The organism is Streptomyces sp. HB132 (genome assembly GCF_016909575.1).
Classification (GTDB): domain Bacteria; phylum Actinomycetota; class Actinomycetes; order Streptomycetales; family Streptomycetaceae; genus Streptomyces.
The window spans coordinates 446,466-503,334 of the sequence record NZ_JAFBGA010000001.1; the positions used below are offsets into that span (position 1 = coordinate 446,466).

Genomic DNA, 56,869 nt, shown 5'->3' on the forward strand with positions numbered 1-56,869 from the left:
GGGGGTACGAGGCCGAGACGCTGTGGGACATCTGCACCATGGCCGCACTCGGCGTGCCGTATGAGAAGGCGCAGTGGCGCGAGGTGCGCACGCTCAGCGGCGGCGAGCAGAAGCGGCTGGTGCTGGAGGCGCTGCTCCGCGGTCCTGACGAGGTGCTGCTCCTGGACGAGCCGGACAACTACCTGGACGTCCCCGGCAAGCGCTGGCTGGAGGAGAGGCTCAAGGAGACCCGTAAGACGGTGCTCTTCGTCTCCCACGACCGGGAGCTGCTCTCCCGTGCCGCCCAGAAGATCGTGAGTGTCGAGCCCGGCCCGGCGGGCTCGGACGTCTGGGTGCACGGCGGCGGCTTCGCCACGTACCACCAGGCCCGCAAGGAACGGTTCGCGCGCTTCGAGGAGCTCCTGCGGCGCTGGGAGGAGGAGCACGCCCGGCTGAAGGCGCTGGTCCTGCGGATGCGGCAGCAGGCGGCGAACAGCCCCGACATGGCGAACCGCTACCACGCGATGCAGACGCGCTTCAAGAAGTTCGAGGACGCGGGACCGCCGCCGGAGCCGCCCCGCGAGCAGGACATCAGGATGCGGCTGCGCGGCGGCCGGACCGGGGTGCGGGCGGTGACCTGCACGAACCTGGAGCTGACCGGGCTGATGAAGCCGTTCGACCTGGAGATCTACTACGGGGAGCGGGTCGCCGTCCTCGGGTCCAACGGGTCGGGGAAGTCGCACTTCCTGCGGCTGCTGGCGGGGGACACGGTGGCGCACACCGGGGAGTGGAAGCTCGGGGCGCGCGTCGTGCCGGGGCACTTCGCGCAGACGCACGCGCACCCGGAGCTGCAGGGCAAGACGCTCGTCGAGATCCTGTGGACGGAGCACGCCAAGGACCGGGGCGGGGCCATGTCCGTACTGCGGCGGTACGAGATGGAGCGGCAGGGGGACCAGGCCTTCGAGAGGCTGTCCGGCGGGCAGCAGGCGCGGTTCCAGATCCTGCTGCTGGAGCTGGCCGGAACGACGGCGCTGCTCCTCGACGAGCCGACGGACAACCTGGACCTGGAATCGGCGGAGGCACTCCAGGACGGTCTCGAGGCGTACGACGGTACGGTGATGGCCGTCACGCACGACCGCTGGTTCGCGAAGTCCTTCGACCGCTATCTGGTCTTCGGCTCGGACGGGGTGGTGCGGGAGTCCACGGAGCCGGTCTGGGACGAGCGGCGGGTCGCGCGGGAACGGTAGGGTCGGCGCGTTTTGACCCGTCTGGGGCGGGGCGGGTAGTGTCGAGGACTGTTATGCGTATCGGCTTCGTCGTTCTCACGCGAAGGGCCCTTACGTAGGTTCTCTGGAGCAGTTACCAGTGGCTCGCATACGGGCAGCGTCCCCGGCATTGTGCGCCCCAGCTGCATGTCGCTTCAGAGGTGCCATGTGTCTGGACCTCATCCACTGAAGAAGCGAAGGCTACGAAGTGCGTACGTACAGCCCCAAGCCCGGCGATGTCACTCGCCAGTGGCACATCATCGACGCCGAGGACATCGTCCTGGGTCGTCTGGCCACCACGGCTGCGAACCTCCTCCGAGGCAAGCACAAGGCGATCTACGCCCCCCACATGGACATGGGCGACTTCGTCATCATCATCAACGCCGAGAAGGTTCACCTCTCCGGCAACAAGAAGACCCAGAAGATGGCGTACCGCCACTCCGGCTTCCCGGGCGGTCTCCGTTCGGTGCGCTACGACGAGCTGCTCTCGAAGAACCCCGAGAAGGCCGTCGAGAAGGCCATCAAGGGCATGATCCCCAAGAACACCCTGGGTCGTCAGATGATCTCGAAGCTGAAGGTCTACGCGGGCGACCAGCACCCGCACGCTGCGCAGCAGCCGGTCCCGTACGAGATCACCCAGGTCGCGCAGTAGTTCCGGCCTCCCCCCTAAGACGTAAAGAAAGATCTGAGGAGAATCGTGGCCGAGACCACTGTTGAGACGACCGCCGAAGACACGGCGGGCACCGAGGGCGAAGAGACCTTCGCCGAGGTGACCACCTTCGAGTCGGAGGTCCCCGTCGAGGGTGAGTACACCTCCGAGTCGCTCGCGGGCCGCTTCGGCGACCCGCAGCCCGCGGCCGGCCTCGGCCGTCGCAAGAACGCCATCGCCCGCGTCCGGATCGTTCCGGGCACCGGCAAGTGGAAGATCAACGGTCGCACCCTTGAGGACTACTTCCCCAACAAGGTGCACCAGCAGGAAGTCAACGAGCCCTTCAAGGTGCTCGAGCTCGACGGCCGCTACGACGTCATCGCCCGCATCTCGGGTGGCGGCGTCTCCGGTCAGGCCGGTGCCCTGCGCCTCGGCGTGGCCCGCGCGCTGAACGAGGCGGACGCGGACAACAACCGCGCCACGCTGAAGAAGGCCGGCTTCCTCTCCCGCGACGACCGTGCGGTCGAGCGCAAGAAGGCCGGTCTCAAGAAGGCCCGTAAGGCCCCGCAGTACAGCAAGCGCTAAATCGCCTGCTCGTCTGCTTTACACGTTCGCCCCGGCGGCACACCTCGTGCTGCTGGGGCGTTCGTCTATCAGCCCGCGCGGGCGTATAACGGCTTCAGACGTTTACACGTTTATAAGGTCGGCGGTTTCAGGCGCACCTTTCTTTGCTGTGTCTTGCCTCGCTTTGCCCTGTTTTCAGTACTTTGGTTTTTTGTGGTTTCGGAGCACCTTCGGAGGACACCAGTGGGACGACTCTTCGGCACGGACGGCGTGCGTGGCGTCGCCAACGCGGACCTGACAGCAGAGCTCGCGCTCGGGCTCTCGGTCGCGGCGGCGCACGTACTCGCCGAGGCGGGCACCTTCGAGGGGCATCGCCCGACCGCTGTGGTGGGCCGCGACCCCCGTGCGTCCGGAGAGTTCCTGGAAGCCGCCGTCGTGGCGGGCCTCGCCAGTGCCGGCGTCGACGTCCTGCGCGTCGGTGTGCTGCCGACGCCCGCCGTCGCGTATCTCACCGGCTCGCTGGGCGCCGATATCGGTGTCATGCTCTCGGCCAGTCACAACGCCATGCCCGACAACGGCATCAAGTTCTTCGCCCGCGGCGGCCACAAGCTGGCCGACGAGCTCGAGGACCGCATCGAGACGGTGTACGAGCAGCACCGAACCGGCGAGCCGTGGAGCCGTCCGACCGGCGCCGGTGTCGGCCGCGTCACCGACTACACCGAGGGCTTCGACCGCTACGTCGCCCACCTCATCGGCGTCCTACCGAACCGGCTCGACGGAATCAAGGTCGTCCTGGACGAGGCGCACGGCGCCGCCGCCCGCGTCTCGCCCGAGGCGTTCGCCAGGGCGGGCGCCGAGGTCGTCACCATCGGTGCCGAGCCGGACGGTCTCAACATCAACGAGGGCTGCGGTTCCACCCACATGGAGCTGCTGCGGGCGGCCGTCGTCGAGCACGGTGCCGACCTCGGCATCGCGCACGACGGCGACGCGGACCGCTGCCTGGCCGTGGACGCGGCCGGCGAGGAGGTCGACGGCGACCAGATCCTGGCCGTGCTCGCCCTCGCCATGCGCGAGTCCGGTCACCTGCGCAAGGACACCGTCGTCGGCACGGTCATGTCGAACCTCGGCTTCAAGATGGCGATGGAGCGGGAGGGCATCCAGCTCGTGCAGACCGCGGTCGGTGACCGCTACGTCCTGGAGTCGATGAAGGCCGAAGGCTTCGCGCTGGGAGGCGAACAGTCCGGCCACGTCATCGTCCTGGACCACGCCACGACCGGCGACGGCACCCTGACCGGACTGATGCTCGCGGCCCGGGTCGCCGCCACCGGACGTACGCTCGCCGACCTGGCAGGTGTGATGCAGCGCCTCCCGCAGGTCCTCATCAACGTGCCGGACGTCGACAAGTCGCGCGTGGGCACCTCGCCCGAGGTGGCCAACGCGGTGGCCCGGGCCGAGCAGGAGCTGGGTGACACCGGGCGGGTACTCCTGCGCAAGTCGGGCACCGAGCCGCTCGTACGGGTCATGGTCGAGGCCGCCGACCTGGAGCAGGCGCGCGCCGTGGCCGGACAGCTGGCCGACGTGGTGAAGTCCGCGCTCGGCTGACGCCCTCTCAACTCACCGACGGGCCCGGCCTCACGGCCGGGTCCGTCCGGCGTTGCGCCGCCCACAGCGCCTTCTGGACCAGCAGTGTGCAGGTCCCCGCCAGCACGATGCCGCCCAGGTTGGCCAGCAGCTGCACCGAGGACCACCAGGTCTGCGCGAGGTCCTGGTAGCTGAAGGCGACCGCGGCGTTGGCTGCGGCCGGCACCGTCGTCACCGAGATCGCCACGCCGATCAGTGCCCCGGACTTGGCCGAGGTCAGTGAGAGGGTCCCCGCGATGCCCGCGAGGAGCGCGACGACGAACGACATCCAGTCCGGGTGCCAGATGAAGCCGGTGTTGGGCCTGTCCGCCCTGACCATGCCCTCGGTGAACAGCCCGAGCAGGTCCATCAGCCAGGCGAAGCCCGCCGTGAGCACCATCGCCGCCGCGAAGCCGCCGATCAGCGCCCACAGGGACCGTGCGACCAGCCGGGGCGCACGCTGCACCAGGGCCGTCGAGATCCCGGCCAGCGGGCCGAAATCCGGGCCCACCGCCATGGCGCCCACGATCAGGACCGCGTTGTCGAGCATCACTCCGCACGCGGCGAGCATCGTCGCGACGGAGAGGAAGGCGACATAGGTGGCGCTGAAGGTCGACTCCTCGTGGGTCACCTCGGTCAGCTCTTCCCAGAGCACCGCGTCCGCGCCCTCGCCCGGCGCCGCACGCTCCGCCTCGTCCGCCTGCCTGGACAGCGTCAGGTTCATGTTCTCGACGGTGATCGAGCCGTCGTCGGCGATGCGCATCTCGCGCAGCGCGCCGATCAGTTCGTCGCCGGACTCCCGCGCCACGTCGCACATGACCACATCGCCCGCCGGGCTCCGCGCGGCACCGGTGAGCACCGCGATGTGCGCGGTGCCCACCGTCCGCTCCAGCAGGCGCACGACCTCATCGGTGCGTTCGGCGGGCACGATGAGGCGCAGATGCAGCACGGCGCACCCTTTCCCGGGTCAGAGTTTGCGCAGCGAGAGCCGCTGGACCTTGTGGTCCGGCCCCTTGCGCAGCACCAGAGTGGCACGGCCGCGCGTGGGCGCCACATTCTCCAGCAGGTTGGGCTTGTTGATGGTCCGCCACATGGTGCGCGCGTAGTCCAGCGCCTCCGCCTCGGAGACCTGGGTGTACTTGCGGAAGTACGAGAAGGGGTTCTGGAACGCCGTCTCGCGCAGTCTGCGGAAGCGGTGGAGGTACCAGTTCTCGATGTCCTCGGCGCGCGCGTCGACGTACACGCTGAAGTCGAAGTAGTCGGCGAGCCCGACCCTGGTCCGGCCGTCCTTGCCGGGCAGTGCGGGCTGCAGCACGTTCAGCCCCTCGACGATCAGGATGTCGGGGCGGCGTACGGTCAGCCGCTCGCCCGGCACGATGTCGTAGATGAGGTGGGAGTAGACGGGTGCCGTCACCTCGTCCTTTCCTGCCTTGATGTCGGCGACGAACCGGGTCAGCGCCCGCCGGTCGTACGACTCGGGGAACCCCTTGCGCGACATCAGGCCACGCGCCTCCAGTTCCTTCATCGGGAGAAGGAACCCGTCGGTCGTCACCAGCTCCACCCGGGGGTGCTCCGGCCAGCGCGCCAGCAGCGCCTGCAGGATGCGGGCGCTGGTGGACTTGCCGACGGCGACGCTGCCGGCGACCCCTATGACGAACGGGGTGCCGCGCTGCGCGCCGTGCCCGTTTCCCGCGTCACCCAGGAAGGTGTTCAGGGCGCCGCGCAGGCCGGACGTGGCCTGGACGTAGAGGTTGAGCAGCCGGGAGAGCGGCAGATAGACGTCCCGGACCTCGTCGAGGTCGATGACGTCGCCGAGCCCTCTCAGCTTCTCGACCTCCTCGGCGGTCAGCGGCAACGGGGTCCTGTCGCGCAGAGCGCTCCACTCCGCCCGTGTCAGGTCGACGTAGGGCGTCGGCGCGTGCTCGGTGCGGCGGGGGCTCCGTGCGGACGAGGTGATCACGTACTCATTGTTGCGGGAGTTCGAACGGAGTGGGGGGTGGAGTCGGTCACGTGGGCGACGGTCCTGGACACGGGAAGCCCACTCGTGTGTGGCTGGCCTACAATCTTTTGTACATGACCCATAAGCCTGACAGGAGGCGCCGGATGTCCGTGACCCAGATCGACATAGACGATGACGCACTGGAACGCACCATGGCGCTGTCCAAGGCCAGGACCAAGAAGGAAGCCGTCAATCTGGCGCTTCGGTACTACGCGGACCAGCAGGACCGTGCGGCGCGTATCGCCCGGCACTTCGACCGTGCGCGGCGCTGGGGAGCTGTGGAGGATGCCGAGCGCCGTCACCGCGCGGAGAAGGGCGATCGGTGATCTACCTGCTCGATACCTCCGGGCTTGTCCGGTTGCTCGGTGACAGCGAGTTGCAGTCCGCCTGGTATGACGCCATCTGTGCCGACTCGGTCGGCTCCTGCTATCCGCAACGCGCAGAGTTCCTGTTCAGCGCCCGGACCGGGGGCGAGTACGACGAGATCGTCGAGATGTTCACCGACCTGTATCCCGATGTCCCGGTGCCGAAGAGCGCCGGACGCTGGATCGGTGCGGTACAGCAGCGAATGGCCCGGGCGGGGCAGCATCGAAGCGCCTCGGCCGTGGATCTGATCATCGCCGCCACCGCTGCCCACCACGGGCTGACCGTCCTGCACGACGACGCCGACTACCGCACGGTCGCCCGGCACGCTCCCGACCTGTGGGAGCACCGCATTCAGGACACCGACTGACCCCCCCCGCCAGCCCAGGAGGGGGTGCGTGCCGTGGTTGACGTAGGGCGTCGTCTCGGTGCCGCGGGCCGGTTCTACCGGCTGTCCAGTTCCAGCCCGAGCGCGCGGGCCAGGGTGTCCGCCCTGGCGGCCGTCACCTGCTCCTGCTCCGGGGCGCGGAGCAGGGCGAAGACGCCCGGGCCGCGGTGGTGGGGTGGCAGGGGTTCCGGGCGGGGTATGACGTGCAAGTGCACGTGGGCTAAGCCCTCGGCACGAACTGGGCGATGTACGTCTTGGCGCATCCGTTCACGGTGCGCAGGGCGCGGGAGAGCCTGACCTGCCAGGTGCCCAGGGTGGCGGCCTCGGCGTCGGTGAGGTCGTGTACCGCCGTGAGGTGGCGCCGGGGCAGCAGGACCAGCCATCCGGGGAGCGAGGTGCCGGTGGCGTGGGCCACCCGCCAGTGGTCGTCCGATGCGGTGTGCTCGCGCGCGGGAAGGGTGTCGAACCGCGCTTCCATGGTGCAGGTGTAGCAACCCGGCGTCGTCATGGGGGGAGGAGCGTAGCGCCGGTCCGACGTGGCCGCCGCGTGGCCCACCCCTGCTGTCCCCCGCACCCGTACGGCCTTATGGTGCCGATATGTGCGGAATCGTGGGTTACGTCGGGGTGCAGTCGGCGCAGGATGTCGTTGTCGCGGGGCTGAAGCGGCTGGAGTACCGGGGGTACGACTCCGCGGGGGTCGCCGTCCTCGCGGACGGGGGGCTGGCCTCCGCGAAGAAGGCGGGGAAGCTCCTCAACCTGGAGAAGGAGCTCAAGGACCGGCCGCTGCCGGCCGGGAACACCGGGGTGGGGCACACCCGTTGGGCCACGCACGGCGGGCCCACCGACGCCAACGCCCACCCGCATCTCGACAACGCGGGCCGGGTCGCCGTCGTGCACAACGGGATCATCGAGAACTTCGCGGCGCTGCGCGAGGAGTTGGCAGGACGCGGCCATGACCTGGCCTCCGAGACCGACACGGAGGTGGTCGCCCATCTGCTCGCCGAGGCGTACTCCTCGGGTGGTGACCCGGCCGAGGCCATGAGACAGGTGTGCCGGCAGCTGGAGGGCGCGTTCACCCTGGTCGCCGTGCACGCGGACGAGCCCGACGTCGTGGTGGGGGCCCGCCGGAACTCGCCGCTGGTGGTGGGCGTGGGGGACGGGGAGATGTTCCTGGCTTCCGACGTGGCCGCCTTCATCGCGCACACGCGGGACGCGATCGAGCTCGGTCAGGACCAGGTGGTCGAGCTGCGCCGCGACGGGGTGTCGGTCACCGGCTTCGACGGGCGGCCCGCCGACGTACGCGAGTACCACGTGGACTGGGACGCGTCGGCCGCGGAGAAGGGCGGCTACGCCTCCTTCATGCTCAAGGAGATCGCCGACCAGCCCAAGGCCGTCGCCGACACGCTGCTCGGGCGCGTCGACGGCTCGGGCACGCTCCACCTGGACGAGGTGCGCATTCCGCAGGGTGTGCTCCGGGAGGTCGACAAGGTCGTCGTCGTCGCCTGCGGGACCGCCTTCCACGCCGGGATGATCGCCAAGTACGCCATCGAGCACTGGACCAGGCTGCCCTGCGAGACGGAGCTCGCCAGCGAGTTCCGTTACCGCGACCCGATCCTCGACCAGCGGACCCTCGTCGTCGCCATCTCGCAGTCGGGCGAGACGATGGACACGCTGATGGCGGTCCGGCACGCCCGTGAGCAGGGGGCGAAGGTCCTCGCGATCTGCAACACGAACGGCTCGACCATCCCGAGGGAGTCGGACGCCGTCCTCTACACGCATGCCGGGCCCGAGGTCGCCGTGGCCTCCACGAAGGCGTTCCTGACGCAGCTCGTCGCCTGCTACCTCGTCGCGCTGTACCTGGGGCAGGTGCGCGGCACCAAGTGGGGCGACGAGATCCGCACCGTCGTCCGTCAGCTCTCCGAGATGTCCGGCGCTGTGGACCGCGTCCTGGGGACCATGGAGCCGGTCCGTGAACTGGCCCGCTCCCTGTCCGGCCACGACACCGTTCTCTTCGTGGGCCGGCACGTGGGCTACCCGGTGGCCATGGAGGGGGCCCTGAAGCTCAAGGAACTCGCCTACATGCACGCGGAGGGCTTCGCCGCCGGAGAGCTCAAGCACGGGCCGATCGCGTTGATCGAGGAGGGCCTGCCGGTCGTCGTCATCGTGCCGTCCCCGCGCGGCCGTTCGGTGCTGCACGACAAGATCGTGTCGAACATCCAGGAGATCAGGGCCCGTGGCGCCCGTACCGTGGTCATCGCCGAGGAGGGCGACGAGGAGGTCGTCCCGTACGCCGATCACCTCATCAGGATCCCGGCTACGCCTACGCTGCTTCAGCCGCTGGTCGCCACGGTGCCGTTGCAGGTGTTCGCCTGCGAGCTGGCGACCGCCCGGGGCAACGAGGTGGACCAGCCGCGCAACCTGGCGAAGTCCGTGACAGTCGAGTGAGTTGAGTGAGCGCGTGATCATTGGGGTCGGGATCGATGTGGCGGAGATCGAACGCTTCGGCGCCGCGCTGGAGCGCACGCCCCAGCTGGCCGATCGGCTGTTCCTGGAGCGGGAGCTGCTGCTCCCCGGCGGGGACCGGCGGGGGATCGCCTCGCTGGCGGCCAGGTTCGCCGCGAAGGAGGCCCTGGCCAAGGCGCTCGGGGCGCCGGGCGGGCTGCTCTGGACCGACGCCGAGGTGTGTGTGGAGGAGAGCGGCCGGCCCCGGCTGGAGGTGCGGGGGACCGTCGCGGCACGGGCGGCCGAACTGGGCGTCCGCAGCTGGCACGTATCGCTCAGCCACGATGCGGGGGTGGCGTCGGCCGTGGTCATCGCGGAGGGTTGAGGGTATGCGACATGCCTACAGCGTCGAGACCGTACGGGCCGCCGAACAGGCGCTGATGGCACGGCTGCCGGAGGGGGCGCTGATGGCGCGCGCCGCCGCCGGACTGGCGGTGGCGTGCGGCGACCTGCTCCGGCGCAACGGGCGGGTGTACGGATCCCGGGTGCTCCTCCTCGTCGGCAGCGGTGACAACGGCGGCGACACCCTGTACGCGGGTGCCCGGCTGGCCCGGCGCGGGGCCGGCGTACGGGCGCTCCTGACCACACCGGACAAGGTCCACCGGGCCGCGCTGGCCGCCCTGCTGGCGGCGGGCGGGCAGGTCCTCGACGGCCCGGACCTCGGTGCCTTCGGCCCCGTCGACCTCGTCGTCGACGGCATCACCGGTATCGGGGGCCGCGGTGGCCTGCGGCCCGAGGCGGCGGAACTCGTACGGGCGGTCACCGGAGGCCACGCGCCCGTGCTCGCGGTGGACCTGCCGAGCGGGGTCGAGGCCGACACCGGCCAGGTGCTCGGCGCGGCCGTGCGGGCGGACGCCACGGTCACCTTCGGTACGTACAAGCCGGGGCTGCTCATCGACCCGGCCGCCGGACACGCGGGCGCGCTCCGGCTCGTCGACATCGGCCTGGCGGCGGAACTGCCCGCGCGGCCGGACATGGAGGCGTTGCAGTACGCCGACGTGGCCGCCCTGCTGCCCGTACCCGGCGCGGAGAGCGACAAGTACCGGCGCGGCGTCGTCGGAGTGGCCGCCGGCTCGGAGCGGTACCCGGGCGCGGCCGTCCTCGCGGTCGCCGGGGCGCTGCGCGGCGGCGCGGGGGCCGTGCGCTACGCGGGCCCCGGGGCCGAAGCGGTGATCGCGCGCTTCCCGGAGACGCTGGTGCACCCCGGCCCGCCGTCGAAGGCCGGCCGGGTGCAGGCCTGGGTCGCAGGGCCGGGCCTCGGCGACTCGTCGGAGTCGGCGTCGGCGGTGGCCGATGTGCTGGCCGCCGACGTCCCGGTGCTGGTCGACGCGGACGGGCTGCGGCTGATGGACGCCGGGGACGTACGCGCGCGGACCGCCGCCACGGTCCTCACCCCGCACGCCGGTGAGGCCGCCGCGCTGCTCGGGGTGGAGCGCGCGGAGGTCGAGGCCGGGCGGCTCGCAGCCGTGCGGGAGCTCGCCGCGCGCTACCGCGCCACGGTGCTGCTGAAGGGCTCGACGACCCTCGTCGCGGAACCCGGGGACACGCCCGTGCGGGTCAATCCGACCGGCACGTCCTGGCTGGCCACGGCGGGGAGCGGCGATGTGCTGTCCGGGCTGACGGGTTCGCTGCTGGCCGCGGGTCTGGCCCCGCTCGACGCCGCGTCGGTGGGCGCCTATCTGCACGGGCTCGCGGCACGCCGGGCCTCGGACGGGGCACCGGTCGCCGCGCAGGACGTCGCGGACGCCGTACCGGCTGCCTGGCGGGACGCGCGGGCCTGATCCAGGCTGGAAGCGGAGGCCGGGGCGACGGAACGGACGGTGATCGGTCGTGGGCAGCGGCAGCGGCATACGCGTACGCAGGGTGTACGACCCGCCGGAGGACGACGACGGCACCCGGGTGCTCGTCGACCGGCTCTGGCCGCGCGGCATCTCCAAGGAGCACGCGGCGGTCGACCTGTGGGCCAAGGACGCGACGCCTTCGAAGGAACTCCGCACCTGGTACCACGAGGACCCTTCCGAGAGCCGGTACGACACCTTCGTGGAGCGCTACCGCACCGAGCTCGGCGACTCCGCGCACACCGAGGCCGTCGAGGGGCTGCTCGCCCTGCTGCGGCAGGGTGGCCCCGTCACCCTCCTCACCGCCGTGAAGGACGTTCCGGCCAGCCATGTACCGGTCCTCGTCGACCATCTGGAGCACGCCCTCGACCACCGGTGACCGCCCACCGGCACAGAGATCGAGGGCACAGACGTACGGCTCTGAGACACTGGGCGCGATGAACGAGACAGCGACCCTGAGAGCCCGTGCCGAGATCGACCTCGCCGCGCTGCGTGCCAACGTGCGCGCCCTGCGCGCGCGGGCGTCCGGGGCGCAGCTCATGGCCGTGGTGAAGTCCGACGCGTACGGGCACGGAGCGGTGCCCTGCGCCAGGGCGGCGCGGGAGGCCGGCGCGGCATGGCTGGGCACCGCGACTCCGCAGGAGGCGCTCGCGCTCCGCGAGGCCGGAATCGGCGGCCGGGTGATGTGCTGGCTCTGGACGCCCGGCGGCCCCTGGCGCGAGGCGGTCGAGGCGGACATCGACGTCTCGGTGAGCGGTATGTGGGCACTCGACGAGGTCGCCGCCGCAGCCGCGGAGGCAGGGATTCCGGCCCGGGTCCAGCTCAAGGCCGACACGGGTCTCGGACGCAACGGCTGCCAGCCCGCGGACTGGCCCGCGCTCGTCACGGCCGCCCGCGCCGCCGAGGAGGCCGGCATCCTGCGCGTCACCGGTCTCTGGTCCCACTTCGCCTGCGCCGACGAGCCCGGGCACCCGTCGATCGCCGCGCAGCTGAACGTCTTCCGCGACATGGTGGCGTACGCGGAGAAGGAGGGCGTCCGGCCCGAGGTCCGGCACATCGCCAACTCCCCGGCGACGCTCACGGTGCCCGAGTCCCACTTCGACCTCGTCCGCACAGGCATCGCGATGTACGGCATCTCGCCCGGCCCCGAGCTGGGCACCCCGGCCGACTTCGGGCTGCGGCCCGTCATGACGCTCGCCGCGTCCGTCGCGCTGGTCAAGCAGGTGCCCCCGGGCCACGGGGTCAGCTACGGGCACCACTACACGACCTCCTCCGAGACCACGCTCGCCCTGGTGCCGCTCGGCTACGCGGACGGCATCCCGCGCCATGCCTCGGGCCGGGGCCCCGTTCTCGTCAAAGGCGCCGTCCGCAGGATCGCGGGCCGGGTCGCGATGGACCAGTTCGTGGTCGATCTCGACGGCGACGTGCTGGAAGCCGGCGCGGAAGCGGTGCTCTTCGGACCGGGCGACCGGGGCGAGCCGAGTGCGGAGGACTGGGCGGTGGCGGCGGACACGATCGCGTACGAGATCGTCACGCGCATCGGTGCTCGCGTTCCCCGCGTTCATCTCCACGAGGACTCCGGCCGGGGCTGAGCACGCTCCGGGCAGGGCGACCACGACAACGACGACGAAGGGGCACAGCACGGTGAGCGAGACCAGCGCGGAGGACGTGATGGCGACGGCGGCCGTCGCGGCGGCCGGCTGGCGCCGGGCGGGCGTAGCCGGGGCGGCGATAGGCGTCATCGCCGCGGGCGCGGCCGCGGGCGTCGCCGTCGAGCGGCTCACCGTGGGCCGGGGCATGCGCAAGAAGGCCCGCCTCGCACTGGACGCCTCCGGCCCGTACGGCTCGCTCCGCGGGCAGCCCGGCCGCGCGATCGCGGACGACGGCACCGAGCTGTACTACGAGGTCGACGAGATCGAACCGGACGGCGGCACGAATCGTGCGGGCGCGCGCTCGGGGACGGGAAGCCCCGCGGGCTCCGGACCGCGCAGGCGCAGGCTCTTCGGCAGCAAGGACCCCGCGCCCCTGACCGTCGTCTTCAGTCACGGCTACTGCCTCGGCCAGGACTCCTGGCACTTCCAGCGAGCGGCGCTGCGCGGTCTGGTCCGCACGGTCCACTGGGACCAGCGCAGCCACGGCCGATCCCAGCGGGGCAGGGCGCAGGCCGAGGGCGTCGCGGTCGGCATCGACCAGCTCGGCCGCGATCTCAAGGCGGTCCTGGACGCGGCCGCGCCCGAGGGCCCACTGGTACTGGTCGGACACTCCATGGGCGGCATGACGATGATGGCGCTCGCCGACGGGTATCCGGAGCTGATCCGCGACCGGGTGGCCGCGGTCGCGTTCGTCGGGACGTCCAGCGGCAAGCTCGGCGAGGTGAACTTCGGGCTGCCGGTGGCGGGCGTGAACGCCGTGCGCCGGGTGCTGCCCGGGGTACTGAGGGCGCTCGGTTCGCAGACGGAGCTGGTGGAGCGCGGGCGGCGGGCGACCGCCGACCTGTTCGCGGGGCTGATCAAGCGCTACTCGTTCGGATCGAGGGACGTGGATCCGGCGGTCGCGCGGTTCGCGGAGCGGCTCATCGAGTCGACCCCCATCGACGTGGTCGCCGAGTTCTACCCCGCCTTCACCGAGCACGACAAGAGCGGGGCCCTGCCCGCCTTCCGGGAGCTGCCGGTGCTGATCCTCGCCGGTGACAAGGACCTGGTGACGCCCAGTTCGCACAGCGAGGCCATCGCGGACGAGCTGCCGGACGCGGAGCTGGTCATCGTGCCGGACGCCGGTCATCTGGTGATGCTGGAGCACCCGGAGACGGTCACCGACCGGCTCGCCGACCTGCTCGTGCGGATCGGAGCCGTTCCGGCCGGGACGCGCTGATCCTCTACCGTTGGTCGACATGGAAGCAGCGCACAACGGCCCGGTGGCCGACACGGTCGCGCCGGGCAACGCACCCGGCACCGTCACCCTGGACGTCGCCGTCGAGTCCCCCGAAGAGATGAAGGAGCTCGGCCGTCGGATCGCCGGTGTGCTGGCACCCGGCGACCTGGTGATGCTCACCGGCGAGCTCGGCGCGGGCAAGACGACCCTGACCCGGGGCCTTGGGGAGGGCCTCGGGGTACGCGGTGCCGTCACGTCGCCGACCTTCGTGATCGCCCGGGTCCATCCCCCGCTGGGAGAGGGCCCCTCGCTCGTCCACGTGGACGCGTACCGCCTGGGCGGCGGTCTCGACGAGATGGAGGACCTCGACCTCGACGTGTCGCTGCCGGAGTCGGTGATCGTCGTGGAGTGGGGCGACGGCAAGGTCGAGGACCTGTCGGCGGACCGGCTGCGGGTCCTGATCGACCGCGCGGTCGGAGACACGGACGACGAGCGTCGCACGGTCACCCTGGTGGGGATCGGCGCCCGCTGGGCGGGCCTGGGTGCGGAGCTGGCCGCTCTCTGACAGCGGGCTCGGGCCGGCCCGGGTGAGGTGGCCTCCGCACACCCGGCTCTCCTACCGCTCTCCGGCCGTTCTCCGGTTGCTCTCCGACTGCGTTCCGACGCTTTCCGACAGGACGTCGGCAAAATGTTGCGCCGGGGAGCCCCGCCGTGGTCACATGGGACGCAGGGATTGGTTAGGTCTACCTAACCATGTCTCTCACCGAAGCCCGAGGAGGCATCCATGCCGGCACCCGAGCGTGAAGTGCACCCGCAGTCGCAGGCGGAGTCACCGTCGGCCTCCGCGGTGTCGATGAAGGACCTGCTGGCCTCCTGCGCGGCCGCGACGGCGGTGTCGACACCGCCCCGCGGCGAGCACACGGGCGAGCGTGAGCCCGACCGGGACGACGACGACCTGGGGACCGCCGAGGGGCGCGACGCGGCCTGACCGTCGGTCCGGCGGCGTCGGTGCGACGGCCCCCGGTCCGGGGGACAGCCCTACGGGACGACGACGACCTTGGCGCCGACCGTGGCGAAGGTCCACACGGCGTCACCGTCGGCCCGCTTCATCCGCACCCCGCCGGTCTTGGCCGTGGGGTCGGGGCTGGCCATCGAGTCGTCCTGAGCGGCGCTGAAGCCCACCACCACGTCGTCGACGCTCGCGAAGCGGACCACGTGTTCGATCAGGACGCCGTCCGAGCCCTTGATGCTGCCGGAGCGCGAGGTCACCCGGTACACGCCCGGCAGGGGGCTCACGGTGCTCGGCATGACCGTGAAGGTCCGGAGCGTCTTCTCCGCGTCGTCCACGATCCACACCCGGCGGTCCTTCAGCGCGTACACGACGCGGGCGCCCGTGTCGGAGTCCTCGGGGACCGCGAGCGGTTCCTTCGTGGGCTTCGGCTTCGCGGAGGGGGCGGCGGTCGGCCCGGAGGTCTGCGCCGACGGTGCGGCGACCGAGTCCGGTGCGTTCGCCGACGCCTGGTAGGCGAGGAAACAGACCGCGGCCACCGCCGCGGCAGTGAGCCCGGCCACGATTCCCGAGCTGCCCCGTGCCACCGTGAGGTCCCCTTTCACATGCTTCTGTCGCATGTCGTACAAGCATTTACGTCGTACACGCGTATACCCGGCGACGGTACCAGCAGCTGAAGGGGAGCCCGGGACGCTGCACGGGCCGCCGTGGCCGGGTCGGCGGAGCCGTAGGCTGTTTGTGTGCTGCTGCTCGCCATGGATACCGCCACGCCCGCCGTCACCGTCGCCCTTCACGACGGGGCCTCCGTCGTCGCCGAGACCGGACTGGTCGACGCCCGGAGGCACGGGGAGCTGCTGCTGCCCGCCGTCCACCGGATCCTCGCCGAGGCGGGTGTGAAGCTCGACGCCGTGACCGACGTGGCCGTCGGGGTCGGCCCCGGCCCGTACACCGGGCTGCGCGTCGGCCTGGTCACCGCCGCGACCTTCGGCTCCGCCCTCTCCGTGCCGGTGCACGGGGTGTGCACGCTCGACGCGCTCGCGTACGCCGCGGGCCTGGAGGGCGTCGAGGGCCCGTTCGCCGTCGCGACCGACGCGCGCCGCAAGGAGGTCTACTGGGCGCGGTACGAGGACTTCCGCACCCGGGACGGTGACCCCTCCGTCGACCGGCCCGCCGACATCGCGGACCGGCTCGGCGGACTGCCCGTCGCCGGCGCGGGCGCCCTGCTCTATCCCGAGGCCTTCCCGGACGCCCGCGGCCCGGAGCACGTCTCCGCCGGCGCGCTCGCCGCACTCGCGGCCGAACGCCTGGCCGCCGGGGCCGGTCTGCTCCCGCCGCAGCCGCTGTACCTGCGCAGGCCCGACGCCCAGGTCCCGAAGAACTACAAGGTGGTCACCCCCAAGTGACCACCGCGACCGCTGTGCTCCGTGAGATGCGGTGGTGGGACATCGCCCCCGTCCTGGAGCTGGAACACGAGCTGTTCCCCGACGACGCCTGGTCGGCCGGGATGTTCTGGTCCGAACTGGCCCGCGCCCGCGGGCCCCGGGCCACCCACCGCTACGTCGTCGCCGAGAACCCCGCCGACGGCCGGATCGTCGGCTACGCGGGTCTCGCCTCGGCCGGCGACCTCGCCGACGTCCAGACGATCGCGGTGAGCCGCGGCCGGTGGGGCGGCGGTCTCGGCTCCGAGCTGCTCACCGACCTGCTCCGGCACGCCACCGCCTTCGAGTGCACCGCCGTGCTCCTGGAGGTCCGTGTCGACAACACCCGCGCGCAGAAGCTCTACGAACGCTTCGGTTTCGAGCCGATCGGCTTCCGCCGGGGCTACTACCAGCCGGGCAACATCGACGCACTCGTCATGCGCCTGACCGTACAAGGAACAGAGACAGACTGATGGCTGACGAACCGCTCGTACTCGGTATCGAGACCTCCTGCGACGAGACCGGCGTCGGCATCGTGCGCGGGACGACACTCCTGGCCGACGCCGTCGCGTCCAGCGTCGACACCCATGCCCGCTTCGGCGGTGTCGTCCCGGAGATCGCCTCCCGCGCCCACCTGGAGGCGATGGTCCCCACCATCGAGCGCGCCCTGAAGGACGCCGGGATCAGCGCCCGGGACCTCGACGGCATCGCGGTCACGGCCGGCCCCGGGCTCGCCGGGGCACTGCTCGTCGGCGTATCGGCCGCCAAGGCGTACGCGTACGCGCTGAACAAGCCGCTGTACGGGGTGAACCACCTGGCCTCGCACATCTGCGTCGACCAGCTGGAGCACGGTCCGCTGCCCGAGCCGACGATGGCACTGCTGGTCAGCGGCGGGCACTCCTCGCTGCTGCTGGCCCCGGACATCACGAACGACGTACGGCCGCTGGGCGCGACCATCGACGACGCGGCGGGCGAGGCCTTCGACAAGATCGCCCGTGTGCTGGACCTGGGGTTCCCCGGCGGCCCGGTCATCGACCGGCTGGCCAGGGAGGGCGACCCGAAGGCGATCGCGTTCCCGCGCGGGCTGAGCGGCTCCCGCGATCCCGCGTACGACTTCTCCTTCTCCGGGCTCAAGACGTCCGTGGCGCGCTGGATCGAGGCGAAGCGCGCGGCGGGCGAGGACGTCCCCGTGCGCGACGTGGCGGCGTCCTTCCAGGAGGCCGTCGTGGACGTCCTCACCCGCAAGGCCGTCCGGGCCTGCAAGGACGAGGGCGTCGACCACCTGATGATCGGCGGTGGCGTCGCGGCCAACTCGCGGCTGAGGGCGCTCGCCCAGGAGCGGTGCGAGAAGGCCGGGATCCGGCTGCGGGTCCCCAGGCCGGGGCTCTGCACGGACAACGGGGCGATGGTCGCCGCGCTCGGCGCGGAGATGGTGGCGCGCAACCGGCCGGTGTCGGACCTGGGCCTCTCGGCGGACTCCTCGCTGCCGGTCACGGAGACCCACGTGCCGGGGGCCCACAGCCACGGCCACGACCACGTGCACGAGATCAGCAAGGACAACCTGTACTCATGACCGTCGCCCTGATGTGGGAGGCCCGCGCCGCCGAGGGCCGTGGCGCGGAGCTGCTGGAGTGGGCCGCGGCCCGGGCGGCCGAGCTGTCCAGGAAGCCGCTGCGCAGCGAGCTGCTGCGCGCACCGCAGGACCGGGTCCTCGTGATGACCTGGTGGGACGTGGGATACGACGAGCTGTCCGGGCTGCCGGAGCTCCCGGAGCCGGACGCCGGGCTGATCACCCGCCCGGTGCACCGGTGGCGCTTCGAGTCCCTCGGTCCTGCGGTCGGCTGAAGGGCGCCCGCGTGGCGCGTGTTCCGATGAGTTCCCCGCGCGCGGCCGGTCTACCTTGCACAGCGGAACGACGATGTTCCCCGGCGCGAGGAGAGCGGCCATGCAGAAGATCAAGCCCTGTCTGTGGTTCGACGACCAGGCCCAGGAGGCCGCGGAGTTCTACGTCTCGGTCTTCGGAGGGGACTCCCGCATCGTCGACGTCACCCGCAATTCCGAGGCGTCCCCGGGGGAGACGGGCTCGGTCCTGACGGTGGAGTTCGTGCTCGCGGGCCAGGAGTACCTCGGCCTCAACGGCGGCCCGCACTTCCACTTCAGCGAGGCCGTTTCGCTCAGCGTGGACTGTGCGGACCAGGAGGAGGTCGACAGGCTGTGGGCGAAGTTCACCGAGGAGGGTGAGGAAAGCATGTGCGGGTGGCTGAAGGACAAGTACGGCCTGTCGTGGCAGATCGTCCCGCGCGCCCTTCCCGAGCTGCTCGGCGGCCCCGACCGGGCCAGGGCGGACCGGGTGATGAAGGCCCTCATGGGCATGCGGAAGCTGGACGTGCAGGCCCTGCGGAACGCCTGAGGCGCGCCCCGCACGCCGTGCGCGGGCGGGGGAACGGGCGCACCCTGGAAGCACGAGTCCCGGGAGGTGACCGACATGATGGAGACCACGGTCGGATGGCACATCGAGCTGGAGTTCGAGGAGGACACCCACCGGACCCGCGCGGCCGCGATGGTGCGGCTGAGTGACGGGACCGAGGTGCGGGCCCACGGGTACGCCAGCCGCCACCCCTCCGACGCGGAGCAGCCCAGGGTCGGCGAGGAGATCGCCGGCGCCCGTGCGCTCAACGAACTGGCGATGAAACTGCTGACCAAGGCACACGACGAGATCGACGAGGCGTCCGGCCGGACCTCGTACCCGCTGACCTGATCCCCCGGACCGTTCCACCGCCCGAGGACGGCGTACGCGCTCGGTAATGTCTGTGGCATGCCTAGCCGTTCACCACTTCCCCCGCCTCCGCCACCCGCGGAGATACGCACGTGGCCCGACCGCGACGCACTGCTGAGGGACCGGGCGGTGGTCCTCGGCGAGCTGGTGAGGATGTTCATCGGGCCCGCGCGGCTCGGAGTGCTGCTGATGTGGACGGGGATCGCCGCACTCGGCTGGTCGCTGGTCGGATCGGCACTGCTCATGTTCGAGGACGCTTACGACGCCCTCGCCGTCGTCCCGGGGGTCGTCTGCCTCGCCGTGGGCGCCGCCGTGCTGGTCCCGGCGGCCGTGCTCCTGGCCGTCGGCGTGGCCAGGGACGTGCGGGTGCACGGACTCCTCGTGGAGTGGGGCGGACTGGACCACGACCCGGCGGGGGACCTGCCCCTCCGCAGGCCGCGGGCGAGCGTCGCCTGGCTCCTGACGTCGTTCGCGCTCTGCGCGGCGGGTCTCTTCGGCTGCGTGGCCGTCCCGGGGGCCGCGAGGGCGGGCCAGGAGACGTACGGCCTCGTGGTCTGGCTGATGGGGCTCGGGTTCCTCGCCTGGCTGGCCGGACTCACCGGCCTCGTCAAGGCGTTCGCCCACCGCCGCTGGGCGCTGCGGGTGCTCGTGGGTGCGCCGACGTGCCGGCCGGCCGGGGTGGACGGCTGATCAAGTCCCTTTCACCGGCTGACCGATGAGCATCGTCGGGGCCCCGGCCACCCGGGTCATGAACACGGTGGCCGCGTGCGGCCCCTGCAGCTTCATCTTCCGTCGCAACTCCTCCGGTTCGACCGGCGAGCCACGCTTCTTGACGGTCAGGACGCCTACCTGACGCTCCCTCAGCAGGGCTTTCAGCTTCTTCATGTTGAAGGGCAGCTGGTCGGTGATCTCGTAGGAGGCCGTGGCGTCGGACTCGTACGGCGTGTCGCTCGTGACGTACGCGATCGTCTCGTCGATCAGCCTGCCCCCGCAGCGCTCCACGATCTCGGCGACCAGGTGGGCGCGGATCACGGCGCCGTCCGGCTCGTGGAGGTACCGGCCGACGGGGCCGACCGGTGGTGCGGGGAGCGGGCCGTCCGAGGCGAGGGTCGTCCTGGACGGGAGCAGTGTGGCCCGGAAGGCGCCGGGGGTGAAGCCCTCGCCGAACCACAGCACCGCTTCCTTCACGTCTCCGCCGTCCGAGATCCATTCGGCCTCCGCCTGCGGCCCGATCGCCTCGTGGGGGACACCGGGGGCGATCTTCAGCGCGGCGCGGGGGGCCTTCAGTGCTGCCCCGGTCGCCCAGGAGAGCGGAGGCGAGTAGGCCTCGGGGTCGAAGATCCTGCCCCGCCCGCCGCGCCGCGCCGGGTCGACGAAGACCGCGTCGTACGGGGAGGTGTCGATCTCGGTGACGTCGGCGCACCGCACCTCGACGAGGTCCTGGAGACCGAGTGCCTCGGCGTTGGCGCGGGCGACCTGGGCGGTGAGCGGATCGCGGTCCACGGCCAGGACCGGGACGCCCGCCCGGGCCAGGGCGATGGCGTCACCGCCGATACCGCAGCACAGGTCCGCCACGCTGCGCACTCCGAGCCCCGCGAACCGCCCGGCGCGGTAGCCGGCGACCGAGGTGCGGGTCGCCTGCTCCACTCCGTCGGGCGTGAAGAACATGCGGTACGCGTCCGCGGCCCCGAACTTCGCGACGGCGCGTTGCCGCAGCCGCGCCTGGCCGAGCGCCGCCGACACGAGGGCCGCGGGGTGCGTGCGGCGCAGCCGGGTCGCGGTCGCCAGTTCCCGTGCGGGATCGTGGTCCCGCAGCTCGTCCAGGAGCGCGGTGCCCTCGGGGGTGCGCAGGGCGGCGAAGGCGGCGAGCGGGTCGGCGGGGCCGGCCTGACCGGCGGGGGGAAGGGCGTTCACGGATCCATTGTGAGCCAGCCGGGGGATGCGGCGGGCCCGTCGGATGTGTCGCCCGAGGAAGCCGGTGGCCCGGTGGCAGTATGCGGCGCCATGCAGCTAGTACGACAAAAAGAAAAATATGTCATGAAGCGTCGTAGAACGGCCTGCGCGGTCCTGGCCGCACTGTTGCTGGGCGCCGTCGCCTCCGGATGCGCCGACGGTGCGGACGAAGGGGCAGGGGGCCGGCGGAAGCCGGTCGAAGGGCAGGCGGGGGCGGCCGCTCCGGAAGCGCCCGCCGCGGCCGCGGCGAAGGCCGCGCGGCTGAAGCGCGAACACGCCGCCCGCGTCGCCGTGGCGAAGAAGTGGGGTCTGGCGAAGCTCCCGCTCGTCGCCCCCGCGCCGCCCGTGGTGAAGCCGCGCATCACCACCCGTGACGGGTTCGAGGTGGAGGGCGGGGAGTCGCTGCCGCCGGTCTTCACCACCGTGCCCACCAAGGAGCGGGTCGTCTTCCTGACGATGGACGACGGGGCGGAGAAGGATCCCGAACTGCTGCGGATGATGACGGAGCTGAAGATCCCGTACAGCGCCTTCCTCAGCGACTACGTGGTGAGCGACGACTACGGCTACTTCAAGGACATGCAGGCCAGGGGTGTCACCCTCAACAACCACACGCTCAACCACCGTTACCTCCCGGGACTCTCGAAGGCGGACCAGCGGCGGGAGATCTGCGGCGAGCAGGACAAGCTCGAGAAGTACTTCGGGAAGCGGCCGACACTCTTCCGGCCGCCGTACGGCAACTACAACGCCGACACCCTGCGCGTCGCCGGGTCCTGCGGCATCGAGGCCGTGCCCCTGTGGGCCGCCGAGGCGTTCCCCGACCACATGGAGTGGCGCGAGTGGGACCGGGACCTGCACCCGGGCGACATCATCCTCACCCACTTCCGGGGTGACGAGGACTGGGAGGGATCGATGCCCGACATGATCCGCCGCGTCATGAAGACGGTCACGGACAAGGGGTACGCCGTGGCCAGGCTGGAGGACTACGTCTGACGGGGCGGAGGGCGGGGTGTCCCGCGCGGTTGCTCCGTCACCGGAACACCGTGCCGGGCTCCCGCGTTGTCCGGGCGTGCGCGCGGTCCCACGACGCCACGCGAAGGTGGTGAATTGGCACTCCGCTTGACCGAGTGCTAATCCCGGTCATAGTCTCTGTGCTGGCACTCACCGATGGAGAGTGCCAGCACAACCGTGCGACAGGGCAGGTCCGGCACCCGCGACGACGGATCGGTCTGGTCGCCACCCCACAGACTGTTAAACCCCGTGAGATCTCCGAAGGGGGAGACCGGATCGTGTCGACCACCAGCTCCAAGGTTGCGATCAAGCCGCTCGAGGACCGCATTGTGGTCCAGCCGCTCGACGCCGAGCAGACCACGGCTTCCGGCCTGGTCATTCCGGACACCGCCAAGGAGAAGCCCCAGGAGGGCGTCGTCCTGGCCGTGGGCCCGGGCCGCTTCGAGAACGGCGAGCGCCTTCCGCTCGACGTCAAGACCGGCGATGTCGTTCTGTACAGCAAGTACGGCGGTACCGAGGTGAAGTACAACGGCGAGGAGTACCTCGTCCTCTCGGCGCGCGACGTTCTCGCGATCGTCGAGAAGTAGTTCACTTAACGTTTGCTTCTGTTCTGCGCCCCTGGCCCCCTGCGAAAAACTAGCCGGGTGGCGAGGGGCGCAGTTCGTTTGAGAGGACAGCTCAGCCCATGGCGAAGATTCTGAAGTTCGACGAGGACGCCCGTCGCGCCCTTGAGCGCGGCGTCAACAAGCTTGCCGACACGGTGAAGGTGACGATCGGCCCGAAGGGCCGCAACGTCGTCATCGACAAGAAGTTCGGCGCTCCCACCATCACCAACGACGGTGTCACCATCGCGCGCGAGGTCGAGCTCGACGACCCGTACGAGAACCTCGGTGCCCAGCTGGTGAAGGAGGTGGCGACCAAGACCAACGACGTAGCGGGTGACGGCACCACCACCGCCACCGTGCTCGCCCAGGCCCTCGTCCGCGAAGGCCTGCGCAACGTCGCCGCGGGCGCGTCCCCGGCCGCCCTCAAGAAGGGCATCGACGCCGCCGTCAAGGCCGTGTCCGAGGACCTCCTCGCGACCGCCCGCCCGATCGACGACAAGGCCGACATCGCCGCCGTGGCCGCGCTCTCCGCGCAGGACCCGCAGGTCGGCGAGCTCATCGCGGACGCGATGGACAAGGTCGGCAAGGACGGTGTCATCACCGTCGAGGAGTCCAACACCTTCGGTCTGGACCTCGAGTTCACCGAGGGCATGGCCTTCGACAAGGGTTACCTGTCGCCGTACATGGTGACCGACCAGGAGCGTATGGAGGCCGTCCTCGACGACCCGTACATCCTGATCCACCAGGGCAAGATCGGCTCCATCCAGGAGCTGCTCCCGCTCCTGGAGAAGGTCATCCAGGCGGGTGCCTCCAAGCCGCTGCTGATCATCGCCGAGGACGTCGAGGGCGAGGCGCTCTCCACTCTCGTCGTCAACAAGATCCGTGGCACCTTCAACGCCGTCGCGGTGAAGGCCCCCGGCTTCGGTGACCGCCGCAAGGCCATGCTCGGCGACATCGCCACCCTCACCGGTGCGACCGTCATCGCCGAGGAGGTCGGCCTCAAGCTCGACCAGGCCGGTCTGGACGTGCTGGGCACCGCCCGCCGCGTCACCGTCTCGAAGGACGACACGACCATCGTCGACGGCGGCGGCGACTCCGCCGACGTCAAGGGCCGCGTCAACCAGATCAAGGCCGAGATCGAGTCCACGGACTCCGACTGGGACCGTGAGAAGCTCCAGGAGCGCCTCGCGAAGCTGGCCGGCGGCGTGTGCGTGATCCGTGTCGGTGCCGCCACCGAGGTGGAGCTCAAGGAGAAGAAGCACCGTCTGGAGGACGCCATCTCCGCGACCCGCGCCGCGGTCGAGGAGGGCATCGTCTCCGGTGGTGGCTCCGCTCTGGTCCACGCCGTCAAGGTCCTCGAGGGCAACCTCGGCAAGACCGGCGACGAGGCCACGGGTGTCGCGGTCGTGCGCCGCGCCGCCGTCGAGCCGCTCCGCTGGATCGCGGAGAACGCGGGCCTCGAGGGCTACGTCATCACCTCGAAGGTCTCCGACCTCGACAAGGGTCAGGGCTTCAACGCCGCGACCGGTGAGTACGGCGACCTGGTGAAGGCCGGCGTCATCGACCCGGTCAAGGTCACCCGCTCCGCCCTGGAGAACGCCGCGTCCATCGCGTCGCTGCTGCTCACGACCGAGACCCTGGTCGTCGAGAAGCCGGCCGAGGAAGAGGCCGACGCCGGTCACGGCGGCCACGGCCACTCGCACTAGTACGCTCCGTACGCCGCCGAGGCCCGGTACCCCCGTCGCGGGGGCACCGGGCCTCGGTGCGTTCCGGAGACCCGGACGCGCTCACTTCGGGCCGTAGGTCCGGCCCGCGCGTGAGGTGACCGGGCCCAGGAGACTGCGGGGCGTCAGCTTCACCAGGCCCATCAGCGCCTTGTAGCGCGGGTCCGGGACCGACACGGACCTGCCCCGGGCCAGGTCCTCCAGGGCCGCGGACACCAGCTTGTCCGCGTCGAGCCACATCCAGTCGGGGATGTTGCCCGTCCCCATTCCGGCCCGCTCGTGGAACTCGGTCCGCACGAAGCCCGGGCACAGCGCCATCAGACGCACCCCCGTACCCGCGAGGTCCTTCGCCGCGCCCTGCGTGAACTGGACGACCCACGCCTTCGACGCCCCGTACGTCCCGCGGGGCAGGAAGGCAGCGACGGACGCCACGTTGACCACCCCGCCGCGACCGCGCTCCCGCATCGAGCCGGCGGCGGCCGAGGTCAGCCGCAGGACCGCCTCGCAGTGGACCTTCAGCATCGTCAGTTCATCGGCCACCGGTACGTCCAGGTAGCGCCCCTTGTTGCCGAAGCCGGCGTTGTTGACAAGCAGGTCGACCGGGCTCACACGGTCCGTCAGCCGCGCGGCGACCGCCTCGATCCCGGCGTCCGTCGACAGGTCGGCCGTCAGCACCTCGGCCTCGATGCCGTGTCCGTCGTGCAGCTCCGTGGCCTGGGCCCGCAGCCGCTCCGTGTCGCGGGCCACCAGCACCAGATTGTGCCCGTCACTCGCGAGCCGCCGTGCGAAGGCGGCACCGATCCCCGCCGTCGCGCCCGTAATCAGTGCAGTCGTCATAAGCGGCACGTTAGCGCCCGCGCGTGCGGCCGCCGGACCTGGCTCCCTCCGGCCACCCTGGTCAGCCGGGGTGCGGGACCGCGAGAGCCCTCAGGAGACGGGGTTCCTCCCCGCCCCGTACGCCCGCGCCGCGCGCAGCGTCTCCGCGTGCAGCGCGTCGCCGGCGACGAGCAGGCTCGGCAGCAGTTCCCGCTCCGTGGTCGTCGCCCGGAACTCCAGCGCCGCGGTGATGTCGTGATCGGGCACGTGCACCACCTCGACCGGGTCACCGGAACGGATCGTCCCCGGTTCGATCACCCGGAGGTACGCGCCCGTCGCCCCCTCGCGTGTGAACCGCTTCACCCAGCCGCGCTCTCCCAGGTGGCCCGCGAACGTACGGCACGGAATGCGGCCCGAGGTCACCTCCAGGACCAGCTCGTCGCCGATCCGCCAGCGCTCCCCGATTCGTGCCCGGCTCACGGTGAGCCCCAGGGTCGTCAGGTTCTCGCCGAACGCCCCGTTGGGCAGGGGGCGGCCGAGCTCCTTCTCCCAGGCGTCGAGCTCCTCGCGGGCGTACGCGTACACGGCCTGGTCCGTCCCGCCGTGATGCCGCAGATCGCACACCGCGTCACCGGACAGGCCGCTGCCGCCGCTGCCCTTGGGCCCGGGGTCGGTCACCGGCACGGGACCCGCGGCAGGCTGTTTGCCGATCCCGGTGAGGCCGTCGGTCGCGTGGGAGTGGGCGGAGGGCGTGGGACGGCCGAGATTCACGGTGAGCACCTTCATAGCCGGACAGATTAGCCGTCGTAACCTCAAAGCCGCGCCTGAATATTCGCCCCGCGCTGCAAGAGCCGCTTATGGTTGGAGGGTGATCGAAGCCCGTCATCTCCGTGTCCTGCGCGCCGTGGCCACCACCGGTTCGTTCTCCGCCGCCGCGCGGGAGCTGGGCTGCACCCAGCCTGCCGTCAGCCAGCAGATGAAGGCGTTGGAGGGCTCCGCGGGTACCCCGCTGCTGATCCGCACGGGGCGCGAGATGCGCCTCACCCAGGCGGGTGAGGCGCTGGTGCGCCACGCGTCCGGCATCCTCGCGGGGCTGACGGCCGCGGAGGAGGAGGTCGCCGCGATCGCCGGGCTGCGGGCCGGCCGGGTCCGGCTCGTGTCGTTCCCGAGCGGCAGCTCCACCCTGGTCCCCGGCGCACTCGCCGCGCTGCGCGCCGCGCACCCCGGCACCCGGGTCTCGCTCGTCGAGTCGGAACCGCCGCGCTCGGTGGAGATGCTGCGCGACGGCGACTGCGACATCGCGCTGGCGTTCCGCTACGGGACGGCCGGGGGTGAATGGGACGACCTGGTCGTGCGCCCGCTGCTCAAGGACCGGCTGACCGGCCTGGTGCCCGAGGGGCACCGGCTGGCGGAGGCGGGCTCGGTGGGTATCGGAGAACTGGCCGAGGAGCCGTGGATCGCCGGCTGCCCGCGCTGCAGGCGGCAGTTGGTGGAGGTCTGCGAGGACTCGGGCTTCACCCCCCGGATCGATTTCGCCACGGACGACTACCCGGCGGTGATCGGACTGGTCGGCGCGGGGCTGGGAGTCGCCGTCCTGCCCGAGCTGGCCCTCGAGTCCGTACGGCGCAAGGGCGTTCGCACCGTGACCGTAGAGCCGGCGGTGGAGCGTGAGATCGTCGCCCTCACCCTTCCCGACCTCGCCCGGGTGCCCGCGGTGGCGGCGACCCTGGACCAGTTGTCCCTGGCGGCCGCACGCTGAGGCCGCCGAGCCCGCCGCACTTGGTCCCACAAGCCCGGCAGCGGGCGCGCCAGAGCTGAGGAAACGTTTCTGCGTTCGGCGGGTCGCGTGTGTGTCAGGTGCGGTCCGTCTCCTGCGCCGGTCCTGAGTGGGCGGAGATCAGGCGGTTGCGTGCGCGGCCCATGAGTTCTTCGCGCTCGTCCTCGGTCAGGCCGCCCCACACGCCGTAGGGCTCCCGTACCGCGAGCGCGTGCGCCGCACACTCGGCGCGCACCGGGCAGCGCATGCAGACCTCCTTCGCAGAGGTCTCACGGGCGCTCCGGGCTGCTCCACGTTCCCCCTCGGGATGGAAGAACAGCGAACTGTCGACCCCGCGGCAGGCAGCCAGCAGCTGCCAGTCCCACAGGTCCGCGTTGGGTCCGGGAAGGCGGGAGAAATCTGCCATTGCGTGTCCCCTCGAAACCTTGCTGGTTCGGAAACGGCATCGTCGACCGTCGTCGTTCGTCCGTGGTTCGTCGATGGCCGGAGTCCCGACCGTACATCTACGGTGTTAGTAGATGTAAATATGACTGATTGCGAATCTAGCCTCAGACGCCCGCAAAAGGAAAGAAAACCCGCTAAATGGGGCAGGTTGCCGCGCGGGTGATCGGTTGAGGGGTGAATGACCCCGTGTCGCTCTTCTCCGTGTGCGGTCCCTCACTTAGAGTGCCGAACCGGGCGCTGTGGCCCGTAACTCTTTCGAGTGACCGTCGTTGTTGAGGGGGAGGCGGTTGACGGAGAACGAGCTCGGGCAGATGTCCGAGGGGGTCAACCGCACAGGTGACGACTTGTATCAGCCTGGAGGCTCAAGGTGACGCGCATCAGCTGCGGAGGACGGACATGACATCTGTCCTCGTCTGCGACGACTCCCCGCTTGCCCGAGAAGCGCTTCGCCGCGCGGTTGCGACCGTGCCCGGCGTCGAGCGCGTGACGACGGCGGCCAACGGCGAGGAAGTCCTCCGCCGCTGGGGGGCCGATCGTTCGGATCTGATTCTGATGGACGTACGCATGCCCGGCCTGGGAGGTGTGGAGACGGTCCGGCGGCTGCTCTCGGCCGACCCCGGCGCCAGGATCATCATGCTGACCGTCGCCGAGGACCTGGACGGCGTCGCGCTCGCGGTCGCCGCCGGTGCCCGCGGCTATCTGCACAAGGACGCCTCGCGCGCCGAGCTGCGCGCGACCGTGACCCAGGCCCTCGCCGATCCGACGTGGCGGCTCGCCCCGCGCCGACTGCGGTCCGCCGAGATGGGTGCGGCGCCGACCCTCACCGCGCGGGAGATCCAGGTGCTCGAAGGCATGAGCCACGGCCGGTCCAACGCGGAGATCGGTCGCGAGCTGTTCCTCTCCGAGGACACGGTGAAGACGCACGCCCGGCGGTTGTTCAAGAAGCTCGGTGCCTCGGACCGCGCGCACGCCGTCGCGCTCGGGTTCCGCTGGGGTCTGGTCCGCTGATGCCGTGGCGCGGCCGATAGCCGTGCGATCCCGTCCGCACGCCGGCGGACGGGGCGACGGTGGCGGCGGACCTGCGGCCGGGCCCTCCCCACCAGCGCTATGTGACGCTTCCCGGCCGATGACGCATCCTTGGGGTGTGGAGTTCCTCCGGGGACATTCGGTCGAGCGGAAGGGGAGGGCGCAGGACATGACATCCGGCGCACCCGCTCAGAACACTGGAGCACGTGCTCGCAGCGCCGACGACGCACCATCCGACGAACACGCCGCCCGTTCCGACGGGCCTGTCGGCCGCGCCGGTGCACCCTCCGATAACGCTTCGGTGCACAACTCCGGACGCGGTGCATCGGATCGGACGCCGTCAAGGCACCATGGTCCGATGCGCGAGGACGGGACGACGGTGATCGGTGCACTGGTGCATCGTGCCGTCGACGGTGACGCGCAGGCCACGCACGACCTGCTGGCCCACGTCCATCCCCTCGCCCTGCGCTACTGCAGGTCCCGGCTGAGCAGGCTTCCCGGTGATGCCCGTCACTTCGTGGAGGACCTCGCCCAGGAGGTCTGCGTCGCGGTGCTGATGGCTCTGCCGAGGTACAAGGACACCGGCCGCCCCTTCGAGGCCTTCGTCTTCGCCATCGCCGGCCACAAGGTCGCCGACCTCCAGCGCGCCGCGATGCGGCACCCCGGTTCGACGGCCGTGCCCTCCGACGAGATGCCGGAGCGGCCCGACGACTCCCTGGGCCCCGAGGAGCGGGCCCTGCTCAGCAGCGATGCGGCCTGGGCGAAGAAGCTCCTGGCCAATCTGCCGGAGAACCAGCGCGAGCTGCTCGTCCTCCGGGTCGCGGTCGGGCTGACCGCCGAGGAGACCGGGCAGATGCTCGGAATGTCTCCCGGCGCGGTACGCGTCGCCCAGCACCGTGCGCTGAGCAGACTGCGGGCCCTCGCGGGCCAGTAGGGAACGGTTCCGGAGGCTCCCGCTGTGTGGAGGAAGCCACAGAACCGCCAGGTGATCTTGATCGTGGAATGAGACACCCCGCGAGCCCGTTAGCATGGACATCCGCACCGATCAAGACCATTTGGGGAAGGTGTCATGACTGCATACGTCGACGGAGTGCCTGAGAAATTCGCAACGCTCGGGCTGACATACGACGACGTGCTGCTGCTGCCGGGCGCGTCGGAGGTACTGCCCAACGCGGTCGACACCTCGTCCCTCATCTCGCGCAACGTACGGGTGAACATCCCCCTGTTGTCGGCTGCGATGGACAAGGTGACCGAAGCCCGGATGGCCATCGCCATGGCCCGTCAGGGCGGCGTCGGCGTGCTGCACCGCAACCTCTCGATCGAGGACCAGGTGAACCAGGTCGACCTGGTCAAGCGGTCCGAGTCGGGGATGGTCACCGACCCGATCACCGTGAACCCCGACGCCACTCTCGGCGAGGCGGACGCGCTCTGCGCGAAGTTCCGCATCAGTGGAGTGCCGGTCACCGACCCCGCGGGGAAGCTCCTCGGCATCGTGACCAACCGTGACATGGCCTTCGAGTCGGACCGGACGCGCCAGGTGCGCGAGGTCATGACGCCGATGCCGCTCGTCACGGGACGGGTCGGCATCTCCGGCGTAGAGGCCATGGAGCTGCTGCGCCGCCACAAGATCGAGAAGCTGCCGCTGGTCGACGACGCAGGTGTCCTCAAGGGCCTGATCACGGTCAAGGACTTCAAGAAGGCCGAGCAGTACCCGAACGCCGCCAAGGACGCCGAAGGCCGTCTGCTGGTCGGCGCGGCCGTCGGCGCCAGCCCCGAGGCGCTGGACCGTGCCCAGGCGCTCGCGTCCGCAGGGGTCGACTTCCTGATCGTCGACACCTCCCACGGACACAACAGCAACGCCCTCGACTGGATGGCGAAGATCAAGTCGAGCGTCGGCATCGACGTCATCGGCGGCAACGTCGCCACCCGCGACGGTGCCCAGGCGCTGATCGACGCCGGAGTCGACGGCGTGAAGGTCGGCGTCGGACCCGGCTCGATCTGTACGACCCGAGTGGTCGCCGGCATCGGGGTTCCCCAGGTCACAGCGATCTACGAGGCGGCCCTCGCCGCCCGCGCCGCGGGTGTCCCCGTGATCGGCGACGGCGGCCTCCAGTACTCCGGCGACATCGGCAAGGCGCTGTCCGCCGGAGCGGACAGCGTGATGCTGGGCAGCCTCCTCGCGGGCTGTGAGGAGTCCCCGGGTGAGCTGATGTTCATCAACGGCAAGCAGTTCAAGTCGTACCGCGGCATGGGCTCGCTGGGTGCCATGCAGTCGCGCGGTCAGGGCCGGTCGTACTCCAAGGACCGCTACTTCCAGGCCGAGGTGGCCTCGGACGACAAGCTCGTACCGGAGGGCATCGAAGGGCAGGTGCCCTACCGCGGCCCGCTGGCCAACGTCCTCCACCAGCTGGTCGGCGGCCTCCGCCAGACCATGGGCTACGTCGGCGCCGCGACCGTCGACGAGATGGAGAGCAAGGGCCGCTTCGTCCGGATCACCTCGGCGGGTCTCAAGGAGAGCCACCCGCACGACATCCAGATGACGGTCGAGGCACCGAACTACAGCAGGAAGTAAGGCATCAGCGCAGGTGAGGGGCGGACCGGTGTTCCCGGGACCGCCCCTCACGCGTGCGTCGGGGATACTGGTCAGCGCAGACGTAGAGGAAAGGCCACACCATCGTGACTGAGATCGAGATCGGGCGCGGCAAGCGCGGCCGCAGGGCATACGCGTTCGACGACATCGCCGTCGTGCCGAGCCGACGCACCCGTGACCCGAAGGAGGTCTCGATCGCCTGGCAGATCGACGCCTACCGTTTCGAGCTGCCGTTCCTGGCCGCGCCCATGGACTCGGTGGTCTCCCCGCAGACCGCCATCCGCATCGGTGAGCTCGGCGGCCTCGGTGTCCTCAACCTCGAGGGGCTGTGGACCCGGCACGCCGACCCGCAGGCGCTCCTCGACGAGATCGCCGAGATGCCGGTCGAGACCGCCACCCCGCGCCTCCAGGAGATCTACTCCGCCCCCATCCAGGAGGAGCTGATCGGACAGCGCATCAAGGAGGTGCGCGACTCCGGCGTCGTCACCGCCGCCGCGCTGTCGCCGCAGCGCACCGCGCAGTTCTCCAAGGCCGTCGTCGACGCGGGCGTGGACATCTTCGTCATCCGCGGCACGACGGTCTCCGCCGAGCACGTCTCCAGCGCGGCCGAACCGCTCAACCTGAAGCAGTTCATCTACGAGCTGGACGTCCCCGTCATCGTCGGCGGCTGCGCCACGTACACCGCCGCCCTGCACCTGATGCGCACCGGCGCGGCCGGTGTCCTCGTCGGCTTCGGCGGCGGCGCCGCGCACACCACGCGCAACGTCTTCGGTATCCAGGTACCCATGGCGACCGCGGTCGCCGACGTCGCCGGGGCCCGCCGCGACTACATGGACGAGTCCGGCGGCCGGTACGTGCACGTCATCGCGGACGGCGGCGTCGGCTGGTCCGGCGACATCCCGAAGGCCGTCGCCTGCGGCGCGGACGCCGTGATGATGGGCTCCCCGCTGGCCCGCGCCACGGACGCGCCCGGCCGCGGCCGGCACTGGGGCATGGAGGCCGTCCACGAGGACGTGCCGCGCGGCAAGCTGGTCGACCTGGGCTCCGTCGGCACGACCGAGGAGGTCCTGACCGGCCCCTCGCACAGCCCCGACGGCTCCATGAACATCTTCGGCGCACTGCGCCGGGCGATGGCCACCACGGGCTACAGCGACCTCAAGGAGTTCCAGCGCGTCGAGGTGACGGTGGCGGACTCGCAGCACCGCCGCTGATTTCCCGCGCGGTACGCAGGACGGCCCGGACCAGAGGAATGGTCCGGGCCGTCCTGCGTGTGCGAGGTGTCAGCCGGCCTTCCTGGCACCACCGAACGCCGCGATCGGCCCGAGGAGGAGGAAGAGGTACGTCATGAAGTCGGACAGCTCCTTCCAGGCATCGACGAGGGCGCCGAAGCGGTCGAAGAACACCTCGGAGAAGCCGACTCCGTTGGCCTCCGCGACGAGCATGGCCATACCGATGAGCTGGCCGAAGAAGACGGCGACCAGGGAGAACACGACACTGGCGCCGAGGACGGCGGGGTTCGCGCCGCCGACCTTGCTCGCTGCGAAACCGATCAGGAAGCCGACCCCGACGGCCGCGTACCCGACCTCACGCTCGATGGACCCCGCCAGGACGCCGTACAGGATCGCCGCGACGACCGCCGTGCCGAGCGCGGTCAGCACGCCGAGGCCGATGCCGGAGCCGCCTCGGGGCTGCGGGGGCGTGAACGGCGCACCGCCGCCGAACTGCCCGGGCTGCTGACCCGCGAACGGGTTGCCCGTCGGCGTGCCGGGCTGCTGGTCCGCGTAGGGGTTGCCGGGCGTGGGCTGCTGGCCCGCGTACGGGTTGCCGTCGGCCGGCTGACCGCCGCCGTAGGGCTGCTGCGGCGGGTTCGGTGGCTGTACGGGCTGGCTCATCTGGGTGTTCCCCCTGGGACGGTGCGCACGAGTGTGCGAGAAGTGACGCCGCAGGCTAGCAGCCCGCGCCGACACGGCCCACCGGGAATACCGACGGGTTCGTCCCGGAGTGCGTCAGAGCCGGTGGGCGGCACCCGCCGGGGTGGCTCCGCGGGTGTCCAGGAGCAGTTGGGCCTTCACCGCGAGGCCCTGGAGGTCGTACGTGCGGTGGTGCTGGAGCAGCACCGTCAGGTCGGCTCCGGCGGCGGCCTCGTAGAGCGAGTCGGCACGCGGTACGGGCAGGTCGCGTACCCGCCAGTCCAGGACGTGGGGGTCGTGGTAGCCGATCTGGGCACCCATGTCCATCAGCCGGGTCGCGATCTCGCGGGCGGGCGAGGCCTCCTGGTCTGCGAGGTCCGGCTTGTAGGTGACGCCGAGCAGCAGGACCCTGGCCCCCCGGACGGACTTGCCGTGCTCGTTCAGGAGGGTCGCGCAGCGCTGGATCACATAGCTCGGCATCCGGTCGTTGATCTCCTTGGCCAGAGAGACCATGCGCAACGGGTGCCCGGGCGTACGGCTGTTGTAGGGGAAGTAGCCGGGGTCCACCGGGGCGCCGTGGCCGCCGACGCCGGGGCCGGGGCGGAACGCTTCGAAGCCGAACGGTTTGGTCTCGGCGCACCTGATGACGTCCCAGAGGTCGACGCCGAGGTCGTGGCAGAGCACCGCCATCTCGTTGACCAGGGCGATGTTGACGTGCCGGAAGTTGGTTTCGAGGACCTTCGTCATCTCCGCCTCGCGCGGCCCGCGGGCCCGGACGACCTTGTCGGTGAGCCGGCCGTAGAAGGCGGCGGCCGATTCGGTGCACGCGGGGGTGAGGCCGCCGATGACCTTCGGGGTGTTGCCGTACACGTGGGTGCGGTTGCCCGGGTCGAGCCGGCCGGGGGAGTGGGCCAGATGGAAGTCGCGTCCGGCCCGCAGCCCGGAACCCTCCTCCAGCAGTGGGCGTACGACGTTCTCGGTGGTGCCCGGCGGTACGGCCGACTCCACGAGGACCGTGGTGTGCGGCCGCAGCCGGGCGGCGAGTGCCCGGGCCGCGTCCGTCACGGCGCCGAGGTCGAGCGTGCGGTCGGGCCCCAGGGGGGTTGGGGCGCAGATCGCGGCGGTGCGTACGCGGCCCAGCTCGGCCGGGTCGGCGGTGGGCCGGAAGCCGCCCGAGACCATCCGGCGGATGTCGGAGGCGCTCAGAGATCCCTCGACCGGCGTACGGCCCGCGGAGAGTTCGGCGAAGGGGCGTGGGTCGGTGTCGTAGCCGACGGTTTGGATTCCCACGCCGACGGCTGCTTGGGCGAGAGGCAGGCCGAGGTGACCGAGTCCGATGACAGCGAGGTCTGCGGGCATGCGGGCCGTCCTTTCCCTAAGGCCAAGGGACAGAAAGTGCAACTGCTGTGGACAGCGCAATGTCAGACTAGGCGTAAATATGACCTATATGTCGCATTCTGTGACGCGTGTGGGGCGGGTGTTGTCCACAGGCGGTGGCTGAAGTCGTGGAGCGCGGACAGAATCGAGGGGTGGGCACGGGCGCCCGGCCCCCGGCCGGTACCTGCTCCCGTGCCGTACGACCCCCGACGCACCGGGACTACCGGGAGGCAGCAGTGAGGACAGCGACACTGGGACCCGCGGAGCGCGCCGAAGCGCTGACCGCGATGGCCGAGCGCGAACTGGACGTGCTGGTCGTGGGAGCGGGCGTGGTCGGCGCCGGGACCGTGCTGGACGCGGCCACCAGAGGACTCTCGACCGGGCTGGTCGAGGCGCGCGACTGGGCGTCCGGCACGTCCAGCAGGTCGAGCAAGCTGATCCACGGAGGGCTGCGCTATCTGGAGATGCTGGACTTCGCGCTCGTACGGGAGGCACTGAAGGAGCGCGGGCTGCTGCTGGAGCGGCTGGCTCCGCACCTGGTGAAGCCCGTCCCGTTCCTCTACCCGTTGCAGCACAAGGGCTGGGAGCGGCTGTACGCGGGGTCGGGCGTCGCGCTGTACGACGCGATGTCGGTGTCCTCGGGCCACGGCCGCGGGCTGCCCGTGCACCGGCACCTCTCCCGGCGCCACGCCCTGCGGGTCGCCCCCGCACTCAAGAAGGACGCCCTGGTCGGAGCCCTGCAGTACTACGACGCCCAGATGGACGACGCGCGCTACGTGGCGACCCTGGTGCGCACGGCCGCGGGATACGGCGCGCACGTGGCCAACAGGGCGCGGGTGACCGGATTCCTGCGGGAGGGTGAGCGGGTCGTCGGCGCCCGGGTGCAGGACGTCGAGGGCGGCGAGGAGTGCGAGGTCAGGGCCAAGCAGGTGGTCAACGCGACCGGGGTGTGGACGGACGACACCCAGGCACTGATCGGCGAGCGGGGACAGTTCCACGTCCGGGCGTCGAAGGGTATCCACCTCGTCGTCCCCAAGGACCGCATCCACTCCACGACCGGGCTCATCCTGCGCACCGAGAAGTCCGTGCTCTTCGTGATCCCGTGGGGGCGGCACTGGATCGTCGGCACGACCGACACCGACTGGGACCTCGACAAGGCCCACCCGGCCGCGTCGAGCGCCGACATCGACTACCTGCTCGAACGGGTGAACTCGGTGCTGAACACCCCGCTGGGCAGGGACGACGTCGAGGGTGTCTACGCCGGACTGCGCCCCCTGCTGGCAGGCGAGTCCGACGCCACCAGCAAGCTCTCGCGCGAGCACACCGTCGCCCACCCGGCCCCCGGACTCGTCGTCGTGGCGGGCGGCAAGTACACGACGTACCGGGTGATGGCGAAGGACGCCGTCGACGAAGCCGTGCACGGCCTGGACAAGCGGGTGGCGGACTGCGTCACGGAGGACGTCCCGCTGCTGGGCGCCGAGGGCTACCGCGCCCTGTGGAACGCCCGTGCGAGGATCGCCGCCCGCACCGGTCTGCACGTCGTCCGGGTGGAGCACCTGCTCAACCGGTACGGCTCCATGGCCGAGGAACTGCTGGAGCTCGTCGAGGCAGACTCCTCGCTGGGCGAGCCACTGGCCGGCGCCGAGGACTACCTGCGGGCCGAAGTCGTCTACGCCGCTTCGCACGAGGGCGCCCGGCACCTCGACGACGTCCTGACGCGGCGTACCCGCATCTCCATCGAGACCTTCGACCGGGGTACCCGCTGTGCCCGCGAGTGCGCGGACCTGATGGCGCCGGTGCTCGGCTGGGACACGGGTCAGGTCGAACGCGAGGTGGAGCACTACCGCAAGCGGGTGGAGGCGGAGCGCGAGTCCCAGCGGCAGCCGGACGACCTGACGGCGGACGCGGCACGGCTGGGGGCACCCGACATCGCGCCCCTCTGAACGACTCGGTGACGCCCGGGAGCGGGGCCGGGCCGGCGGGCCGGAACTCCGCCCCCGCAAGGCCCGCTCCGGGGCGCGCCCGAGGGGCCGGCCGCCGTACGCCCGTCCCCGTGCCGGGCGCGCGGAGTCCCGCGTCTCCGCACCCGCAGGGGGCGTTGCCGAGTGCCGGAAGGGCGGCCACAGGGACGTGGCCCGGGACGACGAACCGGGGGAGGTAGGGCGATGCGGTCGTCAGGTGTGGTTCGCTTGGCAGGCTCGCGCTTCCCAGAGCGAGCGGAGTCAGCACCGGCGGGGCGACGGGCAGCGCCCTGAATACCGGCGTGGCAGGGGGTTCCTTGTTCCGGCCGCATCACGGCCGACCCCGGACCCGGCACCACGACCGGTCCCGGGGTGAGGGACAATGAACGCTCTGCCAGGGCGGGTTGATCGCAGAGGGGACGCATGTCGGAGGCGGAGCAGTCGCGGGAGCCCCAAGGGGACAAGGACGGACGTCTCCTCGCGGGGCGGTACCGTCTCGGGGAGGTGCTCGGCCGGGGTGGCATGGGCACGGTCTGGCGTGCTGTCGACGAGACGCTGGGGCGCACGGTCGCGGTCAAGGAACTGCGCTTCCCGTCGGCCATCGACGACGACGAGAAGCGGCGCCTCATCACGCGCACCCTGCGTGAGGCGAAGGCGATCGCGAGGATCCGCAACACCAGCGCGGTGACGGTCTACGACGTGGTCGACGAGGACGACCGGCCGTGGATCGTCATGGAGCTCATCGAGGGCAAGTCCCTTGCCGAGGTGATCCGTGAGGACGGGACGCTGACGCCGAGACGTGCGGCGGAGGTCGGCCTCGCCATCCTCGACGTCCTGCGCTCGGCGCACCGCGAGGGCATCCTGCACCGTGACGTGAAGCCGTCCAACGTACTGATCTCCGAGGACGGCCGGGTCGTCCTCACCGACTTCGGGATCGCCCAGGTCGAGGGCGACCCCTCCGTCACCTCGACGGGCATGCTCGTCGGCGCACCCTCCTACATCTCGCCCGAGCGTGCCCGTGGTCACAAGCCGGGACCGCCCGCCGACCTGTGGTCGCTCGGCGGGCTGCTGTACGCGAGCGTCGAGGGCCGGCCGCCGTACGACAAGGGCTCTGCCATCGCCACGCTGACGGCGGTGATGACGGAGCCGGTCGAGCAGCCGGTGAACGCGGGCCCGCTTGAGGAGGTCATCTACGGCCTGCTGGCGAGGGATCCCGACCAGAGGCTGGACGACGCCGGGGCGCGGGTCCTGCTCAACGCGGTGATCAACGCTCCGGAGAAGCCTGTGGTGCCGCCGGCCGACTCCACCCAGGTCATGGCGTTGCCCACGATCGGCGACTCCACGAGCAACAAGAGCAACAAGACCGACAGGGGCGGCAGAAGCGGCAGGAACGACCCGAGGGGCGGCGGCGGGAAGGCCGCTGCCGGCGCGGCAGCAGCGGCCGCCGTGTCCACCCCGGCAGGCGAGGGCGGTGGATCGGGGGGCGCCGCAGGTCCGGGGCGTCCAGCCACCGCCGGGTCCGCTCCTGTGGGCGGGGCCCCCGGCTCCTCCCCGGCGACCGCTTCGGGCGGTGTGTCCGCGATCGCCGACGGCACCCGGGACCGGCTGCGCGGCGCGCTGAAGTCCGTACGCAACGCGAAGTCTCCGGCGGCCGCTGTTCCCCCGGGGCCCTCGCACGCCCCGGCCGCCACGGCGTCGGTGTCCGGCCCCGGCCGGCCGCCCGGCCGCCCGGCCGGGACCCGCGCGTCGATCACGGACGTCGTGCCGCGCCGCACGCTGGCGGTCATCGCCGGTGTCGTCGTGCTCGCCGTCCTCGGTACGGTCCTCGCGATCACGCTCGGCGACGACGGCGCGGGCAACGAAGGCGGCTCCAAGGGCGACACCGCCGCGTCCTCCGGTGCGACGGGCGGTGGCGAGGCGGCCACCGGCGGAGGCGCCGGCAAGGACGAGGACAGTGGTCCGCGGGGCGACGGCAAGGACGGCCAGGGGGAGGGCAAGGGTGAGGCGTCCGGCGACGCTTCGCCGCCCACGAAGAGCGACGATCCGACCCCCGACCCGGACGCGCTGCCCACCGGATACAAGACGGTGACGAACAAGCAGTTCCACTTCTCCGTGGCGATGCCCGGTACTTTCGGGTTCTACAAAATAGCGGGACAGAGCTCCGGCGCCATCTACAACGTCGACGGCGGGTTCCCGCGCATCCAGATCGACTACAACTCCTCGCCGAAGGACGACGCGGCCGCCGCCTGGGCGGCGGCGGTCGCGGGGACCAAGAGCTTCAGCAACGGCTACAAGCACATCGGGATAAAGAAGGTCGAGTACAACGGCTACCCGACTGTCGCCGACTGGGAGTTCACCCGCAATCAGAACGGCATGCGGGTCCGGGTCCTCAACCGGGGCTTCAAGGCCGACGCCACGCACGGTTACTCGATCATGATCAGCTGCAAGGCGGACGCATGGGACGACGAGGAGTGCAGGACGCTGCGTGAGACGGCGTACGCCACGTTCGAGCCGACGGACTGACCCGTCAGGGCGGGTGAATGGGCGGCCGGGTTGCCGTGACCCGGCCGCGCGGCCGGGACTTGCCACGTATTGTGAGAGACCGAAGACCGTACGGATCCGCAACGGCGGGTCAATCGCACAGTATGTGACCGCAATTGACGGAATGACGCGGTCTCGGTGACCGGGGGACAGCGCGCTCTGGGGAGGCGTCGTGGACGACTACGCGGGTCGGGTGCTTGCCGACCGCTATCGCCTTCCGCTGCCTCCGTCCGATGCGTACGAACTGGCTGAGACCCGGGCCTTCGACACGTACAGCGGGCAGGAAGTCCTGGTGCGGCAGGTCCCGCTGCCGGAGGTGGTGGACGCCGAGGTGCTCGACGCCGAGGGGCTGCCCTCGGCCGGGCGCGCCACCGGACGCACGGTGCGGCGTCCCACCGACCCCGCGGTCCGGCGGGCGATCGATGCCGCGCAGGCGGCGGCGCAGGTGCCCGACCACCCGCGCCTGGAGCAGGTCTTCGACGTGTTCGCCGAGGCGGGATCACTCTGGATAGTGAGCGAGCTGGTCGCCGCCCGGCCGCTTGCCGCGCTCCTCGCGGAGCGGCCCCTCAACCCCTACCGGGCCGCCGAGATCGGCTCCGACGTGCTCACGGCGCTGCGGGTGCTGCACGCGCACGGCTGGACGCACCGCAACATCACCGTCCGCACGGTGCTGGTCTGCGACGACGGCCGCGTGGTGCTCACGGGACTCGCGGCCGGTGCGGCCGAGGAGGCGCTGTGCGGATACGTCCCGGTGCCGCGGCCCGACGACGAGGAGGACGCCTACGGGCCTCCGGCGGTGGAATCGGGCCCCACCGGCCCGTACGAGCCGCCGGCGGTCGAGCCCGGTGCGCACGAGCCGCCCTCGGCCCAGCCCGGTAGCTCGGGCCCGTACGCACCCCGGGCCGTGGAGTCCGGCGTGTACGAGCCCCCCGTGCCGTGCGAGTCGGACGCCGCCCCGGCCGGGGCCGATCCGCTCTCCGTTCCGGAGACCCTGCCCGCACCCCGGGCGGCCACCGACGGTGTGCCGGCCCCCGGCGCCCGTGCCGAGATCGAAGTCGCGCCCCCGGCGCCCCCTGCCCTGCCCGCGGCGCAGCCCGGGGCGGGGAGCGCGGCTCAGCTGCGTGCCGCCCGCGCCGGGGCCATCGCGGCGTACCGGGCCGGTGCCCGTGCCGCGGCGGCACGCGCCGACGAGGACCGTAACCACGAGGACCGGAACGACGAGGACCGGAGTCGTGAGGACCACGTTCCCGAGGGCGGTCCCGACGCGGACGAGCGGGACGAGCAGGTCCTGCGGGATGTTCGGGGCGAGTGGGACGGGCGGGAGGAGCGGGGTGGACCCGCCACCACGACACCCGTTTCCGGACGGCCGCAGCTGACCGGAACCTGGGGCAGGGCGGCCGACGACCCCTACCCGTACGACGACGAGGACGACGAGGACGACGACGAGGACCCCGGTGGTCCCAGGCCACCCCGGCGTGTGCACCTCGCCGGCACGTGGGGCGACGGGCCCGGCGCCGGTCGGCCCGTGCCCGCGGGTGGCTCCGGAGGGCGCGGCGGTTCCGGCGAGGACGCCCTGCGCGCCGACTCCCGGCGCCTCGGCAGCGGGCCCCCCGAGCACCAGGACCGGCTGCCGCAGCCGGTGGCCGCCCGAGCGGCCGCCGGAGGCTGGGACGAGGTCGTCGCCGGACGGGGCGCCACCCCCGCCTACCGGGGCCCGGCGACCCCCCTCGCCGCCGAGCGAGCCCGCCAGGCCCGTATCGCCGTGGTCGGCGCGGTCACCGAGCGGTGGGCGCCCGAGCAGGCCGGGCCGGTCCACGACAACTGGCAGCTCGCCCCGCCCATCGGCCCCTCGACCGACCTGTGGGCACTCGGCGCACTGCTCTACCGTGCGGTGCAGGGGCACGCCCCCTATCCGGAGGAGAACGCCGCCGAGCTCGTCCAGATGGTCTGCGGTGAGCCGCCGGCCTTCGCGGAGGAGTGCGGCCCGCTGCGGCCCGTCGTCGAGTCGCTGCTGCGTCAGGACCCCACCGAGCGGCCCGACTTCGAGGAGCTGCGGGGCTGGCTTCGTTCCCTCGTGCGGTCCGCCCCCGAGCCGGAGGCCGGCGCCGACATCGTCACGATGCCGCCCGTGGACGCCACCCGCCTCCCGGTCGTGCGCCGCAGGGGCGAGCTGGTGCGCCGCCGCTGGGGCCGCGGCGGCGCGGCGCACGGCCGGCACCGTCAGGGGAAGGCCCCGCGCCCCGAGAGGCTTCAGCCGTACGAGCGGCAGCAGGCGCACGAGAGGCCGCCGGCCTACGAGAAGCCGCCCCGCGCGCCCCGGGTCCCCCGCGAACCCAAGGGGCCCAAGGTGCTGCGCGATCCGCAGCCCGGGGGCCGGGCGCCGCGGCGGCTCGGACGGCTGCTGCTGGTGCTGATCCTGCTGGCGATGGCGGCCGCCGTCGCCTACGCCGTGCTGTTCATGCCCGGGCAGGAGAGCGGTGCGGGGGCGGGGACGGCGCCCTCGGGCTCCGCCGCGCCTGTGGACCCGGACCCCGGCAGCAGTCCGCGCAGCCGTCCGCCGCAGTCCGCGGGCCCGTCGGGCTCCTCCGGCGCGGAGAAGCCACAGACCAGCCGCTCGGCAGCCGACCTCGCCCCGGGGTACAAGCTGCGCAAGGACGCCGAGGGCTTCGAGATCGGTGTGCCGGAGGACTGGCAGCGCAGTCCGGCCGGCGCCGACCGTCAGGTCCGTTACGGCAGCGACGGGTTCAGCGTGCTCGTCGTGCCCGGCCGGGACACCGTCAAGGCCAACGGCGGCGACCCGCTGGAGTACCAGCGGACGGCGGAACCCGAGCTGCAGCCCTTCCGGGAGTCCAGCTGGGCCACCTCCACCGGGCTGCGCCGCGTCGACGTCGGAGGACAGGCGACGGCGGAAGGGCAGTTCACCTGGCAGGAGAGTGACGGCCGCCAGGTGTACGTGCGCAACCAGGTCAGGATCGTGGACGGCAGGTACCACATCGTCCAGGTCATGGGTCCGGAGAACGAGCGGGACGAGGTCTCCGATATCTACGAGCAGGCCATCTCCTCCTACCGCACCGGTTCCTGACAGCGCGACAGCGGGGCGCGACAAGCATCACAGTGCGGTCTCGTGAGCGATGTGAGGTTCCGTGGCACCGCCTCCCGTCCGTAACCTGTCGTTCCAAGGAACGGGGCGAGGACACAGGTGGAACACGCACAGGGAACGGACGCGGGAATCGTACTGGCCGGGCGTTACCGCCTGGGTGACGTCCTCGGCCGCGGTGGCATGGGCAAGGTGTGGCGTGCTCAGGACGAGGTGCTGCACCGGACGGTCGCCGTCAAGGAGTTGACCGCCGGGCTGTACGTCGCCGAGGCGGACCGGGCCGTGCTGCACGCCCGCACGCAGAAGGAGGCGCGCGCCGCGGCACGGATCACGCATCCGGGAGTCGTCACCGTGCACGACGTCATCGAGTACGACAACCGCCCCTGGATCGTCATGCAGTACGTCGACGGCCCCTCGCTCGCCGACGCGACGAAGGAGTCGGGCGAGGTCGAGCCGCGCGAGGCGGCCAGGATCGGGCTCCACGTGCTGAGCGCCCTGCGGGCCGCCCACGGCGCCGGCGTCCTGCACCGGGACGTCAAGCCGGGCAACGTCCTGCTCGCCCGGGACGGACAGGTCCTGCTGACCGACTTCGGGATCGCCGCCATCGAGGGCGACTCCACCATCACCAGGACCGGTGAGCTGGTGGGCTCGATCGACTACCTGGCACCCGAGCGCGTGCGCGGTGGTGACCCGGGTCCGGCGTCCGACCTCTGGTCGCTGGGTGCCACGCTGTACGCGGCGGTCGAGGGCAGCTCGCCCTTCCGCCGCACCTCCCCGATCTCCACGATGCAGGCCGTCGTCACGGAGGAACCGCCCCCGCCGGTGCACGGCGGCGCGCTGGCGCCCGTGATCACCGCGCTGCTGCGCAAGGACCCCGCGGACCGTCCGACGGCCGAGGAGACGGAGCGCATGCTGCTGGACGCGATGGAAGGGCGCAGACCCCGTGCCGCGCAGGCGCACGTACCGACGCAGCGGGTCTCCGAGGACGACCTGCGCGCCTACCACTCCACACCGGACGGTTCCACCGCCCGGCTCCCGCAGCACGAGCCGCAGTCCCCGCCACTCGTGCCCCCGCACGCTTCGGCACCCACCACCCGGCGTAGCCGTGGCCGGTGGCGCACCGTCCTGCTGGTCGTCGCGGTGGCCGCCCTGATCGGCGGGGCTGCGGGCCTGGTCGCGATGAACGCGACGGGCGGCGACGCGGACGGGGGCGGTGGCGCGCCAGGCCCGGTCTCCGCCGTCTCCGGGGACCAGGCCGACGGCACGGGTAAGAAGGACGACGGCTCCACGGCGAAGAAGGACGACGAGCCCGCCTCCGAGAAGGTCCCCGACGGCTGGAAGCGGGTCACCGCCCCCGAGGGCTTCAGCCTCGCCGTACCCGAGGGCTGGGAGCGGCTGACGGGCAGCGACCAGATCGACTACACCCCGGACGACGGTGCGCACAGGCTCCGCATCAGCCTCGATCCGCAGCCTGACTTCGACAACTCGTACGCGCACATGCAGAGCATCGAGAAGGACCTGTCCGTGCGTCTGCCGGCCTATGAACGTCTGACGCTGGAGGAGATCGTCTTCCGCGACCGCCCGGGTTCCCGCTGGGAGTTCACCTGGGTCGAGTCCAAGGACCATCCGGGCCCGCGCCACGGCATCGACCAGATGTACTTCGCCGAGCCGGGCGGACCGGAGTACGCGCTCTACATGACGGGGCCCGAGGAGGACCGGGCCGAGACCCGGACGATCTTCGAGAGGATGCTGCGGAGCTGGGAACCCCCGGAGCGGACGGGCTGATTCCGTGCGACTGGACGTGTGATCCTCGCGGCGGCGGCCGAGCGGCTGAAAATTCACCGTTCCCGGGTACCCGATCCCGCGAACAGTGGCGGATCGCCCCTGATCAGCGGTTATGCAGCCAGTGATCACTGGCTGCATGGCCGGGCGTGGCAGAAGTCCCGGGCGGGGTCTGTGAAAACCTGTTACCCACGGGTACCCAAAGTGGGCGGGTCGACATACTCTCGCCCTCATGACGGACTCGCAGGCCTCCACGACCACCTCCGCCGCCTCCGGCACCCGCGTCGGCACCAATCCGGTGGCCGCCGCCCCGGCGGGCGCGCGCACCGCCGCCGACGTGGTCACACCCGAGGTGATCGCGCAGCTGACCCGTGACGTCGTCGGCTCCGGCCGCACGGCCAACCACAGCCCCTTCACCGGGGAGAAGCTGGCGGACCTGCCCGAGTCCACGCCCGAGGACGTCGAGGCGGCCTTCGACCGCGCCCGCGCCGCCCAGCCCGCGTGGGCCGCCACGCCGGTCCGGGCCAGGGCCGCCGTGCTGCTCCGCTTCCACGACCTGGTCCTGCAACGGCAGTCCGAGGTCCTCGACCTCATCCAGCTGGAGACCGGCAAGGCCCGCCTGCACGCCCACGAGGAGGTGCAGGCCGTCGCCGTCGCGGCCCGGCACTACGGGCGCAAGGCCGCCTCCTATCTCAAGCCGAAGCGCCACACAGGAGTCGTCCCGGCGCTCACGAAGGTCACCGAACTGCGCCAGCCGCGCGGGGTCGTCGGCCAGATCGCCCCCTGGAACTACCCGCTCGAACTCTCCGTCGGCGACGCGCTGCCCGCCTTCGTCTCCGGCAACGCCGTCGTGATGAAGCCCGACACGGAGACCGCGCTGACCGCGCTGTGGGCCCGTGACCTCCTGATCGAGGCCGGCCTGCCCGCCGAGGTGTTCCAGGTCGTCCTGGGCGAGGGGCCGGTCGTCGGCCCCGCGCTCGTCAGCCGCGCCGACTACGTCTCCTTCACCGGCTCCACCCGTACCGGCCGTGAGGTCGCCCAGGGCGCCGCGGCCCGGCTCGTCGGCGTGTCCCTCGAACTCGGCGGCAAGAACGCCATGCTCGTCCTGGAGGACGCCGATGTGGAGAAGGCCGCCGCGGGCGCCGTCCGCGCCTGCTTCTCCTCCGCGGGGCAGCTCTGCATCTCCATCGAGCGGCTGTACGTCCACGAGTCGGTCGCCGACGACTTCGTCGAGCGCTTCGCCGCCCGTACCAGGGCCATGAGGCTCGGCAACTCCCTCGCGTACGGCGCCGACATGGGCTCCCTCGTGGGCGAGCGGCAGCTGGAGACCGTCAGCCGGCACGTGGCCGAAGCCGTCGAGAAGGGCGCGACGCTGGTCGCGGGTGGCGTCGCACGCCCCGACATCGGCCCGCTCTTCTACGAGCCGACCATCCTCGACGGTGTCGAGGCGCCCATGGCCGTCTGCGGCGAGGAGACCTTCGGCCCCGTCGTCTCCGTCTACCGCTTCAGCGACGACGACGAGGCCGTCGACCTCGCCAACGCCACCCCGTACGGCCTCAACTCCAGTGTCTGGACGAAGAACGCCGGGCGCGGCCACCGCGTGGCCGCGCGGCTGCGGTCCGGCACGGTCAACATCAACGAGGGGTACGCACCCGCGTACGGCAGCGTCCAGTCGCCCATGGGCGGCATGAAGGACTCCGGTCTCGGCCGGCGGCACGGCTCCGAGGGCATCCTGAAGTACACCGAGGCCCAGACGGTCGCACAGCAGCGGCTGATGCCCCTCGCGCCGGCCTTCGGGATGGACGACGAGAAGTACGCCGCGTTCATGAGCCGCAGCCTCAAGGCGATGAAGGCCTTCCGGCTGCGCTGACCCCTCAGCGACCCCCTACCCGCCCTTTCCGTACCGAGGAGAGCCATGTCCCAGGACAGCCATGCCCAGAACCAGGCCGGCCCGGCGGCGGCCGACGACGCGTACGACTACGACGTACTCGTCGTCGGCTCGGGCTTCGGCGGCGCGGTCTCGGCCCTGAGACTGAGCGAGAAGGGCTACCGGGTGGGTGTCCTGGAGGCGGGCCGCCGCTTCACGCGCGCGACACTGCCCAAGAGCTCCTGGGACATCAAGAACTACCTGTGGGCCCCGGCGCTCGGCCTGTTCGGCATCCAGCGCGTGCATCTGCTGGGCAAGGTGATGGTGCTGGCCGGCGCGGGCGTCGGCGGTGGCTCCCTCAACTACGCCAACACGCTGTACGTGCCGCCCGCGCCGTTCTTCGAGGACCGCCAGTGGGCCGGCATCACGGACTGGAAGGCCGAGTTGGCGCCGTACTACGACCAGGCGAAGCGGATGCTGGGTGTGCGGCTCAACCCGACCGTGACCCCGGCGGACGTCCACCTCAAAGCCGTGGCCGAGACGATGGGCGTCGGTGACACCTTCCACCTCGCCCCCGTCGGCGTCTTCTTCGGCGACGGCCGGGACGCCGACGGCACGACGCGCACGAAGCCCGGCGTGGAGGTGGCAGACCCCTACTTCGGCGGTGCGGGCCCAGCCCGCAAGGCCTGCTCCGAGTGCGGTGAATGCATGACGGGCTGCCGGCACGGCGCGAAGAACACCCTCAACGAGAACTACCTGTACCTCGCGGAGAAGGCCGGCGCCGTCATCCATCCGATGACGTCCGTCGTCGCGGTCACGGACGGCCCGGACGGCGGCTACCGGGTGTCCACCGTGCCCACGAACCGGCGCCGCAGGGCGGAGCCGTCCGTGCTGCGCGCCCGCGAGGTGGTCATCGCCGCGGGCACGTACGGCACCCAGACCCTGCTGCACACGATGAAGGACGAAGGGCTGCTGCCCCGGCTCTCCTCCCGGCTCGGTGAGCTGACCCGCACCAACTCCGAGGGGCTGGTGGGCGCACAGACCAGCGACCGCCGCTACCGCAAGAAGCACGGCACCGCCAAGGCCGACTTCACCCGGGGTGTCGCCATCACCTCGTCCATCCACCCCGACGAGAACACCCACATCGAGCCGGTGCGTTACGGCAAGGGCTCCAACGCGATGGGCGCCCTGACCATCCTCCAGGTGCCCCACAGCACCCACCGGGTGCTGGGCTGGTTCGGCAACGTGGCCAAGCACCCGTTGCTCATGATGCGCTCGCTGTCCAACCGGCGCTGGTCGGAGCGGACCATCATCGGTCTCGTGATGCAGTCGCTGGACAACTCGCTGACCGCGTACCGGAAGCCCGGCGGCGTCGGCAAGGGCCTGCTCACCGCCCGGCAGGGCCACGGGGCGCCCAACCCGACCCAGATCGCCGAGGCCACCCAGGGCGCGACGCTCCTCGCCCAGGAGATCAACGGCTTCGCCGGATCGAACGTCGGGGAGCTGATGGGCACCCCGCTCACCGCGCACTTCCTCGGCGGCTGCCCGATCGGAGCGAGTCCGGCGGAAGGCGTCATCGACCCGTACCACCGGCTGTACGGACACCCGGGCATCTCCGTGGTCGACGGGTCCGCGGTCTCCGCCAACCTCGGGGTCAACCCGTCGCTGACCATCACCGCGCAGGCGGAGCGGGCGATGTCCTTCTGGCCCAACAAGGGCGAGGCCGACCCGCGCCCGGCGCAGGGCGCGGCCTACGAAAGGCTCGCAGCGGTCGAGCCGCAGGCGCCCGCCGTACCCGAGGAGGCCTTCGGCGCGCTGAAGCTGCCGTTCCTGGGGATCCCGGTGGTGCCCCCGAAGGCAGCCGCCGAGGAGGCGTGAAACGGGAACGCCAAGGGGCTGCACCCCCCTCCGAGTGCAGCCCCTTCACGTACCTCGCGGTGACGCGCCTTACGCGGCGGCGTCACCGTTCTTGCGGCGCCGCACGATGAACATCGCGCCTGCGCCCAGCACCACGGCCGCGCCGCCCGCGAGGGCGATCACCGGAGTGCTGGAGGACGAACCGGTCTCGGCGAGGCTGCCGGTGACCTTGGCGGTGTCGGCGGCCGGCTTCTTGCCGGGCACGGGGACCTCGCCACCCTCCTGGGGCTTCGCACCGTCGTCGCCACCGGCGTCGACGATCTGGAACTTGTAGGCCACGTCCTGGAAGCACGGGGCGGTCTCGAAGTCCTCGCCGAAGACGAGCCCGCCGCCGAGGCTGAAGCCGGCGCCCACCGGGGCACTCGCCGCCACCTTGAGGCGCAGGTCGATGTCGACCTCGTAGCCGGGCTTGATCTGGTCGGTCTCGCCGACGTACCCGGACGAGGTGCCGAAGTCCTCCACGTCCTCCCACGTGCCGTCAGCCTCGTTGAGGGCCTGGAGCTGGACCTGCTTCGTGGTGAAGAGCTGCGCGCCGGCCTCGTCGGCCGCGGCGCCCGCGAAGAACGCCACGTTCTTCACGGTCTTGTTCGAGTCGTTGTAGATGTTGAACGTGAACCGGTCCCAGCCGCTGCCCCGGACGATCTTGCCGGAGAGGCCGTTGATGCCGAGTTCGAGCGGGCGCGGCTTGCACTCGCCGAGCTCCTCGTCCTCGTCCTCGTCCTCGGTCTCCGAAGCGGTGGGTGTCGGCGTCGCGGACGGGCTCTCGGACTCGGTGTCGGTGGGGGCCGGGGAGGTGGTCTCCGGCACGGTGCCTTCGGACGACTCCGTGGCCTCGGGCGTCACGGACGGCGAAGCGGACTCGGTGTCCTCGGACGGCGGCGTCGCGGACGGCGTCTCGCTCGGCGTCTCGGTGGGCGAGGGCGAGGTCGTCTCGGTCGTCGTGGTCTCGGTCTCCGCGAAAGCGGCCGGGGCCGAGAGCAGGACGACCGGGCCTATGACGGCGGTGGCGGCAGCGAGTGCCAGGGTGCGGCGGAGCTTCATCTGGGGCCTCAGCGGGTCCGTGTACCGCGCGGGTTGCGGTACGCCTGAAAAGGAGTGAACGGGCCTGCCGTTGTGGGGTACGGAACGAGCCGTGGTGTTCGCCATGCATGACCTGTGAAGTGGGGGAACGGTTGTATCCGGCCTCACAGGATCTTTATGTGGCGCTCGCCACACTCCCGGGCCGCACTCGATCCACGCCTCCGCCCGGCGGGACTCCCGGCGCCGCCGCGAGGGCGGACCCGCACCGATTCACAGCAGCACCACCGGCACCGGCGGCGACACCTCGGACTCACCTCCGGTGCGCGGGACGGTGCGGTGGGACAGGGCCCGGGACACGGTGCGGCACGGCACCGGCGACGCGCCCGTTCCGGGCTGCGCGGCCGGCACGGACGGTGCGGGTCCGCCGGCTCCGGGACGACGGGGACCGGAGGCTTCCTCGCGGCCACGAGGCGGTCGCGGGCATGGTCGGCGCCGCGCCGAGCGGGGGCCGAGGGCCGTCGTCATGACGGCCCGAGTGGCGGCCGGTCCCCGGGCGTCCCCGGGGCCGGCCGCACACGGGTGACCGGGAGGCTGTCCCCTGCCGACCGGTCACACACGCCGGGCCGTGGTCCCACGACGTACTTGCGGTACGTCACACGTTCCGGCGGAGCCACACGTGGATTCCCACCGTTGCCACCCCTGGCTGGCGCGGACACCGGGACCAACGAAGCCGTCCGGGACCCGGTCACGCGCCGTACGGGTGAGACCCGGCCCGAACGGGGGTGCGGCCGTACAGCCTTCCCGTACGTCGCACCCGGCCGTTTCCCGTACGTCACACCCGGCCGCGGCACAGCTCCAGCAGCGTCATGGCGAGGGCCGTGCCCGGCTTGCCCAGGGCGTCGCTGTAGTGGCTGAGGACGTCCATCTCGCGGGAGAGGTTCACCCGGCGGCCCCCGGACGTGATCCTCGCCTCCTGGATGACCGCCGAGACGGCCATCCGTTCCTGGACGAGGCCGATGATCCGGTCGTCCAGCGCGTCGATGCGCGTCCGGGCGCCCCCGATCAGGGACGCGGCCTCGTCGGTGTGCGCGCCGGTCCGTTCGGCGGCCGTCTTCGTGGGTGCGGTGCTGTTCATCTGTGGCTCCTGGTGGGCTGAGGCCCCCGGAGCTACCGGCCCGGAACGCCAGAACGCCCCGGGCTTGTGAGCCCGGGGCGCCTGGAGAAGTTGCTTGTCAGTTGCTCAAGCAGCACGACCATGGCAGCCGGCGGGCCGGATGCCATAGGTAAAGACGAAGATCGTGTGCTGACGCATGGGGCAAGTATGGCCCCCGCCGCGGAGCCGGTCCACGCAGGGCCCGGATGGTGAGACGGGAGCCCGGCGGGGCGATGTCCCACGGCCGGTAGAATTGGGTGGACCGACCCCTCTCCACCGCCGGAAGGCCGCCCCAGTGCCAGCAGCACCCCCCGCCGCCCCCGACACCGCGACCGACGTCGTCCTGGTTGTCGACTTCGGCGCCCAGTACGCCCAGCTCATCGCCCGCCGTGTCCGTGAGGCCCGGGTCTACAGCGAGATCGTCCCGTCCACCATGCCGGTGGCCGAGATGCTGGCCAGGAACCCCCGGGCGATCATCCTGTCCGGCGGCCCGTCCTCGGTGTACGCGGAGGGCGCGCCCAGCATCGACCGCGCGCTGTTCGAGGCCGGTGTCCCGGTCTTCGGCATGTGCTACGGCTTCCAGCTGATGGCCACCACCCTCGGCGGCACGGTCGACGACAACGGCGCACGCGAGTACGGCCGCACCTCCCTCGCCGTCTCCAAGGCGGGCTCCACCCTCTTCGAGGGCACGCCCACCGAGCAGCCGGTGTGGATGTCGCACGGCGACGCCTGCTCCGCCGCCCCCGAGGGCTTCACCGTGACCGCGTCCACGGACGTCGTCCCGGTCGCCGCCTTCGAGAACGACGAGAAGAAGCTCTACGGCGTCCAGTACCACCCGGAGGTCATGCACTCGACCTTCGGCCAGCAGGTCCTGGAGCACTTCCTCTACCGCGGCGCGGGCATCGAGCCGACCTGGACGACCACCAACGTCGTCGAGGAGCAGATCGCCCTGATCCGCGAGCAGGTCGGCGACAAGCGCGCGATCTGCGGCCTCTCCGGCGGCGTGGACTCCGCGGTAGCCGCGGCCCTCGTGCAGAAGGCCATCGGTTCCCAGCTCACCTGCGTGTACGTCGACCACGGTCTGATGCGCAAGGGCGAGACCGAGCAGGTCGAGAAGGACTTCGTCGCCGCGACCGGTGCGAAGCTGAAGGTCGTCGACGCGGAGAAGCGCTTCCTCGACGCCCTGGCCGGGGTCTCCGACCCGGAGCAGAAGCGGAAGATCATCGGCCGCGAGTTCATCCGCGTCTTCGAGCAGGCCCAGCTGGAGATCCTCCAGGAGGAGGGCCCCGAGGTCGCCTTCCTCGTCCAGGGCACCCTGTACCCGGACGTCGTCGAGTCCGGCGGCGGCACCGGCACCGCCAACATCAAGTCCCACCACAACGTGGGCGGGCTCCCCGACGACATCGAGTTCCAGCTCGTCGAGCCGCTGCGCCAGCTGTTCAAGGACGAGGTCCGGATGGTCGGCCAGGAGCTCGGCCTGCCCGAGGAGATCGTCCAGCGCCAGCCGTTCCCCGGCCCCGGCCTCGGCATCCGCATCGTCGGCGACGTCACCAAGGAGCGGCTCGACCTGCTGCGCGAGGCCGACGCCATCGCCCGCGAGGAGCTGACCGCCGCCGGCCTGGACCGCGACATCTGGCAGTGCCCCGTGGTCCTGCTCGCGGACGTCCGCAGCGTCGGCGTCCAGGGTGACGGCCGCACCTACGGCCACCCGATCGTGCTGCGCCCGGTCTCCTCCGAGGACGCCATGACGGCCGACTGGTCGCGCCTGCCGTACGAGACGCTGGCGAAGATCTCGACCCGCATCACCAACGAGGTCGCCGAGGTCAACCGCGTGGTGCTCGACGTGACGAGCAAGCCGCCGGGGACGATCGAGTGGGAGTGACCCCTGCTCCCTGAGGTCAATGCCGATGCCGTCGCTCATTCGTTTGGGCGGCGGCATCGTCGTATCCGCTGGGTACGCTGGCTGAGGAGACGAGACTCAGCCAAATGGGAGCCATCATGAGTGCCGCACCCGACGACGATCTGGCCGAGCACTACCACTACCCCGTCCCCCCGCCCCAGGGCTGGGTGGCGGAGGATCTCGATCTGCTTCCGGACCTGCCGCGGCACACAGAGCTGATCGACGGGAGTCTCGTCTTCGTGAGTCCGCAGCGGAAGTTCCACACGCGCGTGATGTGGTTGCTGGAGAGGGCGCTGCTGGCGCACCTCCCGACCGGCCTGGACGTAGACCGGGAGATGGGCATCAGGCTCGACAGCAGCAACAGACCGGAGCCGGATCTGCTGGTCTACCGCGCTGAGGCGGACACGGGTGCCGATCAGACGTGGTACGCCCCGGAGGACGTCGTCCTGGCCGTCGAAGTGGTGTCGCCCGATTCCGTCGGCCGGGACCGTGACGTCAAACCACGGAAGTACGCGGCTGCTGGGATCGGACACTTCTGGCGGGTCGAGGCGAACGACGACGGCTTGCCCATCGTGTACGTCTACGAACTCGACCCCGCGCTCAAGGCCTACACGCCGACAGGAATCCATCACAACAAGCTCAGGCTGGATGTGCCGTTCCCGGTCGAGGCTGACCTCACGGAGGTCTACAACCGGGGCCGGTGACCGGGGGCGGTAAAACGCCTGGCCCGTCGGGGAGCTGCCGTGCCAGGCTGAGGCGCATGTCAGCCGAAGAAGTCCGCGCGCTCATGTCCGCCCCCGGCAACGACAGCCTGATCTGGAACACCCCGCTGTCCGAGGCGCATGCCGCCCAGTTGGTCGCCGCCTGCTCGCCGGCCCCCGGCGCGCGGATCGCCGACTTCGGCAGTGGCTGGGGCGAGCTGCTGATGCGCCTGGTCGAAACGGCGCCCGGATCCACCGGGGACGGTGTCGAGACGGACCCGGACGCCGTCGCGCGGGGGGTGCGGCTCGCGGAGGGGCGGGGGATCGGTGACCGGGTGAGGTTCCACGAGGTCCCGGCGGCGGAATACCCGGGCGAGGACTACGACCTGGCCGTCTGCATCGGTTCCTCGCATGCCTGGCCCGGCGGTACCCCGGAGGCGCTGAAAGCCCTGAAGGCAGCCGTACGCCCCGGCGGCCGGGTGCTGTTCGGCGACGGGTTCTGGGAGCGGGAGCCCTCGCCCGCCGCGCTGGAGGGCCTCGGCGCGGAACCTGACGACTTCGGCTCGCTCCTGCAACTGGTCCGGCAGGCGGAGGCCGCAGGTCTCAGGCCGCTCCAGGTGACCGTCGCCGACCAGCGCGAGTGGGACCTCTTCGAGTCCGCCGCCAACATCGGGCGCGGGGAGCGCTGGGCGCCGGCCAACGCGGGGCACCGGCTGCACGCCGCGGTGACCGAGGCCGTCGACGCGCGCCGCACCGGCTACTACGGCGGGTACCGGGGGACGCTGGGCCTCGCCTACCTCGTCCTCAGCGCCTGAGAATCGCACATTTCAGCGACACGCGCCCCCGGTCCGCCCCGATGCGGTGGGGGGCCGCTCCGTACGGCACAATTCGTAGAAATAAACGGCGAGTTGGTTCGATCAGGGCGGGAAAGGGCGGCGTTCTCCGTGGCGTTGGACGAGGCGAGGGCGAAGAGCACGCACGGCGGTGGCTGTACGTGCGGCGACTGCCCGCACGGAGCACGTGAAGGCCACCGGCGGGCGGTGGCCGCCTTCCTCACCAAGCGGGATGAACTCGCCGCCGGGCAGGGACTGCCCGGCGCGGTCGCGCAGTCCGTCTCCGCGTCCCGGCAGTGGGTGTCGGACGAACTGACCGAGTCGGCCCGTGCCGTCGCCGAACGCAGCCGCGAGGCCGGTGACGCCTGGCTCCACACCCTCTGGCTGCGCACCCTGACCGTGGTCTGGGGCGGTGTCGTCCTGCTGCTCGTCGGCGAGGCCGTGACCGCCATCGGGGCCGGCTGGTCCACGGCCCGCACCGCGGGCCTGATCGCCGCATGCGTGACCGGGGGCCTGCTGACCGGCGCCGCCCGCGTCCACCGGGCACGCGGCGGCCTCCTCGCCCCGCTGATCGGCGAGGACAACCGGCTCTCCACCTCGCGCACCGTCGCCGCCTCCTGGGTGCTGCTCGCGGTCTTCGCCGTCCTCGTCCTCGCGCTGCAACTGGCCGGGGCGTCCGACCACGCGGACCGTGACGCGCTGATCGAGGGCCTGGACCTGGTCCGCTCGGTCGGCATCCTGACGGTGCTCGCGCTGGTGTGCGCCGTCGCCGTCGTCGTACGCCGGGTGGTGACGGTCCGTGTGCTGTCCCAGCGGCTGCAGAAGCTCCGCGCCGACCGGCCGCGCGCCGCCGACCTGCTGACCGACGACTCCGGGCGAGGCAGCTTCACCGATGTGCAGTACGTGCTGGTCAGCACCGTCGCCGTACTGTTCGCGGCGGTCCGTCTGGCACGCCGCCCGGAGCAGCTGCCTGACCTGCCCTGGGGCCTGGCCGTCCTGGTCGCCGTCTCGGCGGCGACGTACTTCGCCGGGAAGTACGCGGAGGGTGGTCGGCCGGTCATCCTGTCGGTCGTGCGGGCCAGGGAGGCCGGGGACCTCGACGCGCCCATCCGTACCGGTGACGACATCGAGATCCGCGGCGCGGGGTTCGTCCCGCCCGGCGCGGGCAGCCCGGACCGGCTGGCCCGGGTGGTCGTCAGGATCGGGCGGGTGCACGTGCACGTCCCCCTGATCCCGGTCACCGGAGGCTTCGCCAACCCGGCGGACACCGTGCTCACCGTGCCCGTCCCGGTCGAGGTCGAACCCGGCGCTGTGGAGGTACAGGTGGTCACGGCGGCGGGTGTGGAGACGAACGCCTGCCTCATCGACGTCACGGACTGAGCCCCAACTTCCTGAAACCGTCACCTGCCCGACGAGCCGTCGGTAATATCCCAGCATCGGTCGAGTGCAGGGACATCGGGGGTCATATCGTGACATCGAATTACGGGTTGGGTGCGGCCTCGGTCGAGGGCTTGGAGGTCCTCGTGGAGGCGGACGCGGGGGAGGGTTACGGCGGGGGCACCAAGGGGCTGCGCCGTCGCGGGCGCGGGGGTGCCGACCTGGAGGTGGCGAACGTTCCTGCAGACCGCCTCCGCGACAACCTGGAGCGCACGGTGGCGTCCTTGCGGGGGATGTTCGACACCATCGCGCAGGAGCAGTCGGCCTTCCCTCTGAAAGAGGTCCAAGTCTCCTTCGAAATCTCCGCGAAGGGTGGCATCAGGCTGATCGGGACGAGCGAGGTGGAAGGCAAGGGAGGCATCACCCTGGTGTTCGGGGCGCGTGACAGGCAGGGCGCAGAGAGCTGATGCACGCGAACGGTCATCGCGCGCTCCTGCTGTTCGTGCCGCAGTACGCATCGCCCAACTGGCCGAATCTGGAGTACCTGCACACGGAGTACCTGGAGATATCCCGCTCCATGGCGGAACAGGGGTACGTCATCGACCCCGCGAGTGGCTGCCGTGACTTTCTCGCGGCGGAGCTCAACGACCGTATCGCCGACTTCGTCAGAGGTGCCGCCCGCGGCGAGTGGTTGGTCGTCTACCTGAGCGGCCACGGATTCCAGTACAACGGGACCCACTGGTTCGCAGCCCATGACTCCGAGCCCGATCCGGAGCGCAGACGGGGTCTGAAGAGCACCAACGTCTCCCTCGACGAGGATTGGCCGAAAGAGGTTGAGGAAAGCCGGTGCGCGGAGACTCTGTTCGTCATCGACGCCTGCCGGGACCGGCTGGTGGCCGACACCGGGGACGTGCTCTCCCGCCCGAACACCACCCCGCCTGCCTCAGGCCGTCTCAGCTACCTTCTGGCCTGCGCACCGGAGGAGCGGGCAGCGTACGTCAGCGAGGGTGCCACGGGGTTCAGCCTCTTCACCCGAGCCCTGCGCGACGTGCTGGCAGACGCGCAGGCTCCGCTCGGCGCCGACAGGCTCCGAGCACTGATCGACCAGGGGATGCAGGAGTTGCGACGCCGCCACCCCGGTTCCGATCAGGAGGCGAGGCTCAGCAGCGAGGGTGGCCGCCAGCGGTTCGCTTTCCTTCCGGCGCCGGTGCCCGTTCTCCCGTACGGCCACGGCGTGTGGCGTCGTGCCGAAGGGTCCGTCGCCCAGTTGAGGGAAGAGACGGAGTACGTGGCACAGGGGCTCGCCCGACGCCTCGAGGATGACAGAAAGCCTCTGGCCGACGACCCGTGGGTGGACTGGGAGTCGGGGCGGCGGGCCGCCGCCCGGCTGGAGCAGTTGGTCGACGCCATGCCGGACGCGCGGTTCACTCCACGGGAAACGGCCGTGCTGGTGATGGCCCCCGCGCTCTACCACGGGTTCCGGTTGTCCCGCGCGGTGGACGCGGTCGGACTCACGAAGCCGTCGCGGGCGCACTCCAAGGTGAAGGCGGCCTGGGAGCGCTACCCGCGACTGGACCAGCAGACCACCCTGCGCAACGACCCCCGCCGCAGCGACCGTGATCGGTACATCGCTCAGGCCTGGGTCGTGCACCGGTCCGAGGTTCGCATGGCCAGCGCCCGTGACTTCGGAGTCAAGCTGAGGGACTACATCGAGACGGTGGCGGGAACCGAGCAGCTGTCGGAGATCCTCCACATCGATCTCGTCGCCTGGCTCTTCCGCGCCATGCAGGAGGGCGCGGGGGTGCTGGCCGAACCACCGGTAGCGCGGGACGGCGCTGACTTCGTCGTCCGGTACGAGCTGATCGGACATCTGCTCGCGGCCGCGCAGATCATGGCTCTCGATCTCGCAGAGCTGCCGCCGGTGCTGGTGGAGAACAGCGGTGGAAGAGACCGTGTCGGTCTGGCCCAGGTCAGGCGGGACGTCAACGCGGCGGAATGGGAGATCACGGACCGGACCGTGCGCCTGCGCGCGGCGTGCAGCCACCAAGCGGTCATGGTGGCGCTCCAGGAAAGGGTCGGGTTCCTCGACGGTCTGATCGGGGCCCGGACGTCCGTACCGGAGGAGCTCGCGGCGTTGCCCAGCCGCGCCTCCGCCGATGAAGTGACGCCTGCCGACGTCGACGGGAGGAAGCGGTTCCTGCCTGTCGTCACCCGGTTCGGACTCGACGGTCCGCGGGTGCGCGAACTCC

General features: G+C 71.4%; 54 protein-coding genes (2 of these 54 only partly in view). 41 read left to right on the top strand and 13 right to left on the bottom strand.

Annotated features, from left to right (window positions below; genetic code table 11):
* The 4 genes from JOC24_RS02260 to glmM all read left to right on the top strand — a co-directional run.
* Nucleotides 1-1,226: the 3' portion of an ABC-F family ATP-binding cassette domain-containing protein gene (locus tag JOC24_RS02260; RefSeq protein ID WP_205018360.1), read on the top strand. 394 nt of this gene lie to the left of the window's left edge; 1,226 of the gene's 1,620 nt are visible here — the last part of the coding sequence; the start codon falls outside the window, past its left edge; the stop codon is at nt 1,224-1,226.
* Between the two features lie 226 nt (nt 1,227-1,452).
* On the top strand, nt 1,453-1,896 hold the full coding sequence (gene rplM, locus JOC24_RS02265; protein ID WP_014154573.1) for a 50S ribosomal protein L13: 444 nt from the start codon (nt 1,453-1,455) through the stop codon (nt 1,894-1,896).
* Nucleotides 1,897-1,941: 45 nt separating this feature from the next.
* Complete coding sequence (gene rpsI / locus JOC24_RS02270) at nt 1,942-2,478, top strand: 30S ribosomal protein S9 (RefSeq protein WP_205018361.1); 537 nt, start codon at nt 1,942-1,944, stop codon at nt 2,476-2,478.
* A gap of 222 nt (nt 2,479-2,700) precedes the next feature.
* Nucleotides 2,701-4,059 carry a phosphoglucosamine mutase gene (glmM, locus tag JOC24_RS02275; protein WP_205018362.1) on the top strand — a complete coding sequence of 453 codons (1,359 nt, stop codon included), beginning with the start codon at nt 2,701-2,703 and terminating at the stop codon, nt 4,057-4,059.
* A 7-nt stretch (nt 4,060-4,066) separates the two neighbouring features.
* On the opposite strand, the gene JOC24_RS02280 is transcribed toward glmM, so the two are convergent.
* Nucleotides 4,067-5,026 carry a DUF389 domain-containing protein gene (locus JOC24_RS02280; RefSeq protein ID WP_205018363.1) on the bottom strand — a complete coding sequence of 320 codons (960 nt, stop codon included), beginning with the start codon at nt 5,024-5,026 and terminating at the stop codon, nt 4,067-4,069.
* 18 nt (nt 5,027-5,044) lie between these two features.
* A complete protein-coding gene (coaA, locus tag JOC24_RS02285; protein WP_205018364.1) occupies nt 5,045-6,037 on the bottom strand; it encodes a type I pantothenate kinase in 993 nt (330 codons plus the stop codon).
* A 143-nt stretch (nt 6,038-6,180) separates the two neighbouring features.
* Between coaA and JOC24_RS02290 the strand changes: the two genes are divergently transcribed.
* Nucleotides 6,181-6,402 carry a type II toxin-antitoxin system VapB family antitoxin gene (locus tag JOC24_RS02290; protein ID WP_205018365.1) on the top strand — a complete coding sequence of 74 codons (222 nt, stop codon included), beginning with the start codon at nt 6,181-6,183 and terminating at the stop codon, nt 6,400-6,402.
* Complete coding sequence (locus JOC24_RS02295) at nt 6,399-6,809, top strand: PIN domain-containing protein (RefSeq protein ID WP_205018366.1); 411 nt, start codon at nt 6,399-6,401, stop codon at nt 6,807-6,809. Before JOC24_RS02290 ends, JOC24_RS02295 begins: the two co-directional genes overlap by 4 nt.
* A gap of 74 nt (nt 6,810-6,883) precedes the next feature.
* On the opposite strand, the gene JOC24_RS33000 is transcribed toward JOC24_RS02295, so the two are convergent.
* Nucleotides 6,884-7,036: a hypothetical protein gene (locus tag JOC24_RS33000; protein WP_239579354.1), complete on the bottom strand. Its 153-nt coding sequence runs from the start codon at nt 7,034-7,036 to the stop codon at nt 6,884-6,886.
* 11 nt (nt 7,037-7,047) lie between these two features.
* Nucleotides 7,048-7,335, bottom strand: coding sequence for an HIT family protein (locus tag JOC24_RS33005; protein ID WP_239579356.1), 288 nt, complete (start codon nt 7,333-7,335; stop codon nt 7,048-7,050).
* Nucleotides 7,336-7,424: 89 nt separating this feature from the next.
* Between JOC24_RS33005 and glmS the strand changes: the two genes are divergently transcribed.
* The 8 genes from glmS to JOC24_RS02340 all read left to right on the top strand — a co-directional run bounded on the left by glmS (nt 7,425) and on the right by JOC24_RS02340 (nt 15,026).
* The gene (glmS, locus tag JOC24_RS02305) at nt 7,425-9,272 is read left to right on the top strand and encodes a glutamine--fructose-6-phosphate transaminase (isomerizing) (RefSeq protein WP_205018367.1); all 1,848 of its coding nucleotides are present in this window, start codon (nt 7,425-7,427) and stop codon (nt 9,270-9,272) included.
* 13 nt (nt 9,273-9,285) lie between these two features.
* Nucleotides 9,286-9,654 carry a holo-ACP synthase gene (locus tag JOC24_RS02310; RefSeq protein ID WP_205018368.1) on the top strand — a complete coding sequence of 123 codons (369 nt, stop codon included), beginning with the start codon at nt 9,286-9,288 and terminating at the stop codon, nt 9,652-9,654.
* Between the two features lie 4 nt (nt 9,655-9,658).
* Nucleotides 9,659-11,110 (top strand): NAD(P)H-hydrate dehydratase, encoded by a 1,452-nt coding sequence (locus JOC24_RS02315; RefSeq protein WP_205018369.1) that lies wholly within the window; start codon nt 9,659-9,661, stop codon nt 11,108-11,110.
* A 49-nt stretch (nt 11,111-11,159) separates the two neighbouring features.
* Nucleotides 11,160-11,546 carry a DUF488 domain-containing protein gene (locus JOC24_RS02320; protein WP_205018370.1) on the top strand — a complete coding sequence of 129 codons (387 nt, stop codon included), beginning with the start codon at nt 11,160-11,162 and terminating at the stop codon, nt 11,544-11,546.
* Nucleotides 11,547-11,604: 58 nt separating this feature from the next.
* Nucleotides 11,605-12,759 carry an alanine racemase gene (gene alr / locus JOC24_RS02325; RefSeq protein WP_205018371.1) on the top strand — a complete coding sequence of 385 codons (1,155 nt, stop codon included), beginning with the start codon at nt 11,605-11,607 and terminating at the stop codon, nt 12,757-12,759.
* Between the two features lie 52 nt (nt 12,760-12,811).
* A complete protein-coding gene (locus tag JOC24_RS02330; protein WP_205018372.1) occupies nt 12,812-14,038 on the top strand; it encodes an alpha/beta fold hydrolase in 1,227 nt (408 codons plus the stop codon).
* Between the two features lie 19 nt (nt 14,039-14,057).
* Nucleotides 14,058-14,603 (top strand): tRNA (adenosine(37)-N6)-threonylcarbamoyltransferase complex ATPase subunit type 1 TsaE, encoded by a 546-nt coding sequence (gene tsaE, locus JOC24_RS02335; RefSeq protein ID WP_205018373.1) that lies wholly within the window; start codon nt 14,058-14,060, stop codon nt 14,601-14,603.
* A gap of 219 nt (nt 14,604-14,822) precedes the next feature.
* Nucleotides 14,823-15,026, top strand: coding sequence for a hypothetical protein (locus tag JOC24_RS02340; RefSeq protein WP_205018771.1), 204 nt, complete (start codon nt 14,823-14,825; stop codon nt 15,024-15,026).
* Nucleotides 15,027-15,076: 50 nt separating this feature from the next.
* Here the strand turns inward: JOC24_RS02340 and JOC24_RS02345 are convergent, their stop codons facing one another.
* A complete protein-coding gene (locus JOC24_RS02345) occupies nt 15,077-15,667 on the bottom strand; it encodes an alpha/beta hydrolase family protein (protein WP_205018374.1) in 591 nt (196 codons plus the stop codon).
* A 135-nt stretch (nt 15,668-15,802) separates the two neighbouring features.
* Here JOC24_RS02345 and tsaB point away from each other — a divergent pair, with 135 nt between their 5' ends.
* From tsaB to JOC24_RS02380, 7 genes are all read left to right on the top strand, one after another.
* Entirely contained in the window at nt 15,803-16,450 is a 648-nt protein-coding gene (gene tsaB, locus JOC24_RS02350; RefSeq protein ID WP_205018746.1) for a tRNA (adenosine(37)-N6)-threonylcarbamoyltransferase complex dimerization subunit type 1 TsaB, read from the top strand.
* Nucleotides 16,447-16,938 (top strand): ribosomal protein S18-alanine N-acetyltransferase, encoded by a 492-nt coding sequence (gene rimI / locus JOC24_RS02355; protein ID WP_205018375.1) that lies wholly within the window; start codon nt 16,447-16,449, stop codon nt 16,936-16,938. The genes tsaB and rimI overlap by 4 nt, the downstream gene beginning before the upstream one ends.
* Nucleotides 16,938-18,038, top strand: coding sequence for a tRNA (adenosine(37)-N6)-threonylcarbamoyltransferase complex transferase subunit TsaD (gene tsaD / locus JOC24_RS02360; RefSeq protein WP_205018376.1), 1,101 nt, complete (start codon nt 16,938-16,940; stop codon nt 18,036-18,038). The genes rimI and tsaD overlap by 1 nt, the downstream gene beginning before the upstream one ends.
* Entirely contained in the window at nt 18,035-18,310 is a 276-nt protein-coding gene (locus tag JOC24_RS02365; protein WP_205018377.1) for a hypothetical protein, read from the top strand. The genes tsaD and JOC24_RS02365 overlap by 4 nt, the downstream gene beginning before the upstream one ends.
* Before the next feature lie 100 nt (nt 18,311-18,410).
* Nucleotides 18,411-18,875 (top strand): VOC family protein, encoded by a 465-nt coding sequence (locus tag JOC24_RS02370; protein ID WP_205018378.1) that lies wholly within the window; start codon nt 18,411-18,413, stop codon nt 18,873-18,875.
* A gap of 75 nt (nt 18,876-18,950) precedes the next feature.
* On the top strand, nt 18,951-19,223 hold the full coding sequence (locus JOC24_RS02375) for a DUF1876 domain-containing protein (protein WP_104791830.1): 273 nt from the start codon (nt 18,951-18,953) through the stop codon (nt 19,221-19,223).
* Nucleotides 19,224-19,280: 57 nt separating this feature from the next.
* On the top strand, nt 19,281-19,931 hold the full coding sequence (locus JOC24_RS02380) for a hypothetical protein (protein WP_205018379.1): 651 nt from the start codon (nt 19,281-19,283) through the stop codon (nt 19,929-19,931).
* Here the strand turns inward: JOC24_RS02380 and JOC24_RS02385 are convergent, their stop codons facing one another.
* Nucleotides 19,932-21,155 carry a THUMP-like domain-containing protein gene (locus tag JOC24_RS02385; protein WP_205018380.1) on the bottom strand — a complete coding sequence of 408 codons (1,224 nt, stop codon included), beginning with the start codon at nt 21,153-21,155 and terminating at the stop codon, nt 19,932-19,934. It lies immediately after the preceding gene.
* Nucleotides 21,156-21,278: 123 nt separating this feature from the next.
* Between JOC24_RS02385 and JOC24_RS02390 the strand changes: the two genes are divergently transcribed.
* The 3 genes from JOC24_RS02390 to groL all read left to right on the top strand — a co-directional run bounded on the left by JOC24_RS02390 (nt 21,279) and on the right by groL (nt 24,513).
* On the top strand, nt 21,279-22,184 hold the full coding sequence (locus JOC24_RS02390; protein ID WP_205018381.1) for a polysaccharide deacetylase family protein: 906 nt from the start codon (nt 21,279-21,281) through the stop codon (nt 22,182-22,184).
* A 296-nt stretch (nt 22,185-22,480) separates the two neighbouring features.
* The gene (groES, locus tag JOC24_RS02395) at nt 22,481-22,789 is read left to right on the top strand and encodes a co-chaperone GroES (RefSeq protein ID WP_003966899.1); all 309 of its coding nucleotides are present in this window, start codon (nt 22,481-22,483) and stop codon (nt 22,787-22,789) included.
* A gap of 98 nt (nt 22,790-22,887) precedes the next feature.
* Nucleotides 22,888-24,513, top strand: coding sequence for a chaperonin GroEL (groL, locus tag JOC24_RS02400; protein WP_205018382.1), 1,626 nt, complete (start codon nt 22,888-22,890; stop codon nt 24,511-24,513).
* 81 nt (nt 24,514-24,594) lie between these two features.
* Here the strand turns inward: groL and JOC24_RS02405 are convergent, their stop codons facing one another.
* Together JOC24_RS02405 and JOC24_RS02410 are read right to left on the bottom strand one after the other, a co-directional pair.
* Nucleotides 24,595-25,368 carry an SDR family NAD(P)-dependent oxidoreductase gene (locus tag JOC24_RS02405; protein ID WP_205018383.1) on the bottom strand — a complete coding sequence of 258 codons (774 nt, stop codon included), beginning with the start codon at nt 25,366-25,368 and terminating at the stop codon, nt 24,595-24,597.
* A 90-nt stretch (nt 25,369-25,458) separates the two neighbouring features.
* Nucleotides 25,459-26,133, bottom strand: coding sequence for an MOSC domain-containing protein (locus tag JOC24_RS02410; protein WP_205018384.1), 675 nt, complete (start codon nt 26,131-26,133; stop codon nt 25,459-25,461).
* A gap of 82 nt (nt 26,134-26,215) precedes the next feature.
* On the opposite strand from JOC24_RS02410, the gene JOC24_RS02415 reads away from it, so the two are divergent.
* On the top strand, nt 26,216-27,106 hold the full coding sequence (locus tag JOC24_RS02415) for a LysR family transcriptional regulator (RefSeq protein WP_205018385.1): 891 nt from the start codon (nt 26,216-26,218) through the stop codon (nt 27,104-27,106).
* A gap of 94 nt (nt 27,107-27,200) precedes the next feature.
* Here JOC24_RS02415 and JOC24_RS02420 read toward each other — a convergent pair whose 3' ends face one another.
* Nucleotides 27,201-27,530: a WhiB family transcriptional regulator gene (locus JOC24_RS02420; protein WP_205018386.1), complete on the bottom strand. Its 330-nt coding sequence runs from the start codon at nt 27,528-27,530 to the stop codon at nt 27,201-27,203.
* Between the two features lie 434 nt (nt 27,531-27,964).
* Here JOC24_RS02420 and JOC24_RS02425 point away from each other — a divergent pair, with 434 nt between their 5' ends.
* The 4 genes from JOC24_RS02425 to JOC24_RS02440 all read left to right on the top strand — a co-directional run bounded on the left by JOC24_RS02425 (nt 27,965) and on the right by JOC24_RS02440 (nt 32,395).
* A complete protein-coding gene (locus JOC24_RS02425; protein ID WP_003948568.1) occupies nt 27,965-28,576 on the top strand; it encodes a response regulator transcription factor in 612 nt (203 codons plus the stop codon).
* A gap of 376 nt (nt 28,577-28,952) precedes the next feature.
* Nucleotides 28,953-29,528 (top strand): sigma-70 family RNA polymerase sigma factor, encoded by a 576-nt coding sequence (locus JOC24_RS02430; protein WP_103514145.1) that lies wholly within the window; start codon nt 28,953-28,955, stop codon nt 29,526-29,528.
* 135 nt (nt 29,529-29,663) lie between these two features.
* Nucleotides 29,664-31,166, top strand: coding sequence for an IMP dehydrogenase (gene guaB / locus JOC24_RS02435; RefSeq protein WP_205018387.1), 1,503 nt, complete (start codon nt 29,664-29,666; stop codon nt 31,164-31,166).
* 104 nt (nt 31,167-31,270) lie between these two features.
* Nucleotides 31,271-32,395 carry a GuaB3 family IMP dehydrogenase-related protein gene (locus tag JOC24_RS02440; RefSeq protein ID WP_205018388.1) on the top strand — a complete coding sequence of 375 codons (1,125 nt, stop codon included), beginning with the start codon at nt 31,271-31,273 and terminating at the stop codon, nt 32,393-32,395.
* 69 nt (nt 32,396-32,464) lie between these two features.
* On the opposite strand, the gene JOC24_RS02445 is transcribed toward JOC24_RS02440, so the two are convergent.
* Nucleotides 32,465-33,076: a hypothetical protein gene (locus JOC24_RS02445; protein WP_205018389.1), complete on the bottom strand. Its 612-nt coding sequence runs from the start codon at nt 33,074-33,076 to the stop codon at nt 32,465-32,467.
* A gap of 114 nt (nt 33,077-33,190) precedes the next feature.
* Nucleotides 33,191-34,453 carry a nucleotide sugar dehydrogenase gene (locus tag JOC24_RS02450; RefSeq protein WP_205018390.1) on the bottom strand — a complete coding sequence of 421 codons (1,263 nt, stop codon included), beginning with the start codon at nt 34,451-34,453 and terminating at the stop codon, nt 33,191-33,193.
* A gap of 254 nt (nt 34,454-34,707) precedes the next feature.
* Here JOC24_RS02450 and JOC24_RS02455 point away from each other — a divergent pair, with 254 nt between their 5' ends.
* The 6 genes from JOC24_RS02455 to JOC24_RS02480 all read left to right on the top strand — a co-directional run bounded on the left by JOC24_RS02455 (nt 34,708) and on the right by JOC24_RS02480 (nt 47,597).
* Nucleotides 34,708-36,414 carry a glycerol-3-phosphate dehydrogenase/oxidase gene (locus tag JOC24_RS02455; RefSeq protein WP_205018391.1) on the top strand — a complete coding sequence of 569 codons (1,707 nt, stop codon included), beginning with the start codon at nt 34,708-34,710 and terminating at the stop codon, nt 36,412-36,414.
* 441 nt (nt 36,415-36,855) lie between these two features.
* Nucleotides 36,856-38,955, top strand: coding sequence for a serine/threonine-protein kinase (locus tag JOC24_RS02460; protein ID WP_205018392.1), 2,100 nt, complete (start codon nt 36,856-36,858; stop codon nt 38,953-38,955).
* A gap of 190 nt (nt 38,956-39,145) precedes the next feature.
* Nucleotides 39,146-42,055 (top strand): protein kinase, encoded by a 2,910-nt coding sequence (locus tag JOC24_RS02465; protein WP_205018393.1) that lies wholly within the window; start codon nt 39,146-39,148, stop codon nt 42,053-42,055.
* 117 nt (nt 42,056-42,172) lie between these two features.
* Nucleotides 42,173-43,855 (top strand): serine/threonine-protein kinase, encoded by a 1,683-nt coding sequence (locus tag JOC24_RS02470; RefSeq protein WP_205018394.1) that lies wholly within the window; start codon nt 42,173-42,175, stop codon nt 43,853-43,855.
* A gap of 229 nt (nt 43,856-44,084) precedes the next feature.
* Entirely contained in the window at nt 44,085-45,722 is a 1,638-nt protein-coding gene (locus JOC24_RS02475) for a succinic semialdehyde dehydrogenase (protein ID WP_205018395.1), read from the top strand.
* A gap of 45 nt (nt 45,723-45,767) precedes the next feature.
* Nucleotides 45,768-47,597, top strand: coding sequence for a GMC oxidoreductase (locus tag JOC24_RS02480; RefSeq protein WP_205018396.1), 1,830 nt, complete (start codon nt 45,768-45,770; stop codon nt 47,595-47,597).
* Nucleotides 47,598-47,666: 69 nt separating this feature from the next.
* On the opposite strand, the gene JOC24_RS02485 is transcribed toward JOC24_RS02480, so the two are convergent.
* Both JOC24_RS02485 and JOC24_RS02490 read right to left on the bottom strand, forming a co-directional pair.
* Nucleotides 47,667-48,677: an LAETG motif-containing sortase-dependent surface protein gene (locus JOC24_RS02485; RefSeq protein ID WP_205018397.1), complete on the bottom strand. Its 1,011-nt coding sequence runs from the start codon at nt 48,675-48,677 to the stop codon at nt 47,667-47,669.
* 811 nt (nt 48,678-49,488) lie between these two features.
* Nucleotides 49,489-49,791, bottom strand: a complete 303-nt coding sequence (locus tag JOC24_RS02490; RefSeq protein ID WP_205018398.1) for a chorismate mutase — start codon at nt 49,789-49,791, stop codon at nt 49,489-49,491.
* Between the two features lie 313 nt (nt 49,792-50,104).
* Between JOC24_RS02490 and guaA the strand changes: the two genes are divergently transcribed.
* The 6 genes from guaA to JOC24_RS02520 all read left to right on the top strand — a co-directional run.
* Nucleotides 50,105-51,691 (top strand): glutamine-hydrolyzing GMP synthase, encoded by a 1,587-nt coding sequence (gene guaA, locus JOC24_RS02495; RefSeq protein WP_205018399.1) that lies wholly within the window; start codon nt 50,105-50,107, stop codon nt 51,689-51,691.
* 116 nt (nt 51,692-51,807) lie between these two features.
* Complete coding sequence (locus tag JOC24_RS02500) at nt 51,808-52,413, top strand: Uma2 family endonuclease (RefSeq protein ID WP_205018400.1); 606 nt, start codon at nt 51,808-51,810, stop codon at nt 52,411-52,413.
* A gap of 56 nt (nt 52,414-52,469) precedes the next feature.
* Nucleotides 52,470-53,225, top strand: a complete 756-nt coding sequence (locus tag JOC24_RS02505; RefSeq protein WP_205018401.1) for an SAM-dependent methyltransferase — start codon at nt 52,470-52,472, stop codon at nt 53,223-53,225.
* A 129-nt stretch (nt 53,226-53,354) separates the two neighbouring features.
* A complete protein-coding gene (locus JOC24_RS02510) occupies nt 53,355-54,623 on the top strand; it encodes a hypothetical protein (RefSeq protein WP_205018402.1) in 1,269 nt (422 codons plus the stop codon).
* Nucleotides 54,624-54,712: 89 nt separating this feature from the next.
* Nucleotides 54,713-55,087, top strand: a complete 375-nt coding sequence (locus JOC24_RS02515; protein ID WP_205018403.1) for a Pepco domain-containing protein — start codon at nt 54,713-54,715, stop codon at nt 55,085-55,087.
* Nucleotides 55,087-56,869: the beginning of a wHTH domain-containing protein gene (locus JOC24_RS02520; RefSeq protein WP_205018404.1), read on the top strand. The gene runs 3,380 nt beyond the window's last position; the window shows 1,783 of its 5,163 coding nt (coding positions 1-1,783); it begins with the start codon at nt 55,087-55,089; its stop codon lies off the right edge, out of view. The genes JOC24_RS02515 and JOC24_RS02520 overlap by 1 nt, the downstream gene beginning before the upstream one ends.

Bases quoted from the DNA above. Each gene is read 5' to 3' on its own strand.
- JOC24_RS02290 (WP_205018365.1), top strand. From the start codon at position 6,181: ATGTCCGTGACCCAGATCGACATAGACGATGACGCACTGGAACGCACC.
- JOC24_RS33005 (WP_239579356.1), bottom strand. From the start codon at position 7,335: ATGACGACGCCGGGTTGCTACACCTGCACCATGGAAGCGCGGTTCGAC.
- glmS (WP_205018367.1), top strand. From the start codon at position 7,425: ATGTGCGGAATCGTGGGTTACGTCGGGGTGCAGTCGGCGCAGGATGTC.
- JOC24_RS02315 (WP_205018369.1), top strand. From the start codon at position 9,659: ATGCGACATGCCTACAGCGTCGAGACCGTACGGGCCGCCGAACAGGCG.
- alr (WP_205018371.1), top strand. From the start codon at position 11,605: ATGAACGAGACAGCGACCCTGAGAGCCCGTGCCGAGATCGACCTCGCC.
- tsaE (WP_205018373.1), top strand. From the start codon at position 14,058: ATGGAAGCAGCGCACAACGGCCCGGTGGCCGACACGGTCGCGCCGGGC.
- JOC24_RS02340 (WP_205018771.1), top strand. From the start codon at position 14,823: ATGCCGGCACCCGAGCGTGAAGTGCACCCGCAGTCGCAGGCGGAGTCA.
- JOC24_RS02345 (WP_205018374.1), bottom strand. From the start codon at position 15,667: ATGCGACAGAAGCATGTGAAAGGGGACCTCACGGTGGCACGGGGCAGC.
- tsaB (WP_205018746.1), top strand. From the start codon at position 15,803: ATGGATACCGCCACGCCCGCCGTCACCGTCGCCCTTCACGACGGGGCC.
- tsaD (WP_205018376.1), top strand. From the start codon at position 16,938: ATGGCTGACGAACCGCTCGTACTCGGTATCGAGACCTCCTGCGACGAG.
- JOC24_RS02365 (WP_205018377.1), top strand. From the start codon at position 18,035: ATGACCGTCGCCCTGATGTGGGAGGCCCGCGCCGCCGAGGGCCGTGGC.
- JOC24_RS02370 (WP_205018378.1), top strand. From the start codon at position 18,411: ATGCAGAAGATCAAGCCCTGTCTGTGGTTCGACGACCAGGCCCAGGAG.
- JOC24_RS02375 (WP_104791830.1), top strand. From the start codon at position 18,951: ATGATGGAGACCACGGTCGGATGGCACATCGAGCTGGAGTTCGAGGAG.
- JOC24_RS02380 (WP_205018379.1), top strand. From the start codon at position 19,281: ATGCCTAGCCGTTCACCACTTCCCCCGCCTCCGCCACCCGCGGAGATA.
- JOC24_RS02390 (WP_205018381.1), top strand. From the start codon at position 21,279: ATGAAGCGTCGTAGAACGGCCTGCGCGGTCCTGGCCGCACTGTTGCTG.
- groL (WP_205018382.1), top strand. From the start codon at position 22,888: ATGGCGAAGATTCTGAAGTTCGACGAGGACGCCCGTCGCGCCCTTGAG.
- JOC24_RS02405 (WP_205018383.1), bottom strand. From the start codon at position 25,368: ATGACGACTGCACTGATTACGGGCGCGACGGCGGGGATCGGTGCCGCC.
- JOC24_RS02410 (WP_205018384.1), bottom strand. From the start codon at position 26,133: ATGAAGGTGCTCACCGTGAATCTCGGCCGTCCCACGCCCTCCGCCCAC.
- JOC24_RS02420 (WP_205018386.1), bottom strand. From the start codon at position 27,530: ATGGCAGATTTCTCCCGCCTTCCCGGACCCAACGCGGACCTGTGGGAC.
- JOC24_RS02425 (WP_003948568.1), top strand. From the start codon at position 27,965: ATGACATCTGTCCTCGTCTGCGACGACTCCCCGCTTGCCCGAGAAGCG.
- JOC24_RS02430 (WP_103514145.1), top strand. From the start codon at position 28,953: ATGCGCGAGGACGGGACGACGGTGATCGGTGCACTGGTGCATCGTGCC.
- guaB (WP_205018387.1), top strand. From the start codon at position 29,664: ATGACTGCATACGTCGACGGAGTGCCTGAGAAATTCGCAACGCTCGGG.
- JOC24_RS02445 (WP_205018389.1), bottom strand. From the start codon at position 33,076: ATGAGCCAGCCCGTACAGCCACCGAACCCGCCGCAGCAGCCCTACGGC.
- JOC24_RS02450 (WP_205018390.1), bottom strand. From the start codon at position 34,453: ATGCCCGCAGACCTCGCTGTCATCGGACTCGGTCACCTCGGCCTGCCT.
- JOC24_RS02460 (WP_205018392.1), top strand. From the start codon at position 36,856: ATGTCGGAGGCGGAGCAGTCGCGGGAGCCCCAAGGGGACAAGGACGGA.
- JOC24_RS02475 (WP_205018395.1), top strand. From the start codon at position 44,085: ATGACGGACTCGCAGGCCTCCACGACCACCTCCGCCGCCTCCGGCACC.
- JOC24_RS02480 (WP_205018396.1), top strand. From the start codon at position 45,768: ATGTCCCAGGACAGCCATGCCCAGAACCAGGCCGGCCCGGCGGCGGCC.
- JOC24_RS02485 (WP_205018397.1), bottom strand. From the start codon at position 48,677: ATGAAGCTCCGCCGCACCCTGGCACTCGCTGCCGCCACCGCCGTCATA.
- JOC24_RS02490 (WP_205018398.1), bottom strand. From the start codon at position 49,791: ATGAACAGCACCGCACCCACGAAGACGGCCGCCGAACGGACCGGCGCG.
- JOC24_RS02500 (WP_205018400.1), top strand. From the start codon at position 51,808: ATGAGTGCCGCACCCGACGACGATCTGGCCGAGCACTACCACTACCCC.
- JOC24_RS02505 (WP_205018401.1), top strand. From the start codon at position 52,470: ATGTCAGCCGAAGAAGTCCGCGCGCTCATGTCCGCCCCCGGCAACGAC.